Consider the following 43,155-nt stretch of genomic DNA (forward strand, 5'->3'; position numbering starts at 1 on the left):
CCTATTTAAGTGATGTGCTGAAAAGGCTGCCGACACATAAAGTGACCCAGATTGAAGAGTTACTGCCACACTGCTGGAAACCTAAATCGAATTAAAAATTGGTATGGGATTCAGCGGACGCTTACGTTAGAACATCAGCCCAATCTAGTGATTTTTGCATTAGGTACTGAAGTAGCATCTAATCAATTCAATCGATTAGTTTGGGTGAATCCGTTTAATTTTGAAGCTGTAGAAAAATTGATCGTTATTCTATTAGAGTGGATGTATAAACCGATATTGCAATCTTATTCAAAAGCTTTGCCACTTGGTAGAATCCCGCAATCTGTCAGAAATGAACTTGGTTTGCATCATTATGTCGAAGATAAGGATGAGCAAATACTACTGGTTAATGCGCTTAGTCCTCAACAATTAAGTGCTTTAGAGTCCGTATGTATCTCATCCAATACTGAGCATATTTATAAAGCGATCAAAAAGCAGCATGATGATTACCTCCATATTACGCACTGTCCGATTTGCTTATCTCAGGCAGATTTTCATCCCCGACCAACAAATCAAACATTTACTGCTGAATGTACGAATTTGGAATGTGGGGTAAATTACAAACTGGTCAGTAATAGCAATCACGATAAAGAATTTTATTTACAGGTATCAGGTGACTGGAAGAAGGGTGGAAGGTGGAATTTAAATTTCAGAGTTTGATTTCGACCTTGTTTGCCTTGTGGTTGTGCATACCATTGAGTAGATGGATCAAACCAAATTGAAATGTTTCCTAGATTGATTAAAGAGCGATTGTACGAGGACCAATTCGTTGAACAATAAATTTTAGGTGTAGGCTTGTTCATTTTGAAATTATATTGCTGAATAAGCCGTTAATGATAGGTTTGTGTAACAAAGCTGTTGCAGGAGAGAGGCGATGATGATCTAATTTTTTCTTTATAATTTAAAAAATTGGAGGTTGTTAGTATAGGGAAGAAAAAATCAAGTAGAAAATTAGCAACTACTATTGATATTTTGACTTGTTAAATTTTAATTGAGAGTTGGCAAACCACATAATAATTTCATTGGGATTATCGACTAACTGAATGCCTGCACGAAGGTAACCATAATGTTCATATAAAATAACTTGTCCTACAAAATATACTTTTCTGTTATGTACACTTGAATTGAAATTGATGTAGTGAGGTATAGATGATTTTTTTTAGATTTATATGATCACATATAGTTTTTTGTTTGCCCATATCTCTCTTATAAATTCTGATGGTAGTTAGTGTTATGTAATCTTTAGATTCTGTATATTTATATCGGTCAGTAAATGTAATTGGAGATTCTTCATCTGTACAGCCTAACTGCATAAGTTGCGTTCTAATATAACCCGAATTACGGATAAGAAAAGCCCTTGAAAAAAAGGTAGTTAGAGCCATTTAGAAAGTTACGACACAACCTAAAAGCTCTAACTACCATGTACGATTTTACAGAAATTTTTTGTATTGTTGATGATTTTTTCAAAAAATTTGAACCCATCTATTGGCAATTTCTCAAGCAAGAAAACAAACGTCAACGTATCAGACAAGCAACGCTATCTTTATCAGAAATTGTGGCTATCTCCATCTACTATAAAACATCTCAAGTACATAATTTTAAGATGTTTTTTAACTTGCTTTGTCAGTTTGAAAGCAAACTCTTTAAAGACTTGCCTTGTTATAAAAACCTGATTACCCTCATCAATCAGCACCAACTTGCTATTCATGCTTTGCTTTATGCGTTGAGCCAAAAAGATGAAAGCTCATATTTATGGATTGATTCAAAACCTTTACCTGTTTGTAAAAATAAAAGAATCCCTAAAGGTCATCATGCTTTAGATGAGATTGCTTCTCGTGGTAAAAGTACGATGGGCTGGTTTTATGGTTGCAAATTACACTTGCTGATGAATCAAGAGGGTGAAATTGTAAATTCAGATTTATCAAACGGACATATTGCTGATCTTAAAAAAGTTGAGGATTTAGTGAATGGCTTATCAGCAACGGTCTATGGTGATAGAGGCTACATTAGCCAACCATTGAAAGAAACACTTAAAGAGCAAGGCATTGATTTAATTACTTATCCAAGAAAAAATATGAGAGTGACCTTATTGCCATTTTCTGATGAATTTCATCTACGACAACGTAAAAAAATTGAAACATTGATAGGATTATTGAAAGAAAAATATCACTTAGTTACGAGTAAACATCGTTCGATTGCTGGTTTTTTAGCAGGCGTATTTTCTTCACTATGTGCGTATCAACTTTGCCAAAAGAATAAGCCTAAAATTCATGTGATTAAATCTTTGGCTTATCCGTAACTGGGGTTATATAGCATGTTTTATTTTACATTTTATCGTAAAATTAACACACTTTGTCATATTCGAGTTGTTGGACTTAGCTAAGTATTTTAATCTTCCATTCATTACTAGTAGAAGCTAGATAGCGTTTTAAATTTGGGGTATACATGAAAAAAATAAATGGATTTACATTAATTGAACTTATGATCGTTGTGGTCATTATGGCTATTTTGGCAGCAATTGCTTTACCAAGTTATCAAAATTATGTCACTCGCGCCAAAATTAAAGAAGCTCAATCTAATCTGATTGCATTATCTCTTTCTGCTGAAAATATGTACCAAAGAACGCTTAGTTATCCTGAGGCAACACCAGCAACAACAACAACTGCAGCGACAAAAGCAAAATTTAGCTCATGGAATCCTAGTTCATCAGACTTCAAATATACCTATTTATCTGATAAATCGACCTATACATTAACTGCAACGGGCGAAACGAGTACAAAAGTCAGTGGCTGTACACTTACTTTAACAAATGCAGGTGTACAAAGTGGCCCAGGATGTGGTCATGGCTCTACATGGATTAAATAATATGAAGCGAACACAGCGACTAAATCCGCAGCAGGGATTTACACTTATTGAACTGATGCTCACCATCACCGTGATGACAATTGTTTTATTTATCGGAAGTTCGCTCACAAGTGCATGGGTCGACCAAAGCCAAGTTAATAATGCGACTTCGAGTATTCAAAATGCTATTTCTCAAGCGAAAGCCCTCGCGCTTCGTAATACCAATAACACCCCTCTCACTGATGCAGCAGCTTCAGCATGTTTAGAGAGTGATGGGACAAAAAATATCCTTAAAGTGGTCCGAGGTGCATGTACACCGTCAACCACTGCAGTTCAAGTGATGCCAATTTCTAATCGCATTACCATTAAAGAGGATCCGAACTCTCCCCAACAAATTACATGTATTTCATTTAACTCAATTGGTGTAGTCGTTCCAGTTACAGGTTGTTTGGCTTCCTCAAACCCAACGTTGACTATAGGAAAGAATAATGAATCAGCCACTATCGTCATTCGCTAATCAACGTGGTTTCACCTTAATGGAATCATTAATCGCCTTGGTTCTTTTTGCCATTATTATTTTGGGGAGTGGCGCTGCGATCAAAAGTATGTTGACGACTCAAAAAGAAATGAACATCGGATTTATTGTGGTCAATGAGATGCAAAATAGATTACAAGCTGCTCAGACTCAAACTAATGTTACTAATTTATGTGGGCGTGTCTCTATAACAGATAAATCCGTCGGGAATACAGTCTATCATTTCAAGTGTTTCTCTCAAAAAATGAGCACAGATTGGGCTGTGGAAATGCCTATTTTGGTTGCTAGTGAAAAAGCTAATGTTTTAGATAGTTGTATCACAGATACCCCCGATCCATCATGTTATGTAGTTGGGAGATAAGCATGAAAAAGAATGGTTTTACCATGCTAGAGCTACTTATAGGATTAGTGGTTGCTATGCTCTGCATGATCATGATGCTGATGACCTTTAAACAGATTTCTAAAGTCAGTTTAGAGTCATCTTTAGATGCAGAATATGATACCCAAGTGCAACTCGGTATGCTTGTCCTACAAAAAGTCATTCAGAATGCAGGTTATGGTTCAGGCAATGCTGCAGATATTTTAGTCGATGACAATAAGCTGTACTTACGTTTTACACCTGATCTTGCAATACCTACGGTCATTAAATGCCAAGCTTTAACTTTTGAAAATGATGTTACCAATAAAGAGTATAAATTATTTTTACTCGAAAACACTGTGAACTGTGGTACCACTACCTCGTTAAATAGTATTGCATGGACAAATTTAAATACAACTAAAAGCCCACTTATCACCATTAAAAATAAAGAGATTAGTGCAACAACACCACCCATTTTTAGCTTTAGTGTGCAAAGTTTAACGAGTCCACAAAAATGCACCCCTTATGGTATCAGTAATAGTAACCCTTCAGGAACTAAGACTGTGACTGTGACAGCACAAGGGCAACATATTAACGAAAAGCAAATTCAATCCTTGATTTGCTTAAACAATATTTAACGCCAATTAACTTGAATGTGAGGATGAGCAATGCAAACATTTAAAAAACAACAAGGCATGGCAACGATTCTTTTAGTATTGCTCATTGGAATCACAGTCATGTTAATTACGGCTTCTGTTGCACGAGCTTTAATGACAAAAAAAGAAGCAGCAACGGCTGCCCATGCACAAACCAATGCACAAATTTTAGGATGGTCTGGTGTAAGTGCTTTTAGAGAGTTTTTGGTACAAACTGGAGGAAGTACGTTTGAGGGCTTAGATACCTTGAAAGCGCATGGTTATGAAAAAACATTAACAACATCAAATGGCAATACAGTCAAAGCTAAAAATATTATTGTCACAGGCTGTGAAACTGCAACTGCAGCCTGTTCTGTAACAGCTGACATTTATGCAAATAACTCTAAAGCAAAAGCAGGAACAATTATTACGGTCGTTTACGAGTTAAATATCGTCAATAATACTGTGACCGTGACTGAGCCGACAATCAAAGCAAGCCTTGGAGGCGATACGTATTTCCATGGTGGAACCATCAGAGCCGAAGGACCATCGCCATCAGCAGTTGTCTTAAATATTGATGGTAAACTAGAAATCGACACAGATTTTACATTAGAAAATATTTCTAGTCTGACTTTTAATGTCGATGGAGATGTACGAATCGTTTGTAGTGATCTGAAAGCAGGTTGTAGCCAATTTCATAATGTAGACATTAATGCTAAAGGTAATGTCCATATTAGCGATGACATTGTGAGTGCTTATACAAATTTAGGTAATATTTATGCTGAAGGGAATGTTACCCTACAAACTCATATTAACGCTAAAAACATTTATTCATTAGGCGATGTAAAAATTAGCTTACAGTCTACCGCTCAGGATATTCAAGCGGTTGGCAATGTAACCATTTTTGATAGATCTCACGTAGGTCATATCTCTTCAAACCGAAACGTAGAAGTGAATACAGACTCTTCAGCAAGTAGTGTGAGAGCATTAGGCTATGTTTGGATGCATACAAATGGTGTTATCAACGGCGATGTTTATGCTCGAGGTGATTATAAAACAAGTACGGGTAATGACACTGTACGCGTAGGTTCACTTAGTTCTGAAGTAAAAGGTACAATTTATGCTCATGGGGATGTTAGTATACCTGTAATGCCTGCTAGAGCACACGATATTCATACTACAGGAGATGTTACAGGTACTGGATATACAGGCACAATAAAGAAAAATCTGACAACATCTCCTTTACCAAGTCAATTCATTCCAAGACCTTCAGTGGCAAATTATCCAGTTGATCCAAACGCTATTAGACAACATATTGCTCCGAACCTAGATTTTAAAACATTAGTTGATGTCACTAAATATAAGCTTGATGCAAACTACATTTTTCAGACACCTACGGGTACATCAGGACAAGGCTTTAATCGCGTTTTTCTGAACCATCTGAAAAATCCTGCAAATGGTGATATTTACATATATGGTCAAAATAGTTCGGGTAAGTATGAACAACAAATTATTCAAGCAGGAACCACAACTCCTATTAAATTAGAAGATGGTAAAGGTGTATATCTTGCAGACTATAATTACCCTGGTTTTAATCCTAGCGGTGCTTTATGTCATAAGGTAAGCTCTAAAACCTGTAGCAGTGAAATTATTAGTTTCTTCCCCCGTGTAGGTTCAAACCGTATTGGTATTACTGCTCAAGATTATGACCACACAGCAACTAATATTTGGGAACTTAGAACAGGTAGTGCTAACTCGACAATTGTTAATGCGACTTTTGCACCTGGTATCTTCTATTTTGATGGTAGGGTCGATATTTCAGGACCTGTTGGTACTCCTACAACAGCTGTTTACACTAATACAATCTTAGCTGAAGGAGATATCACCTTCTCCGCTACTTCACCAATATTATATTCGCCTTATAATGTGGTACGTAATGGAAATCCAGAGATTATTTGTGACAGATCAATTCAAACCGTGAGTGGTGGTGCATTCACACCGAGTAGCACAACACCTGCCACTTTATCAAATAAGTTTTTGATACCAATTAATTTATGCAAAACTTCTTCCGAGTTTTCATATTCTATGAATCGTAATCCTGATGATCCAAGTGAATGGTTATATGTAAATATTGATGGGCAGGATGTGCCAAAACTTGACTTAGGTTACGTTGCTTTTATGTCTAATGGCTTTGTAGATGCAGGTACATGCTCTATTATCTACGGAGACATACTTGCTCGAGATGTCGTGCGAGGCTCACATTTAACAACATGTAAGAATGGTGCTGGAATGATTGGAAATATTTCCTCTCAAGGTGTCAATAAAAATGTAACTGGAAATAGTCTTGGCGCTGGTTCTGTATATACCATCCCGCAAACTAATACCAATGTATCTCCAGGTAAAACTACCACAACCACGACTAGTTCTTTTGGACTTAATCAAAAATGGGCACGTTATAAATAATCCCTCTGTACACGACAAAAATAGATAACTCATTGAAATAATGACATAATAATTGTTTTCTAACGACGAATACTATGACACATCTCAATGAGTTATATCTTATCTTAAACAAATATCTAAAATGGAACAAGTCACATTTAAAGTGCTTTGCGCTCATCATGCTTGTGATCATTTTAAAGCAAACATGTAATCTTTCTTCTGCATCTAAAGCCTTGCCCATCAAGTGCTTACCACAATCATTTTATCGACGTATGCAGCGCTTCTTTGCAGGTCAGTATTTTGATTATCGTCAAATTTCTCAGTTGATTTTCAATATGTTTTCATTCGACAAAGTGCAACTGACTCTAGATAGAACCAATTGGAAATGGGGAAAACGAAATATTAATATCCTGATGCTTGCGATCGTTTATCGTGGAATAGCGATACCTATCGTTTGGACATTACTGAATAAACGTGGAAATTCAGATACGAAAGAGCGTATTGCTTTGATTCAACGCTTTATATCCATTTTTGGTAAAGACCGTATGGTGAATGTGTTCGCAGATAGAGAGTTTATCGGTGAGCAGTGGTTTACATGGTTAATTGAACAAGACATCAACTTCTGCATTCGTGTTAAAAAAACTTTATTGTCACCAATCATTTAGGAAAGAATCATAAAATCAGTGATTTATTTCGCCATCTTCAAGTTGGTCAAATTGAATGTCGTAAACGACGGATTTTGGTTGGTCGGGTGAAACTATATATAAGTGCACTACAGTTAGAAAATGGAGAGCTTTTACTCGTCGTTTCTCCTCAGTTTAATGCCAATGCTATTCAGGATTATGCATTACGCTGGGAAATTGAAACCTTATTCAGTTGTCTCAAGGGACGCGGCTTTAATCTTGAAAATACGCGCTTGACAGACCCTAGACGAGTGAAAAAATTGATTGCGGTTTTAGCTATAAGCTTCTGTTGGTGCTACTTAACGGGTGAATGGCAACATGATCAAAAAAAAGCGATAAAAATAAAGAAGCATGGACGACTCTCAATGAGTTTATTTCGCTATGGTTTAGACTATGTTCAAATGGCGATTCAGCGTTTAAGTGGTTTTGGGAAAAAAGAAGAGTTTAAGGAAATTCTGGCAATTTTAAGAAGACAGAAGCCTGATAGGATAAGGGTTCTGTGAAATTTGTCGTGTACAGAGATCTTTTATAAATTTTGGTAGTTTTTGATATTCATATATTTAAAATACATATTTAGAATGCGCCAACAAATTGAAACGCTGTAGTTTCTCTGGTTTTGGTCCTATGCATCCCTCGCATGGGACTTTTTTTTGGAAAAAATTATGCTCCAATTCTTAATGTGTTTATTTGGCCTGCATGGTGCTACTGAAGTTGACTACACGGTTGATGACAAAGAAATCAAGGTGTGTCGGGATTGTTTGAAAGAGATTGGTTAAGGCGGTTTTCATTTTTTATCATGCTTTAGATAATCAATTTTTAGAACTTAATAAGAATGAAAAATGCATTGTAAGCACATTGGCTGAGAAAGTAATTAGATCAAAATATCAAAGGTGAAAATCTTGATGTATTGGGATTGGTAGTTCCCTCAAGTTTAGAATAAATTGGATTGTAGGGTCTTGGGCTTTCCTTTGCTAAATGTGCGAAAGTTGTAAATGATCATCTATTTAGCAAAGCCTTTGAAAAATTTTGTCAAAAATTGAGAGGATTGACACCTGAGCTGCAAAAATGATTGGACGAGCACACTATTTATTAATATTGGGTGAAATAGATAAGGCAACATATTTTAATGTTTCAGACTATATTAAATTTTTTCATACCTGATAAATCGTCTTTATTTTTTTCCCTTCATAGGAAGAAATAAAAGGTGCTGATGAAAGAAGTTCATTAACGTTATTGATTATCACGACTGTACTTTTTGTATAGCACTACGCTTAAGCTGTTCTAACTCTATAATATTTTGGTCAATCTGACGTTCCATTGCCGGTAAAATCTGCCTTAAAAACTGGCAATATGAAATAGCTTCATCCGCAGCAACCGTGCCTGTTCTGACCAGCTGTTTTTGCTGTTCCAACATTTGGCTCACCTGACGTAAATCGGGCTGCTGTCCATGACTCAATGCGTCGCTCATTGCTGAAAAATCTTTATACAGTTTGTCACGTTGTTGAAGTAATTCTGCCTGATTGGATAGCGGAACTGTATTTGCTTGAACTGGTGTGGTAGATAGCACTTTTTTTTCAACAGTAGGTGTGGCTACAGCTGGAGTGGGTTTTGCTTTTGCTGTATCTACCGGTGGAGAGGAAAGCGGTTTAAATATATAAACTACGATGATAAGGGACAAGGTCACAATAAAACCAATGATAAGACCAAATTTTGTGCTGCGATCCATGCTGGAAATCCTATTCATGCATTTAAATGAAAACAGACCCAATCTTAAGATCAGGCCTGTACGATTTATAAATTAAACAGTTAAGGGGTAGACCAGCCCGCAGGTGCATAACCGATACGAACCCGTTGTGGGTGATTTCCAACAGGAACACTCAGTACTTTTTCACCCGTTGCGAAATCAATCACGGTAACCACATCAGCCGCACTTTCAGAAATTACACAGCTTTTACCATCTGGACTTTGTGTTGCCCAATAAGGCTTGCCTGCAGCAATCAGCTTTCCGGCTTTCAGGGTTGAGCGGTTGACAATGGTTGCATAGTCATCCATGGTTCCGGCGACACATAGTTTTTCACCATCAGCACTAATTGATAATCCATGATGACGCGAGTCATTTACATATTTGGTCCGGTCAGACGGAATAGTCGAGCTACCTGGGAGTTGACCAATTCGAGTAACTTTATTCTGATTCAGGTCATATTCGATCAAGCCATTAAAAAATGAAATCTGGGCATAAATTTTACTTTCATCATTACTCAGGACAATCGGACGTACCGCATTGGACAGATCTTTACGGCCAACTGCATCCAGCACCGGACGGAAATCGATGGTCTTGAGGACTTTAAAAGTATTGGCATCGGCAATGGTGAGGAGTCGCTTCCCCTTGGTGAAATCTTGCCATGCGGCATCCATAGATGTTTCCACATTACCAATGGCTGAGTTTAGAATTTTTGTGCCACCGTTAAAGAAAATATTTTCATGCGGTTTGTCGCCAGTTGCAAAGCGTCCCAATTCTTTACCGGTATTGATTCCAGCACCTGAACCACATTACCTGAAGATGCCGATACCGCTAAGCGCTGACCATCAGGAGAAACTGCCATATGATCGGAACGGAAGCCTTCTACAGGTGTACGCCAGTTGATTTTACCCGTCGCAATATTAATCGACACCACATCGGCAAAACTTGGGCGTGATGCCACCACAGATTTGCCATCTGGTGTGGAATACATGTCATCCACCAGCTGATCATGACCTTCTCCAGCGGTGGACTGAATGTAAGTATAGGCAATCAGTTTAATTGGATTGAGGTGGATTTCCGTCAAACGCTCTTTGCGATCAGGAACCATGTTGATCACACCGATTTTACCAAAATCACCCGATGGACGAATGACGGTTACCGTTCCATCCCAGTTATTGCCCACAAAAAATACCTGTTGGCTATTCGCCGGGGCAGGCATTCCAGATGTCGTGGCATGGCTATTCAGGGATGTGAATGCGATTGCTGCAAATAACGCATTTACACTCCATTTGAGGAAAAGATTTTTGTTTTTCATATCATTATTCTCCGATTCAGCTCCATGAAATCGATTTTTTATTTGAATTTTCTCATTGCTGTCGAATACTCCTGTATTCGCTGAAGCATAGAATAAAGAATTCAACCATCAAATCTTGGATAATCCGATAAAAACACGCGCTAAAAATGACCTGAATAAGTCTTTTATTTTATAAATATTTGAATAATCAATTTATTATGAGGACAGAGCAGATTGTTTTTCCGACGGATTGCCGAACCCTATTTTAGCTTTTAGCCACATCTCTGATGGAGGTACGGAAAAATTGCAAAACACTACATGATCTTTTATACAGAAGTCGTACTATAAAAATGATTTTGTTGAGTTTCCAATATTATGTCTCAGATAGATATGCTTTTTGCCTTAGCCGACATTGAAGTGAATCGGGCTGAACTGCTGTCTATTCAGCAGAATGATTTGGTCCCTTTGCTGCAGGATCAATATCGTCTGAATCATTATGCCGATTCAGTCATTCAGGCTCAGTCGGTGCTATTAAACGGGGTTGATCCACATCTGACCCAGCAATTAAGCAGCACCATAGAACAGCTGATTCAGGCATTGGCCGATTCAAAAAAATATCTGACCCGCCGCAAGTTTAATGCCTTGCAAAAGTGGCTGGGGGTTGATCTGGAATATGGTTCCGGGCAGGTCGAGTATTATAAAAACCTGGACCAATTGCTTCATCGGGCCAATCAATTAAGTCAAAAATTGCAGATTGAAATACAAAAGTCCCAGGCACGTTTTCAGCAGTTACTCGGGCATCGTGAGCAAATGACAAAATACATTCGGGCAGCGCAGGAATTTTTACAGGAATATCCAAATTTCGTCAGGAATATACATCCGCTGGATAATTTTGCTGAAAGGTTATCGAAAAAAATCAATTCATTACAAACTTTGCAAGCCAGTAATGATATTGCAATTACACAGATGCAATTATCGCAGCAGCTTTCTTTTACTTTGCTGGACCGTTTTAAAGAGGCGCAGCAGATACTGATTCCTGCCTGGCAATATCATGTTAAACAAAGCAATCAGAACAGTTCGGGCATTGAACTGGACAAGCTGGAGCATAGCAGAGAGAAGTTAATTCATACTTTAAGAAAATCACTCGAGAAACCTATACATTAATCAGACCCTAATTTTCAGGTGAAGCATGACCGATTTAGAACACAAAGATTTACCCGCTGACGCCTCTCAGGATCTTGTACAGCAACAGTTTCAGCAATTGAATTTACAGGAAATGGGTTTGCAGGATTCAGACTTTAATGAAGTGATGAATGCACATAAAGAACTGGCTGAAATGAGCCATAATGCAGTGGCGGAATATGGGAAAAATATTGCGACAAAAACCTCGGGTTATACCGACGAACTGCTGAATCTGGTACAAAATAAAGACCTGGATACGACCGGTCAAAAACTGAATCAGGTAGTGCAGGTTGCCCAGCAGCTCAATAGCAGCAGTATTTTGAACAAGAAACAAAGTACGGGTTTTTTGGGTGGCCTGATCAGTAAAATGAAAGGGGCCAAGCAGAGCTTTGATCAGCATTTTAATAGCACCAAAGAACAGATTGATGCACTGGTCAAAGAAATTGAAACGTCCCAGTCGGGCTTGAAAACCCGTGTGGACACTTTGGATAAAATGTTTCAGGGTGTGCAGGAGGAATACCGACAGCTGGGTATCTATATGGCAGCGGGGAAATTAAAAGAGCAGGAAATTCAACAGCAAATTGCACATTTAACGGCCCAAGCCCAAGATCAGCCTACGGTGCAAAAGATCTATGATCTAAATCATCTGGCCAATAATCTGGAAAAACGGGTCAGTGATTTACAGATTTTGCAGCAGTCTGCCATGCAAACCTTGCCGATGATCCGGATTATCCAGTCCAATAACCTGATGCTTGTCGATAAGTTTTATGCCATTAAAAACATTACCTTACCGGCATGGAAAAACCAGATCAGCTTGGCTATTTCCCTGCATGAACAGAAAAACAGTGTCCAGCTGGCGAATAGTATAGATGATGCCACCAATGACCTGTTACGCCGTAATTCCGACTTGCTGCATCAAAATTCGGTGGCTACGGCCAAAGCCAACCAGCGTTCAGTGATTGATATCGAAACGCTTGAACATGTGCAGAATACCCTCATTAAAACAGTGAATGACGTGATTCAGGTACAAAAAGAGGGGATGCAGAAACGTGCTGAAGCGACAACGCGTTTACGTGCCTTGCAGGAAAATCTGAATCATCTGGTGATAGAATCGAGTAACAGTGGAATGAATAAATCTTAACTATTCGTTTAAGTTCATTGCCAGCACTTTAGGAGAAAGCGTTTGCCTCCCTTGGATGAATATGCTGTGAATTCGCAACAGATCGAAAATGGTGTGGTGATGCTGAAGAAGCGTCAACGCAATGTGATGTTATGGGCGATCACCAGCAGCACCATTTTCCTTGCTTCAGTGGTGGCTTTTTTTCTACAGCATGATTTTGTCTATAGTTTTTTCGGTATTACGACGGAACTGAAACAATTGCATATACCGCTCAGTGTAGATGCAAACCTTACTGAACTTGGTCAGCATCGTGATTATTTTAGCAACCTGTTGTCATGGTTTGGCTGGCTGATTCTAAAGCTGTTTGTTTCTTTTATGGGCGCATTTTTTGTCATTCATTTTCTAAAAAAAATCCGCTTTTTCTATGTCCGTTTTCAGTCTTTTATTTTGAAGTTTGTGGGCTGGATCATTGCTTTTATTATGCTGTGGTCAGGTCTGACCTATCTGCAATATGATTTAAATAATAAAGAGAATGATGCCTATAGGGAAGCGATTCACTATGAGAAAAATATTCAGCAAAGCGAGCTGGCACAATATTTACAGCGTAGCGAAGTCGATGAGCCAGTCAAAGCTTATCTGCTGGCCCAGACAGCATTACTACATCAACCGATAGATAAGGATGCGGCTATTCCACAAGTTCTAGCTTTAGTGAAAGCGGAAAAAACAGATCCTGATTTTTTTGAATATGGTTTTAAACCTGAACAGCTCTGGACCATGCAACACCAGCTTTATGGTCAGAGTTTAACGCCAATGGCAAAGATTGTTTCCAGACAGGTAGCTCAGGCAGAGCAAATGAGTTCAGTGGTACAAATTTTGATTATTGCTGCTGCCATACTGTTCGGAATTTTAAGTGCAATTCTACTGCTGCTGTCGCAGCATTTAAAAAGGCGGATCTTCAGAGTTGAGCAGCGTATGCAGCTTAAATGATGCATTTCAAAAGCCCTGAAATGGGCTTTTATTATTTTTTGATGCCTTTTTCAGTGAGATGATTCAGGCAATGCTGAAGGGCGGGATACACCAAAACAGGGTAAAACTTATTTAATTTAATATTCCGATTGTAATTATAAAAACAAACTGTTTTACCTATTTAAATATTTACCTTACTATAGCTTTATTAAATAAGCATTTACTCCCTTGGAGATGTTAGCCATGTTAGACCAAAATACTTCAGCTCAATTAAAAACTTTATTGGAACGTCTGGAAGGCCCGATTGAACTGGTCGCGACTTTGGATGCTTCAGATAAGTCTGACAAGATTAAAGAACTGGTGACTGAAGTTGCAGCCTTATCTGATTTAGTCACTGCACGCTTCGACGGTACAAATAGCCGTGCACCTAGCTTCGGTATTGCAAAAGCAGGGGAAGAACCGCGTATCTTCTTTGCCGGCTTGCCGATGGGACATGAATTTACTTCCCTCATTCTGGCCTTGTTACAGGTGTCGGGTTATGCCCCGAAAGTGTCGGATGAAGTCCTGGCACAGATCAAGGGTTTAAATTTAACAGCTGATTTTGAAGTGTTTGTCTCGCTCAGCTGCCATAACTGTCCGGACGTGGTGCAAGCCCTCAACCTGATCGCCATCTATAACCCGGGCACCACGGCCACCATGATTGACGGGGCATTTTTCCAGGATGAAGTGGAACAGCGCAAGATCATGGCGGTACCAATGGTGTTCCAGGACAACGCCCACATCGGTCAGGGCCGTATGACGCTGGAAGAGATCATTGCCAAACTGGACAGCAATTCTGCAGCCAAAGACGCCGCAAAGTTAAATGCCAAAGACGCCTTTGATGTACTGGTGATTGGTGGCGGTCCTGCAGGCAACACCGCAGCGATTTATGCCGCGCGTAAAGGCATTAAAACCGGAATTGTGGCAGAGCGCATGGGCGGTCAGGTCATGGATACCATGGATATTGAAAACTATACGTCAGTACAGAAAACCCAGGGTCCGAAGTTTGCCGCCGAGATGGAAGCGCATGTACGTGAGTACGGTGTGGACATCATGAACCTGCAACGTGTTGCTAACATTAAAGGTGCGGATGAAACAGCCAACGGTTTAGTTGAAGTTACTCTGGAAAATGGGGCGAAGTTAGAGTCGAAAACCATCATTCTTTCAACCGGTGCACGCTGGAGAGAGATGAATGTTCCGGGTGAGCAGGAATACAAAACCCGTGGTGTAGCATACTGTCCGCACTGTGATGGTCCACTGTTTAAAGGCAAACGCGTTGCGGTGATTGGTGGAGGTAACTCTGGTGTGGAAGCGGCGATTGACCTGGCCGGGATTGTAGAGCATGTAACTTTGGTGGAGTTTGACACCAAATTGCGTGCCGATCAGGTGCTTCAAGACAAGCTTAACAGCTTGCCAAATACCACCGTGATCAAGAATGCGCTGTCGACTGAAGTAGTCGGTGATGGTTCACAGGTCACTGCACTGAAATACAAGGACCGTGCAACGGATGAAGAACATACGATTGAACTGGCGGGAATTTTTGTACAGATCGGTTTGTTGCCAAACACGGACTTCCTGAAAGAAACAGCTGTTGAACTGACCAATCGTGGCGAGATCGTGATTAACGAGCGCAATGAAACCAATGTCAAGGGTGTGTTTGCTGCCGGTGACTGTACTACCGTGCCGTACAAGCAAATCATCATTGCTACAGGTGAAGGTGCCAAGGCATCGCTATCTGCCTTTGATTACATTATCCGTTCGGGACAGTAATTAAAAAAGCCAAAGTGGCTATGTAAACATAGACACTTTGGCTTTAGTTCCCCAAGTTTTTGTTTTACCCTGTTTATAGGAACTCAGCATGCTAACTCTGGGTTCCTTTTTTTATTATGACCATTTCCATGGTTATTCTGTTCTTCTGCATTTTTTGTTTTGCTTTTTTATTGTTCTTTCCCCAAGCTTTTTAAATTTAATTAAGCAAGTTATATGCCATTTTCAAATATTTTTAAGATTTGAATAAATTCAAGCTCTTAAACTTCTGAATCAACTGTTCTTGCGTTTCCATATGTTCAGGATGCGGAATAATGCACTCAATTGGACACACGGCTATACAGGTTTGGTGCTCATAAAAGCCGACACATTCTGTACAGCGCTTCACATCAATTTCATACACCTTGTCACCCTCATAAATGGCCTCATTCGGACATTCAGGCAAACACATATCGCAGTTGATACATTTATCGGTAATCAGTAAAGCCATCCTGATCTCTCAAACTAGATGGCTTGATAAGCCAAAGAAGATGCTGAAATATCTGCTGTTGAATTCGGTAAGTTGCGAATCAACAGGGCATAGTTCATATCTACATCCGCAGGAACAGGAATATCCACGACATGGCCTGAACCTTTGGCATCTTCAATCAGGTTACCTTTTTTATCTTTCATTTCTGTTAAAGTAAAAGTGATATTGCCTGAAGTGGTCATCAGCTCAAGCGAGTCACCCACCACAAAACGGTTTTTTACTTCAATCTTGATATAGTCACCGTTACGCTCTAATACTTCACCAACAAATTGCTGATGGTCAAAACGCGATGAACCGGTTTCATAATTTTGATATTCAGTATGTACATGACGACGCAGGAAACCTTCGGTATAACCACGATTCGCCAGGCCTTCCAGCTGAGTCATCAGGGATGGATCAAACGGTTTACCCTCTAGCGCATCATCAATCGCTTTACGGTAGATCTGTGCAGTACGCGCGCAGTAGAAATATGATTTGGTACGACCTTCAATTTTTAAGGAATGAATGCCCATTTTGGTTAAACGGTCGACATGCTGTACCGCACGCAAATCTTTAGAGTTCATGAAGTAGGTGCCATGTTCGTCTTCTTCAGCTGCAAACATGTCTTCTTCATTGCGTTGTAATAAAACCGGCTCGCCAAATTGGTGTTGTTCTAGGGCGTGTTGCTCATCGGCATCTTTGTTTTTGCAGCATGATGATGATTCTTCAATTTGTTGAACTGGAATCACATCTCCAGTTTCATCTTCAGCTGCTTCGTGAATTTTATAGTCCCAGCGACAGGCATTGGTGCAGGCGCCTTGATTAGCATCACGTTTATTCATATAGCCAGAAAGTAAGCAACGACCGGAATAAGCCATACATAATGCACCATGCACGAAAACTTCAATTTCCATGTCTGGGACATTATTTTTAATTTCTTCAATTTCTTCGATAGAAAGTTCACGTGACAGAATGACACGAGTCAGACCCATGTTTTTCCAGAATTTGACTGTTGCCCAGTTCACGGCATTGGCTTGTACAGACAGATGTACAGGCATGTCGGGAAAATGTTCACGCACCATCATAATCAGACCCGGGTCAGACATAATCAGTGCATCCGGATTCATGGCAACCACTGGTTCCAGGTCACGAATGAAGTTTTTTAACTTGGAGTTATGCGGTTGAATGTTCACCACCACATAAAACTTTTTACCTAAAGCGTGTGCCTCGGCAATGCCAATGGCCAGATTGTCATGATCAAAAGCATTGTTACGCACACGTAAACTATAACGTGGCTGACCTGCATATACCGCATCGGCACCATAGGCAAAAGCATAGCGCATGTTTTTTAGTGAGCCGGCAGGTGAAAGAAGTTCTGTAACGTGAGTAATGCTCATGACAAAATTAAAGGCATATTAAAAATATGGCTTAATTGTATGGATTTAAAAATTAGATTCAACCCAGTAAATTAGTTGGATATTTCCTTATTTTCGGCTTCGAGTTGTTTTAAAATCTGGCAACTGTCAATGGTTTTGGTGCTACTGCAAGAGCCGCGTAGCTGGATGAGCTGTTGTTGAAATTTTTGTAATTCTATAATTTTATCAGTGACTTGTTTAATATGTTGTTCAATTAGCTGATTCACTGCATGGCAGCTTTGCGAGGGCTGCTGTTCTAGTTCAAGCAAGGCTTCAATCTCGCTGAGTGAAATATCGAGCGTGCGACAGCGTTTAATAAACATCAGTCGTTTGAATGTATTTTCATCATAATAGCGATAATTATTGTCGCCACGAAAGCTGGGTTGGAGCAGATTTTTCTTCTCATAAAAACGGATCGTGTCAGTGCTGAGCTGGGTTTTATTGGCTAATTCTTTAATTAAATAATATTTAGGTGTATTCATGCTTGACCTTGGAGTTACTCCATAGTTTTGAATAACAATAATACAAACAAGGTTTTAAATAAAGTCATAGAGGTGGTGAAAAATGGCATGTACTTGCAGTCATGAACCTGCACCGCAAAAGCCACATAGTAAATTTCGGACTGCTTTGTGGATTGCGCTCATTATTAATATTGTGATGTTTATCGTAGAATTGATTGGAGGAGCATATGCCCATTCATCGGCATTGTGGGCAGATGCACTCGATTTCTTTGGGGATGCGGTGAACTATGGGGTATCACTTGCCGTATTGGGTGCAAGCCTATACTGGCGTGCTACGGTGGCGTTGTTAAAAGGCGCGACCATGGCGCTGTTTGGTTTCGTGGTTATGGGTAAAGCTATTTATGCCTATCTACAAGGTATTCCGCCTGAAGCCATGACTATGGGGGCAATTGGTCTGCTTGCTTTAATTGCCAATGTCACTGCGGCAGTGATTTTATATGCCTTTCGTGATGGTGATTCAAATATGCAGTCGGTCTGGCTGTGTAGCCGTAATGATGCCATTGGTAATGTCGCGGTGATTTTGGCTGCCGTCGGTGTGTTTGGTACAGGGAGCATGTGGCCTGATATTGTCGTCGCTTTAATTATGGCAAGTTTAGGTTTAACAGCAGGATATCAAGTCATTCAAAAATCTTTACAAGAGCGCAAAGAGAATAAGCCTTTTGTACATGCATCTGAGTAATTAAAGGAAAAAGTCAAAAAAACCGAGCTACTAAGCCCGGTTTTTTATATTCAGGGAATCTTATTTTTCAACGAATGCACGTTCAATTACGTAGTCGCCTAGAACACCCATACGTGGAGATTCTTTTAGACCATGCTGATCAAGAAGAGCAGCTACGTCGTCCAGGAATGCCGGGCTACCGCAAAGCATGGCACGGTCAGTTTCCGGGTTGAAACGTGGCAGACCGATTTTTTCGAACAATTGACCAGATTCAATGGCAGTGGTTACACGACCTTGAGTATGGAACTCTTCACGAGTTACAGTTGGGTAATACACTAATTTTTCTTTAGCACCTAACTCACCAAAGAATTCATGGTTTGGAATTTCGTTGAGAATCAAATCTTGGTAAGCCAATTCTGAGATAAAACGTGTACCGTGAACCACGATGATTTTTTCGAAACGTTCGTAAGTTTCAGGGTCACGAATCACAGACAGGAATGGAGCAAGACCAGTACCAGAAGAAAGAAGGTACAAGTTTTTACCCGGGTTCAAATCGTCCAGAACCAAAGTACCTGTAGGTTTTTTAGAAACCAGAATTTCGTCACCCACTTTTACTTTTTGCAGAATAGAAGTTAAAGGACCATCTGGAACTTTAATAGAGAAAAACTCGAGTTCTTCTTCGTAGTTAGCACTTGCAATTGAATAAGCGCGCATTAAAGGCTTACCATTCACTTCAAGACCGATCATCACAAATTGTCCGTTTTTAAAACGCAATGCAGTGTCACGAGTGGTTTTAAAAGAGAATAAAGTGTCATTCCAGTGGTGGACGTGAGTAATCTTTTCGACGTTGAAAGCAGCCATTAAAGGTCTCAATAAGTTATCAAATTAGAACAGCTTACTATTCTAATCTAAAAACATTCTCGATAAACTGAATATATTTAATTGAACTTATCAGAAAAAGTGATTATGACTGAGCTTAAAATGCCAATAATCGGGTATATGAGATCGCCCTATAAAGAAAAATTTGGCATTCCACGCCAACCCAATCTGGTACAGGTTGAGTCCTATATTGAGATGGTTGAACCTTATAATGATTTGTCAGCTTTTGAAGGGATTGAGGAATTTAGTCATCTCTGGCTGTTGTGGCAGTTTCATGAAAATAAAAATCAGAAAGAAAGTCAAAAGTTTAGACCACAAGTGCGTCCGCCGCGCCTAGGGGGAAATACAAAAATCGGGGTATTTGCAACACGCAGTATGTACCGTCCATCACCGATAGGTCTATCCGTTGTCCAGCTGAAAACAGTGAAAAAAGTTGGCAAGTCTGTACATGTGTATGTGACAGGGAGCGATCTTCTGGATGGCACACCGATTGTCGATATTAAACCTTATATCCAATATTCAGATGCTGTGGTTACGGCGCAAAGTGGTTATGCACAGGATGAACCTGAACGACATTCTGTGATCTGGACAGAAAATGCCGAACAGCAAAAGCAAGATTTAATGAAAGGCCACAGGTTAAATAGTCAAATTGTGAATGAACTGGAACAGGTTTTATCGCTCGATCCAAGGCCGGCTTATCAAAATGATGCGGAGCGGATTTATAAAATGAAGTTTGCTGATTTTGATATCAGTTTCAGGGTGGACTTGGATGGCATTACAGTCATAGAAATTGTTGAACTTTCAGCTTAATGTTGTACCAGCCACCAAAGTACACCGATCAAAACAGCCATATGCAGAATTTGTATAGGTGCAAAATAAAGTGCAAATTTTAATCCTCCGCTTATGGCTGCATTAATGCATTTAGAAACGGCATGAGCACCCAGACCTAACATCATTGCATAGAGCAAGCTGGCATTTGTCGGTTCACCCTGAATCACTACAGCGGCTGCAGCGGCATGAATTTCAAACAGTGAAGCCAGCAGTGTACCTGCAATTAATCCGGAATCACCCAGTAAGAGTTCTAGGCCATGTACACCGGCCTGAATGACCGTTAATGTCCCTGCAATAATGGCTGCTTCTTTTAGACTGAACATGGCACTATCTACAGGTTCTGTTTCTTCGACAGGCCCTGCTTTACGTAAAAGCCAGTAAGCGCACAGTGCTAAAATGCTGATGGCAATGAGCGAGGGAAATATCAGCAGCTTTAGCCAGATTAAGGAGACTCCTCCTACCACAATCAATAAAAGTACCAAAGTGGATATACATGACATCAGTGCTGCACCGGCATTGGATCGGGCATCGGCTTCTTCATTGCGTACTTGTATACCTAAATGTGCAATCATTGCTGTACTGGAAACAAATCCGGAAGCAATTGCAGAAAGTATGAGAGCTTTCTTACTTGAAAGTAAACGTTTGGCAATATGTGCCAATGCTTGTACGACAAGAATCAGGGTGAGCAGTTTTAAAATAATATGCGGATTAAGCACGTTGCCCCATAAAGGCGTATCAGGGGTCAGCGGTAAAGCGATTAAAATTAGGGCCAGTAAAAATACACCATCTTTAAGTTCTGCCCCGGTAATCCATTTTCCAGCAATCCCGTGCATGGACTGTTTCATCATTAAAATGAAGGTCAGTATCACAGAGAGACTGGCAGCCAGCGTAATATTCCACACACACAGCGCACCAATGAAATAAGTCATGACAAAAGCCAGTTCGGTGGTAACCCCGGGATCTTGCAGCTGGTTTTTAAGGGAGAAAATACCGATACCGCCAACAATCAGTGCACCAATCACGCCAAAGATATCGCCAAAAGCAAAACACAAGGCTCCCAGTAGAGCGCAGATTGCGAATGAGCGAACCCCGGCAAAGCTATGCTGATTTTCACGTTGCTTGCTACGTTCACGTTCCAGACCAATCAGCAAGCCACAGCCCAATGCTGCTGCCATAATCATCAGCAAGGCTTGAAATGATGTACTTTGAAGGGGCAGATTCAGCATATTATTCACAGTGAAAATCCAGTTATCGGGTTATGCATATTCAGCTGCTGAATTAAACAGCATATTCGGCATTATTGGCTATAAATGTCCGAAAGTAAAAGCATAATGCTGATGAAAAACAGCTATAGTTTATTTTGCAGTAAACGGTTATATAAATCAGTTTAGAAAAAGATATGGGGATATCTTTTTCTAACAACGGACTGAAGCGAGATGATCTTTAGTTTGTTATAGTGTGTGAATGTTTTGGGGCATATAATAATGAAGTTTAATTTTGAAATGGATACATCTTGGTGTCTGGAACAACTACAAAAAGATGGACGTATTACCGAACGTAACAAGCTACTGATCCAAACTACACACCGTCAACGTGAGCAACTGAAATGGCATCCCTTGCAGTGGATCGCACATTTTAATCTGGTCGATCAGGCGCATCCACAATCGACCTTAACCTTAAACCGCTTGTGCCAGTGGATTGCAGACAAAGCCAATATTCCTTTTTATATTATTGATCCCTTGAAGGCCGATGTTGGTGCTTTGACCAATATCATGTCGCAAGAATTTGCGGTGCGTAATAAAATTCTGGCCGTCGAAATTCAGCCGGACAAAGTCCTGATAGCCACCGATCAACCGTTTAAAACGGAATGGGTGGCCAATCTTGAACATAGTATTGCCCCGAAAAAAATTCAGCGTGTACTGCTCAGCCCTGATCAATTACAGCGCTATCTGGTGGAATATTATCAGGTGAGCCGGGCGGTTAATTCATCGCAAAAAAACAGTGCTTATGACCGTGATAACAAAGGCGTAGAAGCACTATTGCAACTGGGCGATACGCAAAACCCGGATGCCAATGACCAACATATTGTCAAGCTGGTGGATTGGGTGTTGCAGTTTGCCTTTGAACAGGGTGCCAGTGATATTCATCTGGAACCCCGTAAAGATACCGGCAAGGTGCGTTTCCGTATTGATGGGGTATTGCATACCATTTATAAAATGCCGGCCAATACCCTGACCGCCGTGATTTCGCGCATTAAAATTTTAGGCCGCATGAATGTGGCGGAAAAACGCAAACCGCAAGATGGCCGTTTAAAAACCCGTACGCCTAAAGGACAGGAAACTGAGTTACGTCTATCCACCTTGCCGACGGCCTTTGGCGAAAAAATGGTGATGCGTATTTTTGACCCGGAAGTGTTGGTACGCAGTTTTCAGCAGCTCGGTTTTGAAGGCGGGTTACTGAATGATTGGCAGGCTTTAACTGCACACAGTCATGGCATTATTTTAGTCACGGGTCCGACCGGTTCAGGCAAAACTACCACACTGTATTCGTCACTCAAACAGCTGGCGACTGAAGAAGTCAATGTTTGCACCATTGAAGATCCGATCGAGATGCTGGAACCGAGCTTTAACCAGATGCAGGTGAATCAGGGGATTGATTTAAGTTTTGCCGACGGTGTGCGTGCGCTGATGCGTCAAGACCCGGATATCATTATGGTCGGCGAGATTCGTGATCAGGATACCGCCAATATGGCGATTCAGGCCGCATTAACCGGTCACCTGGTGTTATCCACCTTGCATACCAATGATGCACCATCCAGTCTGACCCGACTGCATGATTTAGGGGTACAGCCCTTTTTAACTTCAGCCACGATTTTAGGTGTACTGGCACAGCGTCTGGTACGTAAACTTTGCCCGCATTGCAAACAGGAAACCTTTATTAATGAACAGGAATGGAAGCATTTAACCTTTGATTATGTACTGGAAATGCCAAACTTCGTATTTCAGGCGGTGGGTTGTGAAGAATGTCGCCATACCGGCTATAAAGGACGTGTCGGCATTTATGAGTTTATGCCTTTAAGCCTTGCGACCAAACAGCTGATTGGTGCAGATGCGACTTTAAACCAGCTCCGTGATCAGGCGAAAAAAGAAGGGATTGAGCCGTTACGTATCGCGGGGGCGCGCAAAGTGCTGGCAGGGATGACCACGCTGGAAGAGGTGTTACGCGTTGTTCCACTGAATTGAAATACTGTTTGAAAATGAAGCTATCTTAAGATTCACCTCATCTTGATTTGTTTTAATCATGCTATTGAAATGAGCAACAACTTAATGAGGGTTTGAGCATGAACATGATTTCTAAAATAGCTTTAATGACTGCTTTGGTCGGTGCAACAACATTCGCCGTGGCAAATACTACCGTAAATCAAGCTGCAATTGCACCACAAAAAGCCACTACGGTTAAACAGGCTTTAACTTTAAAAGATGACAGTAAGGTACAGCTTAAAGGCTATGTGGTAAAAGCAGTCGGGGATGAAAAATACCAGTTTCGTGATAATACCGGCACCATGACCGTCGAGATTGACGATGAGTTATGGCAAGGTAAACCCGTAAATGCCAAAATGCCAGTGACCATCATCGGTGAAGTTGACATCGATTACAAACCGGCTAAACGTGTTGAAATTGATGTGGATGCCATCCGTTTTTAAGTGATGCCATGATAGATCAAGATGTAAGAGATTCTTCCTGATTTCTCCCCAAAACCACATGCATGTCATGTGGTTTTTTTGCAATCATGTGGTTTAAAAAACTGTTATCTTAAACAAAAACATATCCAGACATGAGAACAAGACATGCGAATCTTACTGGCAGAGGATGATGCTTCCCAAGCAGAAAGCATCAAAACATGGTTGGAAATGGATGGCTACAATATTGACTGGGTGGAACGTGGCGATCATGCCATTTTAGCCATTGAACAGCATCAATATGACTGTATTCTGCTCGATCGTGGGCTACCCAAAGCCAGTGGCGATGACATTCTTAAAGCTCTACGTGCGCATCAGCAACAAACCCCTGTGATTTTTATTACCGCGCGGGACAGTATTCATGACCGTGTTGAAGGGCTGGATTTGGGTGCCAATGATTATCTGGTTAAGCCTTTTAGCCTGGAAGAACTTTCTGCGCGTGTACGTTCGCAATTACGCCAGCATCAAAGCAGTGCCGGACAATATCTGCGCTATGCAAATTTAGTCCTCGATCCACAGGCCAAAACGCTTATTCAGGATGGAAAGACCGTCAATTTAACCGCCAAAGAGTTTCAGATTTTACATAAACTAATGCAAAAGCCGGAGCATGTAATTACCCGTGAACAGCTGGAAGAATCACTTTATGCTTGGGGCGATGAAATAGAAAGCAATGCCATAGAAGTGTTTATCTATCAATTGCGTAAAAAGATTGGCAGCCAGTATATCAAGACCCTTCGTGGTTTGGGCTATCGCATGAGTCAGGGTTAGTATGTCAAAAGCCATTTCTCTACAAACCAGGTTAATCAAGACCTCATTATTCAGTTCCATGTTGGCTGGGGTTTTGGCCTTGCTGCTTTTTGTGGGGATTTCCCTGTACCAGACCATGCAGGTACAAGACCAGATCATGGATGAAATTGCAGATATGCTGTTGATTTCAGATGTAAGTACGAGTTCAGGACAACAGGTCGATGAACTCAGTGATGAATTTGACATTCAATACCAGTTAAAAGATCAGCAACAGGTGCTGAGCGAATCAGAAAATTTCCATTTGGACCATCTGTCTTCAACGTTCAAAAATAATGCCGATGAAGGTTATGATCTGATTTGGCACGATCAGCAGTTGTGGCGTATCTACACCTCGCAAAATCCTGAACTGAATACTTCGGTATTGCTATTGCAGCCGATGGGAGAGCGCTTTAAAGCTTTGGCTCAAAATGTCATGGGCTATGGCCTGATTTTAATTGTGCTCTGGTTCATTCAGTGGCTGATTTTACATTTTGCCGTGAAACGCCAATTTAAAGTCATTCATCAACTGTCCAGAGAAATTTCAGCTAAAAGTGCGGATGATCTCGCACCGATTCAGCAGCAAGTACCCGAGTTAAAAGAATTACAGCCGATGGTATGGCAGCTGAACCAGTTATTACAGCGGCTTGAACAATCTCTGGTGGCAGAACAGCGTTTTACTGCAGATGCTTCGCATGAATTACGTTCGCCCTTATCGGCTATTCAAATGCGTTTGCAGGTACTGAAACGTAAATATCCGGAACTCGACCAAGACTTGGCGAGTATTCAAAATGATGTCAACCGTGGTACACAGGTGTTAGAAAACTTGCTGTTACTGGCACGACTGGACCCGGCCCATACGGGTCAACTGCCCAAGTCTGAAATGGATATGAACAGGGTGATCAATGAGGTCTTGCAAGCCTTACAGCCCTTTGCAGCCGAGAAAAATATTCAAATCCAGACACAATTCGCCGAAAATCTAGTGATTACTGGCAATGACAAACTCATTTTCAGTTGCCTGCGCAATCTGCTTGACAATGCCATCCGTTATGCTGGGCAAAATGGTCATGTATGGATTGAGATGCAGCACAAGCAATCATACATCAGCATCGTGATTGAAGATGATGGACAAGCTGTGACAGAAGATGTTTTAGAACGACTGGGTGAGCGCTTTTATCGGGCATTGGGTACCAAGACACAAGGTTCAGGACTGGGGCTGTCGATTTGTAAAAAGATTATTGAATTACATACCGGTGAAATTCATTTTTCTCGATCAGTACATGGTGGATTAAAAGTTGAGCTGCAATTTCCGGTGCATATCCAGCGTTAAAAAGCAGTATGTTTGCGATCATACTGCTTGTTTCCACGTTTATTATTGTTGAGTGAATTATTTTTATTTGGTCAGAATAAGACGATTGTTACGGGTTAAACGTAGACGGTATTCTTCTCCGGCATGCATAATCCTGATTTCTCGTCCCAGAGCAAACAGGTTGTTCGAGTGCAGCATGGGAAGTGAGTGAGCTGTATCGTTATTACGGGTAAATAGGCTAAATGGTGCGTTCATTCCGTCGATTCCGTGGTAGGTATTAAATTATTTAAATGATAATCATTATCAAATAATTCTGTCAATTAATTATTTAAGATTTTATAAAAAACTTAAATTTGCTTACACTCTGTAATATTTTCATGCCGAGGAACAGGGAATGTTTAAACCCATCATTGATGTTGCCATTGCAATTTTACTCCATCAGAACAATGTGCTGGTCGGCTGGCGTGAAGCGAAACAGCATCAGGGCAATAAACATGAATTTCCGGGAGGAAAAGTGGAGGAGGGTGAAACGCCTTTGGCGGCATGCCGCCGTGAAATTTATGAAGAAGTGGGAATTGGTCTGCATGAATGGCATGCCTTTGATGTGATTGTTCATGAATATGATGATGTAATCGTCAAGCTGCATTTATTTCATGCCGTTGTACCGACTGCTTTATTGAATGAAATTCAACAGCCGTGGAGCTGGTACAGCCGTGAAGAATTGTTGAATCTAAATTTCCCTAAAGCCAATTTAGCCATAATTCAGCGCCTGTATTGGCCCCATCAGATTAAAATTTCAGCGCAGCTGGATGATTTGGCACAGTTAAAACAGGATCAGTTGTTATATTGGCGTGTCGAGGGAACTCAGCAGCAGCTCACGGAACTGGCTAAGCGCAGTGTGGAGCATTTATCTCAGCTGATTGTCAATGTTGATATTTTTGAACAATTAAACTTGATTCAACAGCAAGCCATTTCCGCCATTCATTTAAAACAGCCACAACTGATGGCATTAAAGCCGGGTGATTTGCAGATCGGTAAACGTTACATTGCGGCATGTCATGATTTGGCTTCAATGCAACAGGCGCAAAACATCGGTTGTGATGCAATCTTGCTGAGTCCGGTTCTGCCTACAGCCACCCATCCAGAAGCTGTAGCATTGGGATGGGAACAGTTCAAGTGCTGGGTTTCACAGGTCGATATACCGGTTTTTGCCTTGGGCGGCATGCAGGCGGGTGATCTTGCCATTGCTAAAGAGCAGGGTGGCTATGGCATTGCCGGAATGAGATTTTTATAAAACAAAGACAGAGGATGTATTGAGACGATCGGTTCAATATCTCCTCAAGTTTATAAGCCTTGCAGGGCTTTTTGCGCTTGTTGAATGGTTTTTTGATCTTTTTGCTGTTGTGCAGCTTTTAAAATGACCTGCCAAAGCTGTTTCTTCATCGCATTGGTTTGTGCATAACTAAGCCCGCGTTGTGCCAAAGCTTGAGCATTTGCTGGCCGATTCTTTTTATTGGCAATCAGGGCCAGATACAAGAAGGTTTCAGCGGATTGCGGCGCAAGGCGTTGAGCTTGCAATGCCGCAGCTTCAGCTTCATTCCATTGCCCTTGCTTATAGGCGAGTTGAGTTTTTTGCATGAGCTTTTGAAATACAGGTAGCTGGCGGCCATCATCAAACTGCTGTTTGCTCTGTTGTTCAGGAACAATCACCTGCATCTTTTTACGTTGAATTTCTTCACGTTCATAAGGGGTAATGACCACGCCTGCAGGGGTTTTAATGTCCCGCTTTTCTGTCTGGGCAGGTCTTGGTGGCTGTTTGCTCTCGGGAGCAGGCAGGTTTTGACAGCCCGCCAAAGCGATCAAGCTCAGAATAATCAGCCCGTGTTTATGCCGTTTAGATTGCCTGTTCATGCTCAATTATCACCCTTAATTGTTATAACTACCGCTTGAAATGACCTGATTGGTAGAACCATCGTTCTGGGTTTCAGTCTCACTTTCACGAATATAGTTACCAATACTATCGTTTTGATCTACGGGTGTCTGATTGTTTTCAGTATTAGGTGTGTCAGCAGGTTCTACCTGATAATGCGGTATACCACAACCGGTGGCCTGACGTGGCATGTTACTGCGTAGTAAGGGAATGTACATCGCACCTTCACAGCCTTGTGCGGATAGATGACCCGTCGAACGATCAATCCATTGCCATTGCACACTGTCAGTTTGACGCAAGTTAACCGGTTTTTGACGCAACTGTTTCATGACATTAATCCAGACCGGAAGTGCACCTGAAGAACCGGTTAGACCAGTCACCTTGTTATTATCCAGACCCAGCCAGACTACGCTGAGATAATTGCCTGAATAGCCTGCAAACCATGAGTCACGGGTATCATTGGTGGTACCTGATTTGCCTGCCAGTTTCAAGTCGGCAGGGAAAGCGCTATAAGCGGCACGCCCCGTACCTGAGCTCATCACTTGTTGTAGGCCATAGTTTAAGATATAAGCTGCAGAAGCATCGATGGTTTGTTGTGGCGTCAGACCATAACGATCGAGCAGGCGTCCATTGGAATCGACCACTGAGCGAATGGACTTGATAGGATATTTGAAACCGCCGGTTGCAAAATTGCCGTAAATACTCATCACTTCCATCGGTGACATATCAATTGCACCCAGGAAGATCGACGGATAGTTTGGAATATTGGCAGTCACGCCAAATTTTTTCAGATGATTGCTAAAGGTGGAAATACCAAATTCCTGACCCAAACGTACTGCCGCGAGGTTATAGGAGTTTGCCAGGGCTTCTGACATTGGAATAACACCGTGTGCACCACCACTGTAATTCCTAGGCGTCCAGTTTTTACCTTCACTTAAGATGCTGATGGCACTATCTTCAATGGGACTGGCCCAATTATAGCGTCCAGACTCGATTGCACTTAAGTAAATGACCGGTTTAAGCAAGGAACCGACCTGACGTTTTGCATCCAGCGCACGGTTAAAGCCAGTAAAGTCCTGAGTCGAACCTAAAGCGGCAACCAGTTCGCCATTTTCAGGATGAGAGATTAAAACAGCACCTTGCAAATCTTTTAAACGTTGCGGGTTGGCATTGGCCAAATTGGAAACAGATGCTTTAAATGCTTCCTGTACCTTGGTTTGGGCAATCGGGTCCAGCGTGGTAAAGATTTTTAACCCTTGATTGGTCAGGTCGCCTTCCTGATATTCGGTGCGTAGCTGTCGACGTACAATATCCATGAAATCCGGGAAGCGGGCAGGTCCCAAAGTAGGTTTTGCAATGACATTTAATGGTCGTGCAACTTCTCGTTCATACTGTTCTTGGGTCAGATACCCCATCACCAGCATGTTGTGTAACACGATATCGCGACGTTTTTTTGCACCTTCCGGATTTTTCCATGGATTAAACAGGGACGGTCCTTGTACCAGACCGACTAAATAAGCCTGCTGGGCAATATTCAGTTCACGTAGCGGTAAGCCAAAATAAAACTGTGAAGCCAGACCATAGCCATTAATTGAATAATTGCCATTTTGCCCCAGATTCACTTCATTTAAATACGCTTCCAGAATTTCATCTTTGTCATAATGAAGCTCAATCAGCATGGCCATCAGCGCTTCATTGACTTTACGTTTTAAGGTTCTTTCCGGACTTAAATAGAAATTCTTCACCAGCTGCTGGGTCAGGGTAGAACCGCCCTGACGTTTGCCACCAGTGAGATTGCTGACTACAGCACGCGCTGTACCACGAACCGATATGCCATGATGATGATAAAAATTACGGTCTTCTGTTGAGATCAGGGCTTCAATGAGCGGTTTAGGCACATTATTAAGCTTAATCAGCACACGGTCTTCATTATGTTGCGGATAAATTCCGCCAATCAGTAAGGGTTCTAAACGTGCAATGCCGGTAGAAGAAGGTTTGGTTGCACTGACTTCACCAATCTGATTATCATTAAAGGTAACTTTTAACACCTGCTCAGGTTCAACGCTGTCACCAAAGTCGAAGCCGCGGGTATGCACATAGATTGCATCACCGGAGCTTACATAATTGCCGGATTGGGCATAGCTATCAGAACTTTTATAGCCCAGCAGTTTGAGTTCCTGAGAGAAGTCTGTCTGGTTGACCGGCGCATTGCTATAAATTTCCAAAGGACGGGCAAAAACTTTTGCCGGAATGTCCCAGCGTTGACCTTCAAATTTATTGCGTACAATATTATCCATTCGGATTAAATAGATACTAAAAGCTAAGAAGATGCCAATGACTAATATTGAGAAAATAAGGGCCACTAAACCGATACCGCGTTCAGACTTCATCAATGATTATAAGATCCAAATAAATTGTGCTAATCATGCGAAGCTTTTCATTTTTTTGCAATAATTAATCTGTGAATGAAGATAAAATATAACAATAAACCGCACAAAATATTTGTAATGAGTCTTTGATTTTATAAAAGATATTATTTTTAGTATTCAAACCGTATTTGCAAATAAATATGTTCATATTAAAGCAAGTGAACAGCACTATACCTCTGAGTTATTCTACTTAAAGCAATTTTGTAAACCGGGTGGCTTTTAGCATAAAAAATCAGGTTGATTATGGCTTTAAGTTCATGCAAGGCGAACAGATCTGAATTACTGGCTAAAATCAGGTTTAGTTTTTGAAATCACTGGATGGTCAATGCAATCTGAACTTAAAGCTTTTTAAAATGAACAGGGTTAATGCTATGATAGGCAGGAATCGTAGCGGAGCGATGACCTAGGTGCAAATTTCACATAAAACTTTTCGTAACATTGGACTAATAGGACGTCCAGATAAATCCTCCGTCGTGGAAACTTTAAGTCTTATTCATGACCATCTTTTAAGTTTGGGTTTACATCCTGTTTTTGATTCGGAAACAGCAGCCCTCGTCCCTTATAGCAATACGCAAACGGTAAGCCGCAGTTTACTGGGTGAAGTGGTGGATTTGGTCATTGTGGTCGGTGGTGACGGTTCTTTGCTGCATGCCGCACGAGCCCTGGTCAGACATAATACCCCTGTCATTGGGGTCAACCGTGGGCGTTTGGGCTTTTTAACCGATATCAAGCCGACTGAGGTTATTTTTAAGCTGGATCAGGTGCTTAAAGGCGAATTTCAGCTCGACCGCCGTTTCTTGCTGGAAATGGAAATCCGCTCCAAAGGTGAAAGCATTTATGATGCGATTGCCTTGAATGATGTGGTTTTACATTCCGGCAAGTCGGTTCATATGATTGACTTTGAACTGAATATTGACGGTCAATATGTCTATCGTCAGCATAGTGACGGTTTGATTGTTTCGACGCCTACCGGCTCTACCGCTTATGCACTTTCTGGTGGTGGACCGATTGTCCATCCGAGTATGGATGCCATCTCTTTGGTGCCGATGCACCCGCATACTTTGTCTTCACGCCCGATTGTGGTCGGTGGACATAGTGAAATTAAGATTATCATTCGTGAAAACCGTGTTTTACCGATGGTCAGTGCCGATGGTCAACACAGCGTTTCACTCAGTGTCGGGGATAGCTTGCATATCCGCAAACATCCATTTAAATTGAATTTACTTCATCCACCCGGTTATGATTTTTATATTGCTTGTCGTACCAAGCTGGGCTGGAACCAAGATTTTGACTCTTTACAACAGCAGGATTAAATGATGAATATTGAACAAATGCTGGCCGTACTCGATCCTGAAATTGTTGCGCGTTTAAAGACAGCAGTGGAAATTGGTAAATGGCCGAATGGCGTAGCACTTACTCAAGAGCAGCGTCAAATCTGTATGCAAGCGGTTTATGCTTGGGAAATAAAAAATTTACCTGAGACTGAACGCAGTGGCTATATTGACCGCGGTACCAAAGAAGAAGATGAACACTGCGATTCACATGACCCGCAGCAAGACGAAGAATTCAAGCCGATTCGTTTTGTTTAAATATTTATTTGTAATAAAAAAGACACTGCGGTGTCTTTTTTATATTTTAATTTTTTGAAAGGCGCGATTGTATCTTCCCGATAAACCTCAATTTATAGAAGCTCATTCTGTTACTTTGGATAAGCCCAAAGTAACCAAAGGCATTGCCATTCGCAAAACTCGATTAATAGTGTCATGGGATGAATGTTTCGCAGAACCATTTTTATCAAATGAAGTCCTGCCTCGAACAGTTGCGAATGGCTTTGTCACGTATCCAATACTCTGCATCAAATTAGATTTTAGACTTACGATTTAGCCATAGCTCTTTTGCTTTTAATATCGCCTCTTCATAAGAAGCACAAGCTCCCATCGTGTATAAAGCAATTGCCATGGTTTCAGTGACAGCAATTTCGCCATATTCATGATCTTGCTTGCCTTCCCAAACCGCTTTAAAAACTGCTAAATCCAGTTCTTCTTCAACAGGACTACGGTTTTCAGTTAATTTCGGTAATTCATGTTCGTACAGCTCGCCATTTTTAATCCCACAGATTAAGGTTTTAGCATCCGGATTCCGTTCAAATTCACCACCTTCGCCTTTAATCACTGCACTATTTTGATAGCCCAGTTTAAATGCCGCCTGCTGGTGTGAAGTACGATAAGCCGGATGGAAAATAGCCTGCACTGTAGCTTTGGCATTAAAAGGATTAATTAAACGGGCTAAAGTATGAATAGGTGAGCGCAAGCCCATCACATTACGTAAAGAAATTAGATCGCTCAAAATAGGTGAAATCGCTGCTAAGGGCATATAAGCAAAATTGCGTTGCTGTAACTGCTGTTCCACCTCGCTGTCATTCTGGCAAATTGGATAACCCAGATATTCCAGAACCTGTTCGGTATAAAGGCGATTAATGGTATGTCCAGATGCGCCATGCATCACGACTTTATAGCCGTGTTGTGCCAGGGTCAGCGCTGCCAATAAGAACCAGGGATAATGTTTGCGTTTGCCAGCATAAGATGACCAGTCCAGATCCACATCTAAAGCTTTAAAACTGAGCTGATCACGGGTGGCTTGTACAAAACCGGCCAGCTCATCGACAGACTCTTCTTTAACACGCAGTAGCATGAGGAAAGCCCCCAGTTGAACATCCAAAACCTCATTTTTCAGGATCATGCTGAATGCCTGATAGGCTTCGTCAAAAGTCAGCGAACGGGCACCGTTTTTTCCTTTGCCTATAATACGGACATATTGTGCGAAAGGATGTTCAGCATCTTTGTAGATATTTCTTTTGGTTTGCATAAGGAGTATTTCTTGGCAAAGGAAAATAGGATGGATAATAGTTTATAAAGATAAGGTAAATATTTCAGCCTAATTTAAATAAAAGTAACTTTAGTTATTTCGACTAATGTCTAATGAGTAGCGATGGTATTTTAAACAAACTTAACAATATAGACCGCATCAACAAATAAAAATTAGGTAAAATTTAACATTAGGTAAAATTATGTAGATTTGCTTATCAGCATGTGTGACCGAATAGGTGGATTTTTTATAAATTCAATTCATTCATGATGATAAGTTTATGATTTTTTTATATCCCAGTATTTGAGCTTACTCAATACTTTTTGTATGTTCTTTTGTGATGAATACAAAAGGATTAAAGGCTGTGTATTCGTAAGAATAGGCAAAAACTGAATATTTCTAGTGCTGGAAATATCTAAAGAAGTAATGTTATGGCTAAAAAACCAATTTATAAGTCACTGTATTTTCAGGTGATTGTTGCCATCATTTTAGGTGTGATTGTTGGTCATTTTTACCCAAGTTCATCTGTAATCGTTGACGGCGTTAAGCAAAGTGTTCCAGGCTTGGGCGAGCAATTAAAACCATTAGGTGATGCTTTCATTAAGCTCATTAAAATGATTATTGCACCGGTGATTTTCTGTACTGTGGTTAGTGGTATCGCAGGTATGGAAAGCATGAAATCTGTGGGTAAAACAGGTGGTATCGCGCTGCTTTATTTTGAGGTTGTCTCAACACTAGCATTAATTATCGGTTTGCTGGTGATCAATATTGCAAAACCGGGTGTAGGCATGAACATTGATCCTGCATCTTTAGATACTTCAGGTATCGCCAAGTATGTGGAATCCGGTGCATCTCAATCGACCGTTGATTTCTTTATGAACATCATCCCGAATACGGTGGTGGGTGCCTTTGCCGAAGGTGAAATTCTTCAAGTCCTTTTATTTGCATTGCTGTTTGGTTTTGCGTTACATAAATTGGGCGATGCAGGTAAACCGGTCCTTAAATTCATCGATCAAATTTCGCATGTATTCTTCAATATCGTAAACATGATCATGAAACTTGCACCGATCGGTGCGTTCGGTGCGATGGCATTTACGATTGGTAAATATGGTATTGGTTCACTTGCTCAGTTAGCTCAACTCATCATCTGTTTCTATATTACCTGTTTGCTGTTTATCTTCATTGTATTGGGTAGTATTGCGCGTTTCAGTGGTTTTAGTATCCTGAAATTGATTCGTATGATTCGTGAAGAACTCTTGATTGTCCTGGGGACATCATCTTCTGAATCCGTACTTCCACGCATGTTGAAAAAACTGGAAATTGTCGGGTGTGAAAAGTCAGTTGTGGGTCTGGTGATTCCTACCGGTTATTCATTTAACCTAGATGGTACTTCAATCTATTTAACCATGGCTGCAATCTTCATTGCACAGGCAACTAATACTCAGCTTGATTTAGCACATGAAATTACACTTTTAGCGGTGTTGTTGATCTCTTCTAAAGGTGCGGCAGGTGTAACAGGTTCTGGTTTTATTGTCATGGCGGCAACATTGTCTGCTGTAGGAAATATCCCTGTCGCAGGTCTGGCATTGATTCTGGGTATTGACCGTTTCATGTCAGAAGCACGTGCCTTGACCAATCTTGTGGGTAACTCATTGGCAACGATTGTCGTTGCCAAATGGGTCGGTCAATTAGATACAGTTAAATTAAATGAGGCATTAAACAATCCTGAAATGGTTGACCAAAAAATGCAGGAAGAAGCGGCTCAAACACACGCTTAATCGATGCAGATTTAAAAAGGAAGTTACGGCTTCCTTTTTTATTGACCCTAAGGTCATAAAATATAAAGCCTATACGACATGACAGATATCTATAAAGTGGATAGCATGAGAAAGGGACAGAACTACAACAACTCAATATAAGGATGCCGTATGTTGGCTTATGATGCTGATTTAGAATTATTCCGCGACAATTTCAAACGCTTTATGAATGAGCATATTGCTCCACATTATGAACAATGGGAACAGGAAGGCATTATGCCGCGTTCAGTCTGGAACTTGCTGGGTGAAAACGGTTTCCTGTGCGTGGATGTTCCTGAAGAATATGGCGGTTATGGCGTGCCAACCCATTATTCACTGATGCTGGTAGAAGAATCTGCACGTGCCGGATTTAGTGCACTATCCACCGGTATTTCCTGCCACTCTGAAATAGCAGCACCTTATATTTTGCATATTGGGACAGAAGAACAAAAGCAGTACTGGTTACCCAAAATGGTGACGGGTGAAGTGGTAGGGGCGATTGGCATGACGGAGCCGGGTGCCGGTTCAGACTTGCAGGCGATGCGCACCAATGCCATCCTGCAGGGAGATCACTATCTGCTCAATGGTTCCAAAACTTTTATCTCGAATGGTCAACATGCTGACCTGGTGGTTTTGGCAGCAAAAACTGATCCGCAAGCCCGTGCAAAAGGCGTGTCGTTATTGCTTTTAGATACACACCTGGAAGGCTTTAAAAAGGGCACCAACCTCAACAAGATTGGTTTGCATTCACAAGATACTTCTGAACTGTTCTTCGATAATATCAAGGTGCCTAAAGATCAGCTGCTGGGTCAGCCAGGACAAGGTTTTGCCTATTTAATGCAGGAATTACCACGTGAGCGCACCGCGATTGCTGCAACAGCCATTGGTGCTATTCGTGGTTCAATTGATGTCACCATTGCTTATGTCAAAGAACGACAAGCCTTTGGTCAGCCAATTAGCCAGTTCCAGAATACCCGTTTTGTTTTGGCTCAGGCGAAAATTGAGGAACAGGCGACTGCTGCTTTTTATAACCAGAACGTTGAGTTATATATGCAGGGTAAACTGGATGTGGAAACGGCAGCAGCTTTAAAAAGTTTCGCAACCGACATGCAGATGAAAATAGCGGATAAGCTGTTACAGCTGTTTGGTGGCTATGGCTATATGACAGAATATCCAATTTCACGTTTCTTTGTGGATGCCCGTATTCAGCGAATTTACGGCGGAACCAATGAAATTATGAAAGAGATTGTAGCACGTAGCTTATTGGGGCGTTAATTCATGAATAAGACGCTACAATAAAAAAAGAGCTGAATAAATAGAGAGGCACCCTAAAAGCTGGACACCAGGTCTGACTTTGCAGGGTGCTTTTTATTGATTCAAAACCATTAAGCTTTCTTCTATAAACGCAGGTAAATCATCAGGAGAGCGTGATGAGATATACAGATTATTATCGTTGACCACACCAACATCATAATAGACTGCGCCGGCATTAATCAGATCCTTGGCAACCGTTTTAATGGTGGTCATTAAGCGGCCTTTGACGACTTTGGCTGTAATCAGTAACTGCGGACCATAACAAATGCTCAAAATGGGTTTTTCTGCATGGGCAAATTTACGCACAAAATCCACGAAGCGGTCATCGCCACGGAGCCGGTCTGGAGAATAACCGCCAGGAATGAGCAAAGCATCAAAATCATGCACGGTGACATCATCTATACTTTGGTCAATGGTGACGGCTGATTTTCGCTTATGACCATAGACAATATTGCCTGCTTTGTTTTCAATATTTAAAATACTATGCCGTGCTGCACGAAAGGCTTGCACAGGTTCAGAATATTCGACATCTTCAAAATCATGGGTCACTAGCACGGCGATTCTTTTGGACATTATTTTTCTCCGAATTGCTTTGTTCACAGACTATAAATTAAACATTAAACTTTTGTGATGGAGTTTGGTAAAGGACTCTTGCATCTGTAAAATATCTGTAAGTTTACCTGGGTGAGTGTTTTCAAGCATTTGTAAATATTAAAAAATTAAACTAAAAACTTTTGTTTCTACATGTGTCAAATGGTCAGCATGCAAAATTTTTCCGATGATTGATTTTGTTAATTATTTCAAAATGGCTGTGGATTTTTTGACTTTGTATGCGGTCAGATGGGCGTGATTGCGTTTTGTGATGTTATTCATTGCGAGATGAAAAGCTATCCTAGCTATCCAGGTTTGAAGTGACTCCTGAATGTGTTGATCTACAATACCGATCACTGTTGCTTGCAGAACTTGAAGATATTCGACCAGAATCGCTTAATCGAATCTTTGAAAATAAGGAAAATGGCTAAAAATAATTCAGTATTAAGTGTTTTTAACGATGAGCTTATTTGCAAATACCAATAAATTTATTTAGTGAAATGACATAAAATTGCGAGCCAGATTGCTGAATTACAGATGTATAGCCGTGGTGTCTTTTTTAGCGAATTGGCAAAAGCTCAGCAATTTAAAATACTCCGGGCAAAAACATCAGCAATAAAATTGCTGATTAAATCAACTGTATGTTTTTAAGACTGAATCAATCAAAGTCTTATTGCGTAACATTTGAAAGCTAACTATTGTTATACTGTTTGCATAACGTTTTTGAAGGGCAACATAACAATGATCAACGACGATCAAAACACATCGACTTCTCTTGATCTGGCTCAAATCCGTCAGGATATTGATTCTGTAGACCAACAGATTCAACAGCTTATCAATAAAAGAGCAAAACTGGCTGAAGCTGTCGCAAAAGCAAAATTTGCTGCTGAAGAGAATCCATTGTTTTACCGTCCTGAACGTGAAGCACAAGTTTTACGTAATGTTATGCAGCGTAATGAAGGTCCATTGTCTGACGTCACCATGGCGCGTTTATTCCGTGAAATCATGTCTGCGTGTCTGGCACTGGAAGCACCACAAAGTATTGCATTTCTAGGGCCTGTGGGCACTTATACCCATTCAGCAGTATTGAAACATTTTGGTCAGGATGCCATTGTCCGCCCATTGCCTACCATTGATGAAGTGTTCCGTGAAGTCGAAGCGGGCAGTGCACATTATGGTTTGGTGCCGGTAGAAAACTCATCTGAAGGTGTGGTGAACCATACCTTGGATTGTTTTAAATCTTCACACTTGAATGTGATTGGTGAAGTGGAACTGCGTATCCATCACCAGTTTCTGGTGTCCTCCAATACCCGTAAAGACAGCATTAAACAGATTTATGCCCATCAGCAGACCTTGGCACAATGTCGTAAATGGTTAGATGCCCATTATCCAGGCGTGGAACGTGTTGCCTTAAGTTCTAATGCCGAAGCGGCACGCCGTATTCGCAATGAATGGCATTCCGCAGCGATTGCGTCAGAAGTGGCTGCCAATATTTATGACCTGGAAATCCTGCACAGCAATATTGAAGATAATCCGGAAAATACCACTCGTTTCTTGGTAATTGGTCGTGAAAAAGTACCGCCAAGTGGCAATGATAAAACTTCATTATTAATTTCAGCGCATGACCGTGCCGGTGCATTACTGGAAATTCTGGCACCCTTTGCCAAACACAACATCAGTCTAACCAGTATTGAAACCCGTCCTGCATTGCCTGAAAAATGGGCCTATGTATTCTTTATTGATCTGGAAGGCCATATCGAGCAAGAAAATGTCAAAGCGGCAATTGAAGAAATTCGTCCTTTGGTCAAAGAAGTTCGCGTATTGGGTTCATATCCGATCGCAGTTTTATAAATCACTCTGGTGATCGGCTTGATTTTTTAATTTTAGGCTGATTCCTTTTATCACTTGAAATAGCGGAAGAGTAACATGTCGTTTGTCCCTGCCAATGAAGGCATCTCAAAGTTAAAGCCTTATCAACCAGGTAAACCTATTAGTGAACTTGAGCGTGAGTTAGGGATTACTGATATTGTCAAATTAGCCTCAAACGAAAATCCGTTGGGCTGTTCTGATAAAGTCAAACAGGCTGTAGCAGCTGAACTGGCAGAAATTGGTCGCTATCCGGATGGTGGCGGTTTTATCTTGAAAGACCAGATTCAGGCACAATTTGGTGTAACTGCTGACCGTATTACTTTAGGTAATGGGTCAAACGACTTGCTGGAAATGTTTGCCCGCGCATTCGTTTCAGAGAAAGACTCGGTAATTTATAGCCAGCATGCTTTTGCCGTATATGCTTTGGTGACTCAAGCGATTAATGCAGAAGCGATTGAAGTGCCGGCCAAAGGTTTTGCTCACGATCTGGATGCCATGGCAGCAGCAATTAAAGACAATACCAAACTGATCTTTATTGCCAATCCAAATAACCCGACGGGAACCTGGTTTGAAGAAGCCGAATTTGAAGCTTTCATGCAAAAAGTTCCGGGAAATGTCATTGTTGTTCTGGACGAAGCTTATGTGGAATATTTCCCGGAAAACTTCAACAGCCTGAAATTTCTGGAGCAGTATCCAAACCTGATTGTCAGCCGTACCTTGTCTAAATGTTATGGTCTGGCTGCACTGCGTGTTGGTTTTGCCTTGGCATCGCCAGAAGTAACAGATTACCTGAACCGTATTCGTCAGCCATTTAACGTCAATCATCTTGCCATGGTTGCTGCGGTTGCTGCACTCAAGGATGAAGACTTTATCGAGCAATCGCGTGAAGTGAACAAGGCGGGTATGGCACAGCTCGAAGCTGGTTTTAAAGCTTTGGGGCTGAACTATGTACCTTCTCGTGCCAACTTTATTTTGGTCGATGTACAGGCTGATCCAGCACAAACGTTCAATGCCTTGTTAAAAGAAGGCGTAATTGTACGTCCTGTGGGTATTGCAAATCATCTGCGTGTATCGATTGGTACTGAAGCGGAAAATGCCAAATTCCTGACAGCACTGGCGAAAGTACTCGATTTAGCTCCTGATGCGGTAGAGGAAAAAGCCTAAGCCATGTCTCAGCCACTGTTTGAAAAAGTTGCCTTTATTGGACTTGGGCTGATTGGCTCAAGTCTGGCTCGTGTCATCATTGCTGAAAAACTGGCAAAGCAAATTGTTGCCTCAACGCGTTCGCAAAAAACGTTGGATGATGCAAAAGCGCTTGGACTGATTCAAGAGGGCTATAGCAATCCCGTAGATGCGGTGCAAGGTGCAGATCTGGTGGTTTTGGCTTTACCTGTGCGGGCAACGCAAAAGGTGTTAGAAACCATCAAGCCTTATCTGTCAGAGAACACCATCATTACCGATGTGGGCAGTACCAAAGGCAATGTGGTGGATGCAGCCAAAGCCGTATATGGTGAAAACCTGCCGGCAGGTTTTGTTCCGGGTCATCCGATTGCGGGTGCGGAACATACTGGCGTGCATGCAGGTAAGGTTGATTTGTTTGCCAATCATAAAGTCATTTTGACGCCATTACCAAGCAGTGCTGACTGGGCTGTGGATAAACTGGTTCAACTGTGGCAAGCTGCCAAGGCAGAAGTGATTTGTATGGATGTGGACAAGCACGATGAAGTGCTGGCCCATACCAGTCATCTTCCGCATTTAATGGCCTTTAACCTGGTTGAGCAACTGGCCAACCGGGAAGATAATCTGGATATTTTTCGTTATGCCGCTGGGGGCTTTCGTGATTTTTCCCGAATCGCGGCGAGTGACCCGCAAATGTGGCATGACATCTTTTTTGCCAATAAAAAAGCAATTTTAAATGCAGTGGATGGCTTTGAGCAGCAACTGGCTCAAATTCGCAAACTCATTGAAGATGAAAATTCCAAGGCATTGATTGGACTGTTGGAGCATGCACAAGCTGCGCGACAACACTTCAATCATATGCTCGCTAAAAAACCTTTGATGGAGAACGATAACGTGACACAACAATTTACCATTTTGCCGGGTGATAAGACATTTAAAGGTAAATTTACCGTGCCAGGTGACAAATCTGTGTCACACCGCTCCATCATGTTTGGTGCGATTGCTGAAGGAACCACACATGTTAGCGGGTTCCTTGAAGGTGAAGATGCATTGGCAACACTTCAAGCATTCCGTGATATGGGCGTGAGTATTGAAGGGCCTAAAAATGGTGACGTGACTATTCATGGCGTAGGTATGCATGGCCTAAAATCCCCTGCAAGTGCCTTATACATGGGCAACTCGGGTACTTCCATGCGCCTGCTTTCCGGTATGCTCTGTGCACAGAAGTTTGATTCAGTCATGACTGGTGATGCATCCTTGTCAAAGCGTCCAATGGAACGTATTGCTAAACCGTTACGTGAAATGGGAGCACAGATTCAGACTACAGGTGAGCGTGGTACACCGCCCGTTTCCATTACCGGCAATCAAAAGCTTAAAGGTATTCATTACGACTTACCAATGGCTTCGGCTCAGGTGAAATCAGGGATTTTACTGGCGGGCCTTTGGGCAGAAGGGGAAACATCGGTGACTGAACCGGAACCGACCCGTGACCATTCCGAACGTATGCTGCGTGCCTTTGGTTATGAAGTAAAAACTGAGGGTAACCGTATTTCCCTGCAAGGTGGCGGTAAATTGGTCGGTACTGATATTCAGGTTCCATCTGATATTTCATCCGCTGCATTCTTTATGGTGGGTGCTGCCATTACTGAAGGTTCCGATGTCACTTTGGAAGCGGTAGGGATTAACCCGACCCGTACCGGTGTCATTGAAATCCTGAAACAGATGGGTGCAGATTTGACTGTTGAAAACGAACGTATCGCAGGCGGTGAACCGATTGCAGACATTCGTATTCGCGGCACGCGCACCTTAAAAGGTATTCATATGCCGGAAGATCAGGTGCCATTGGCCATTGATGAATTCCCAGCTTTATTTATTGCTGCAGCTTGTGCTGAAGGTCAAACCATTTTGACTGGTGCTGCCGAGCTTCGCGTAAAAGAATCTGACCGTATTCAGGTGATGGCAGATGGCTTGCAGACTATGGGCATTGACTGTACGCCAACAGATGATGGCATCATCATTGAAGGTAAGGGCAAGTCTGGTGACTGGTCTGCAATTTTCACAGGTGGTGAAATTGAATCGCATCATGACCACCGTATTGCCATGAGTTTTTCCATGGCGGGCTTGCGTACTTCCGGCGAAATTAAAATTATTGGCACCGAAACTGTAGCAACCAGTTTCCCAACTTTCACTGAGTTGGCCAATCAAGCTGGTTTAGCCATTCAAGTCAGTGAATAATTAGTCTAATTTTGTGTATTTGTTAAACAACAGCCAAGCTTTTGCTTGGCTGTTTTGTTTTTATTGCTTATGCTAAAACCATACAACAATAATGTCTTTGGATACACAGATGAGAAAATTAGAATTTACTGCAAACTGTGAAAAGCATAATCATGTGTCACAGCAAACGAATGACTGCCATGTGACTCAGGAATATGTTGCAGATTTATTGTCTAAAGAACTCGGTCAATACGGTTTCCAGACCTTGTCGCAAAGTGGTGATCAGGTTGCGGTAAGTGTAGACAATCAATCTTTGCCATTATCTGTCACCTGCCAGAGTCGTGATGCAGAAGGGCACCTGGTCTGCGAGATTACTTCTTACCCAGCTGAAGATCAGGACTGGCTAGATCGTATTACGGAACAAAGTTTATTGAATCAATTGGCCCAAGCAGTAGAAAATACCTTAAAAGAAGACGAATCTTTTAGTGGTTTTACATGGAAAGGTTAAATATTTATTTTGACCCCATGAGTAAACCAAGAGGAGGGCTTAGCCCACTGCTGTCCCACAATTTTTATAAGAGGAAGCTCACATGAGCTTCCTCTTGTTTGATGGGGATTTTATCGGGTGAAAATAACGCTTTTAAGGTTTTTATTTCAAATAAATTCACCTGAATTATTCT

39 protein-coding genes and 2 pseudogenes are annotated in these 43,155 nt (G+C 41.4%); 28 read left to right on the plus strand and 13 right to left on the minus strand.

Features of this window, described 5'->3' with window-relative positions:
- Positions 1 to 95, plus strand: a 95-nt coding sequence (locus FTU91_RS05775; RefSeq protein ID WP_046889966.1) for a transposase domain-containing protein, incomplete at its 5' end; no start/stop codon positions are given.
- Between the two features lie 52 nt (positions 96 to 147).
- Entirely contained in the window at positions 148 to 699 is a 552-nt protein-coding gene (locus FTU91_RS05780) for a hypothetical protein (RefSeq protein WP_180081324.1), read from the plus strand.
- Here the strand turns inward: FTU91_RS05780 and FTU91_RS05785 are convergent.
- Positions 693 to 842: pseudogene (locus FTU91_RS05785) on the minus strand (IS5/IS1182 family transposase); the annotation flags it as partial. The gene FTU91_RS05780 and the pseudogene FTU91_RS05785 overlap by 7 nt on opposite strands.
- 617 nt (positions 843 to 1,459) lie before the next feature.
- Here FTU91_RS05785 and FTU91_RS05790 point away from each other — a divergent pair.
- From FTU91_RS05790 to FTU91_RS05820, 7 genes are all read left to right on the plus strand, one after another.
- The gene (locus FTU91_RS05790) at positions 1,460 to 2,338 is read left to right on the plus strand and encodes an IS982-like element ISAba4 family transposase (RefSeq protein ID WP_180081326.1); all 879 of its coding nucleotides are present in this window, start codon (positions 1,460 to 1,462) and stop codon (positions 2,336 to 2,338) included.
- 146 nt (positions 2,339 to 2,484) lie between these two features.
- Positions 2,485 to 2,904 carry a type IV pilin protein gene (locus FTU91_RS05795; RefSeq protein WP_180081328.1) on the plus strand — a complete coding sequence of 140 codons (420 nt, stop codon included), beginning with the start codon at positions 2,485 to 2,487 and terminating at the stop codon, positions 2,902 to 2,904.
- Complete coding sequence (locus FTU91_RS05800; protein WP_180081330.1) at positions 2,882 to 3,400, plus strand: Tfp pilus assembly protein FimT/FimU; 519 nt, start codon at positions 2,882 to 2,884, stop codon at positions 3,398 to 3,400. The genes FTU91_RS05795 and FTU91_RS05800 overlap by 23 nt, the downstream gene beginning before the upstream one ends.
- Positions 3,372 to 3,779, plus strand: coding sequence for a prepilin-type N-terminal cleavage/methylation domain-containing protein (locus tag FTU91_RS05805; RefSeq protein WP_180081332.1), 408 nt, complete (start codon positions 3,372 to 3,374; stop codon positions 3,777 to 3,779). The genes FTU91_RS05800 and FTU91_RS05805 overlap by 29 nt, the downstream gene beginning before the upstream one ends.
- Before the next feature lie 2 nt (positions 3,780 to 3,781).
- Positions 3,782 to 4,414 (plus strand): PilW family protein, encoded by a 633-nt coding sequence (locus tag FTU91_RS05810; protein WP_180081334.1) that lies wholly within the window; start codon positions 3,782 to 3,784, stop codon positions 4,412 to 4,414.
- A gap of 30 nt (positions 4,415 to 4,444) precedes the next feature.
- The gene (locus FTU91_RS05815) at positions 4,445 to 6,874 is read left to right on the plus strand and encodes a hypothetical protein (protein ID WP_180081336.1); all 2,430 of its coding nucleotides are present in this window, start codon (positions 4,445 to 4,447) and stop codon (positions 6,872 to 6,874) included.
- A gap of 74 nt (positions 6,875 to 6,948) precedes the next feature.
- A protein-coding gene (locus FTU91_RS05820; protein WP_174894038.1) for an IS4 family transposase occupies positions 6,949 to 8,039 on the plus strand; the annotation gives its coding sequence in 2 pieces (ribosomal slippage) (positions 6,949 to 7,489 and positions 7,489 to 8,039; 1,092 coding nt in all).
- A gap of 737 nt (positions 8,040 to 8,776) precedes the next feature.
- Here the strand turns inward: FTU91_RS05820 and FTU91_RS05825 are convergent.
- Together FTU91_RS05825 and FTU91_RS05830 are read right to left on the minus strand one after the other, a co-directional pair.
- On the minus strand, positions 8,777 to 9,262 hold the full coding sequence (locus FTU91_RS05825) for a hypothetical protein (RefSeq protein WP_180081338.1): 486 nt from the start codon (positions 9,260 to 9,262) through the stop codon (positions 8,777 to 8,779).
- A gap of 80 nt (positions 9,263 to 9,342) precedes the next feature.
- Positions 9,343 to 10,592 (minus strand): annotated as a pseudogene (locus tag FTU91_RS05830) (YncE family protein).
- A 354-nt stretch (positions 10,593 to 10,946) separates the two neighbouring features.
- Between FTU91_RS05830 and FTU91_RS05835 the strand changes: the two are divergent.
- The 4 genes from FTU91_RS05835 to ahpF all read left to right on the plus strand — a co-directional run bounded on the left by FTU91_RS05835 (position 10,947) and on the right by ahpF (position 15,648).
- The gene (locus FTU91_RS05835; RefSeq protein ID WP_180081340.1) at positions 10,947 to 11,735 is read left to right on the plus strand and encodes a tellurium resistance protein; all 789 of its coding nucleotides are present in this window, start codon (positions 10,947 to 10,949) and stop codon (positions 11,733 to 11,735) included.
- Positions 11,736 to 11,760: 25 nt separating this feature from the next.
- On the plus strand, positions 11,761 to 12,894 hold the full coding sequence (locus tag FTU91_RS05840) for a toxic anion resistance protein (RefSeq protein ID WP_180081342.1): 1,134 nt from the start codon (positions 11,761 to 11,763) through the stop codon (positions 12,892 to 12,894).
- Positions 12,895 to 12,936: 42 nt separating this feature from the next.
- Positions 12,937 to 13,860, plus strand: a complete 924-nt coding sequence (locus tag FTU91_RS05845; RefSeq protein WP_180081344.1) for a hypothetical protein — start codon at positions 12,937 to 12,939, stop codon at positions 13,858 to 13,860.
- Between the two features lie 222 nt (positions 13,861 to 14,082).
- Positions 14,083 to 15,648, plus strand: a complete 1,566-nt coding sequence (gene ahpF, locus FTU91_RS05850; RefSeq protein ID WP_180081346.1) for an alkyl hydroperoxide reductase subunit F — start codon at positions 14,083 to 14,085, stop codon at positions 15,646 to 15,648.
- A 232-nt stretch (positions 15,649 to 15,880) separates the two neighbouring features.
- Here ahpF and FTU91_RS05855 read toward each other — a convergent pair whose 3' ends face one another.
- From FTU91_RS05855 to FTU91_RS05865, 3 genes are all read right to left on the minus strand, one after another.
- Positions 15,881 to 16,135, minus strand: coding sequence for a YfhL family 4Fe-4S dicluster ferredoxin (locus FTU91_RS05855; RefSeq protein ID WP_180081348.1), 255 nt, complete (start codon positions 16,133 to 16,135; stop codon positions 15,881 to 15,883).
- 14 nt (positions 16,136 to 16,149) lie between these two features.
- Positions 16,150 to 17,550: a tRNA 5-hydroxyuridine modification protein YegQ gene (yegQ, locus tag FTU91_RS05860; RefSeq protein WP_180043889.1), complete on the minus strand. Its 1,401-nt coding sequence runs from the start codon at positions 17,548 to 17,550 to the stop codon at positions 16,150 to 16,152.
- A 71-nt stretch (positions 17,551 to 17,621) separates the two neighbouring features.
- Positions 17,622 to 18,050: a Cd(II)/Pb(II)-responsive transcriptional regulator gene (locus tag FTU91_RS05865; RefSeq protein ID WP_180081350.1), complete on the minus strand. Its 429-nt coding sequence runs from the start codon at positions 18,048 to 18,050 to the stop codon at positions 17,622 to 17,624.
- An 82-nt stretch (positions 18,051 to 18,132) separates the two neighbouring features.
- On the opposite strand from FTU91_RS05865, the gene FTU91_RS05870 reads away from it, so the two are divergent.
- Positions 18,133 to 18,768: a cation transporter gene (locus FTU91_RS05870; protein ID WP_180081352.1), complete on the plus strand. Its 636-nt coding sequence runs from the start codon at positions 18,133 to 18,135 to the stop codon at positions 18,766 to 18,768.
- Positions 18,769 to 18,828: 60 nt separating this feature from the next.
- On the opposite strand, the gene FTU91_RS05875 is transcribed toward FTU91_RS05870, so the two are convergent.
- Entirely contained in the window at positions 18,829 to 19,608 is a 780-nt protein-coding gene (locus tag FTU91_RS05875) for a ferredoxin--NADP reductase (RefSeq protein WP_005236496.1), read from the minus strand.
- A gap of 105 nt (positions 19,609 to 19,713) precedes the next feature.
- On the opposite strand from FTU91_RS05875, the gene tsaA reads away from it, so the two are divergent.
- Entirely contained in the window at positions 19,714 to 20,436 is a 723-nt protein-coding gene (gene tsaA, locus FTU91_RS05880; protein WP_180081354.1) for a tRNA (N6-threonylcarbamoyladenosine(37)-N6)-methyltransferase TrmO, read from the plus strand.
- On the opposite strand, the gene FTU91_RS05885 is transcribed toward tsaA, so the two are convergent.
- Positions 20,433 to 21,683 (minus strand): DUF4010 domain-containing protein, encoded by a 1,251-nt coding sequence (locus tag FTU91_RS05885; RefSeq protein WP_218944735.1) that lies wholly within the window; start codon positions 21,681 to 21,683, stop codon positions 20,433 to 20,435. The genes tsaA and FTU91_RS05885 overlap by 4 nt on opposite strands.
- A 258-nt stretch (positions 21,684 to 21,941) precedes the next feature.
- Here FTU91_RS05885 and FTU91_RS05890 point away from each other — a divergent pair, with 258 nt between their 5' ends.
- The 4 genes from FTU91_RS05890 (at position 21,942) to FTU91_RS05905 (ending at position 26,309) form a co-directional block, all read left to right on the plus strand.
- Positions 21,942 to 23,699: a GspE/PulE family protein gene (locus tag FTU91_RS05890; RefSeq protein WP_180081356.1), complete on the plus strand. Its 1,758-nt coding sequence runs from the start codon at positions 21,942 to 21,944 to the stop codon at positions 23,697 to 23,699.
- A gap of 98 nt (positions 23,700 to 23,797) precedes the next feature.
- Positions 23,798 to 24,160 (plus strand): NirD/YgiW/YdeI family stress tolerance protein, encoded by a 363-nt coding sequence (locus tag FTU91_RS05895; protein WP_180081358.1) that lies wholly within the window; start codon positions 23,798 to 23,800, stop codon positions 24,158 to 24,160.
- A gap of 144 nt (positions 24,161 to 24,304) precedes the next feature.
- Complete coding sequence (locus FTU91_RS05900) at positions 24,305 to 24,964, plus strand: response regulator transcription factor (protein ID WP_086195626.1); 660 nt, start codon at positions 24,305 to 24,307, stop codon at positions 24,962 to 24,964.
- 1 nt (position 24,965) lies between these two features.
- The gene (locus FTU91_RS05905) at positions 24,966 to 26,309 is read left to right on the plus strand and encodes a HAMP domain-containing sensor histidine kinase (protein ID WP_180081360.1); all 1,344 of its coding nucleotides are present in this window, start codon (positions 24,966 to 24,968) and stop codon (positions 26,307 to 26,309) included.
- Positions 26,310 to 26,372: 63 nt separating this feature from the next.
- On the opposite strand, the gene hemP is transcribed toward FTU91_RS05905, so the two are convergent.
- Positions 26,373 to 26,543 carry a hemin uptake protein HemP gene (hemP, locus tag FTU91_RS05910; protein WP_180043905.1) on the minus strand — a complete coding sequence of 57 codons (171 nt, stop codon included), beginning with the start codon at positions 26,541 to 26,543 and terminating at the stop codon, positions 26,373 to 26,375.
- Between the two features lie 139 nt (positions 26,544 to 26,682).
- Here hemP and FTU91_RS05915 point away from each other — a divergent pair, with 139 nt between their 5' ends.
- Positions 26,683 to 27,582, plus strand: a complete 900-nt coding sequence (locus FTU91_RS05915) for a thiamine phosphate synthase (protein ID WP_180081362.1) — start codon at positions 26,683 to 26,685, stop codon at positions 27,580 to 27,582.
- Positions 27,583 to 27,632: 50 nt separating this feature from the next.
- Here the strand turns inward: FTU91_RS05915 and FTU91_RS05920 are convergent, their stop codons facing one another.
- Together FTU91_RS05920 and mrcB are read right to left on the minus strand one after the other, a co-directional pair.
- The gene (locus FTU91_RS05920; protein ID WP_180081364.1) at positions 27,633 to 28,199 is read right to left on the minus strand and encodes a tetratricopeptide repeat protein; all 567 of its coding nucleotides are present in this window, start codon (positions 28,197 to 28,199) and stop codon (positions 27,633 to 27,635) included.
- 15 nt (positions 28,200 to 28,214) lie between these two features.
- Positions 28,215 to 30,608 carry a penicillin-binding protein 1B gene (gene mrcB, locus FTU91_RS05925; protein ID WP_180081377.1) on the minus strand — a complete coding sequence of 798 codons (2,394 nt, stop codon included), beginning with the start codon at positions 30,606 to 30,608 and terminating at the stop codon, positions 28,215 to 28,217.
- A 446-nt stretch (positions 30,609 to 31,054) separates the two neighbouring features.
- Here mrcB and FTU91_RS05930 point away from each other — a divergent pair, with 446 nt between their 5' ends.
- Complete coding sequence (locus tag FTU91_RS05930) at positions 31,055 to 31,960, plus strand: NAD(+) kinase (RefSeq protein ID WP_180041853.1); 906 nt, start codon at positions 31,055 to 31,057, stop codon at positions 31,958 to 31,960.
- A gap of 3 nt (positions 31,961 to 31,963) precedes the next feature.
- On the plus strand, positions 31,964 to 32,236 hold the full coding sequence (locus FTU91_RS05935) for a YeaC family protein (RefSeq protein WP_086195677.1): 273 nt from the start codon (positions 31,964 to 31,966) through the stop codon (positions 32,234 to 32,236).
- Between the two features lie 271 nt (positions 32,237 to 32,507).
- Here the strand turns inward: FTU91_RS05935 and FTU91_RS05940 are convergent, their stop codons facing one another.
- Positions 32,508 to 33,512 (minus strand): glycosyl transferase family protein, encoded by a 1,005-nt coding sequence (locus tag FTU91_RS05940; protein WP_180081366.1) that lies wholly within the window; start codon positions 33,510 to 33,512, stop codon positions 32,508 to 32,510.
- Positions 33,513 to 33,943: 431 nt separating this feature from the next.
- Between FTU91_RS05940 and FTU91_RS05945 the strand changes: the two genes are divergently transcribed.
- A complete protein-coding gene (locus FTU91_RS05945) occupies positions 33,944 to 35,290 on the plus strand; it encodes a dicarboxylate/amino acid:cation symporter (protein WP_180081368.1) in 1,347 nt (448 codons plus the stop codon).
- Positions 35,291 to 35,440: 150 nt separating this feature from the next.
- Positions 35,441 to 36,583, plus strand: coding sequence for an acyl-CoA dehydrogenase family protein (locus tag FTU91_RS05950; RefSeq protein ID WP_180081370.1), 1,143 nt, complete (start codon positions 35,441 to 35,443; stop codon positions 36,581 to 36,583).
- Between the two features lie 93 nt (positions 36,584 to 36,676).
- On the opposite strand, the gene FTU91_RS05955 is transcribed toward FTU91_RS05950, so the two are convergent.
- Entirely contained in the window at positions 36,677 to 37,195 is a 519-nt protein-coding gene (locus tag FTU91_RS05955; protein ID WP_086195616.1) for a type 1 glutamine amidotransferase domain-containing protein, read from the minus strand.
- A gap of 759 nt (positions 37,196 to 37,954) precedes the next feature.
- Between FTU91_RS05955 and pheA the strand changes: the two genes are divergently transcribed.
- From pheA to FTU91_RS05975, 4 genes are all read left to right on the plus strand, one after another.
- Positions 37,955 to 39,064 carry a prephenate dehydratase gene (pheA, locus tag FTU91_RS05960; RefSeq protein ID WP_086195615.1) on the plus strand — a complete coding sequence of 370 codons (1,110 nt, stop codon included), beginning with the start codon at positions 37,955 to 37,957 and terminating at the stop codon, positions 39,062 to 39,064.
- 75 nt (positions 39,065 to 39,139) lie between these two features.
- Positions 39,140 to 40,246 (plus strand): histidinol-phosphate transaminase, encoded by a 1,107-nt coding sequence (gene hisC, locus FTU91_RS05965; protein WP_180081372.1) that lies wholly within the window; start codon positions 39,140 to 39,142, stop codon positions 40,244 to 40,246.
- Positions 40,247 to 40,249: 3 nt separating this feature from the next.
- Entirely contained in the window at positions 40,250 to 42,496 is a 2,247-nt protein-coding gene (locus tag FTU91_RS05970; protein ID WP_180081373.1) for a bifunctional prephenate dehydrogenase/3-phosphoshikimate 1-carboxyvinyltransferase, read from the plus strand.
- A gap of 109 nt (positions 42,497 to 42,605) precedes the next feature.
- Positions 42,606 to 42,983, plus strand: coding sequence for a hypothetical protein (locus FTU91_RS05975; protein ID WP_180041840.1), 378 nt, complete (start codon positions 42,606 to 42,608; stop codon positions 42,981 to 42,983).
- Positions 42,984 to 43,155: the final 172 nt, after the last annotated feature.

Source organism: Acinetobacter sp. YH12201 (assembly GCF_013418145.1).
GTDB lineage: Bacteria > Pseudomonadota > Gammaproteobacteria > Pseudomonadales > Moraxellaceae > Acinetobacter.

Excerpts from the sequence above, each read along its gene's own strand:
- FTU91_RS05940 (WP_180081366.1), bottom strand. The coding sequence starts at position 33,512 with ATGCAAACCAAAAGAAATATCTACAAAGATGCTGAACATCCTTTCGCA.
- FTU91_RS05885 (WP_218944735.1), bottom strand. The coding sequence starts at position 21,683 with ATGCTGAATCTGCCCCTTCAAAGTACATCATTTCAAGCCTTGCTGATG.
- yegQ (WP_180043889.1), bottom strand. The coding sequence starts at position 17,550 with ATGAGCATTACTCACGTTACAGAACTTCTTTCACCTGCCGGCTCACTA.
- FTU91_RS05890 (WP_180081356.1), top strand. The coding sequence starts at position 21,942 with ATGAAGTTTAATTTTGAAATGGATACATCTTGGTGTCTGGAACAACTA.
- FTU91_RS05935 (WP_086195677.1), top strand. The coding sequence starts at position 31,964 with ATGAATATTGAACAAATGCTGGCCGTACTCGATCCTGAAATTGTTGCG.
- FTU91_RS05875 (WP_005236496.1), bottom strand. The coding sequence starts at position 19,608 with ATGGCTGCTTTCAACGTCGAAAAGATTACTCACGTCCACCACTGGAAT.
- FTU91_RS05970 (WP_180081373.1), top strand. The coding sequence starts at position 40,250 with ATGTCTCAGCCACTGTTTGAAAAAGTTGCCTTTATTGGACTTGGGCTG.
- FTU91_RS05805 (WP_180081332.1), top strand. The coding sequence starts at position 3,372 with ATGAATCAGCCACTATCGTCATTCGCTAATCAACGTGGTTTCACCTTA.
- FTU91_RS05790 (WP_180081326.1), top strand. The coding sequence starts at position 1,460 with ATGTACGATTTTACAGAAATTTTTTGTATTGTTGATGATTTTTTCAAA.
- hemP (WP_180043905.1), bottom strand. The coding sequence starts at position 26,543 with ATGAACGCACCATTTAGCCTATTTACCCGTAATAACGATACAGCTCAC.
- FTU91_RS05865 (WP_180081350.1), bottom strand. The coding sequence starts at position 18,050 with ATGAATACACCTAAATATTATTTAATTAAAGAATTAGCCAATAAAACC.
- FTU91_RS05835 (WP_180081340.1), top strand. The coding sequence starts at position 10,947 with ATGTCTCAGATAGATATGCTTTTTGCCTTAGCCGACATTGAAGTGAAT.
- FTU91_RS05915 (WP_180081362.1), top strand. The coding sequence starts at position 26,683 with ATGTTTAAACCCATCATTGATGTTGCCATTGCAATTTTACTCCATCAG.
- tsaA (WP_180081354.1), top strand. The coding sequence starts at position 19,714 with ATGACTGAGCTTAAAATGCCAATAATCGGGTATATGAGATCGCCCTAT.
- FTU91_RS05945 (WP_180081368.1), top strand. The coding sequence starts at position 33,944 with ATGGCTAAAAAACCAATTTATAAGTCACTGTATTTTCAGGTGATTGTT.
- hisC (WP_180081372.1), top strand. The coding sequence starts at position 39,140 with ATGTCGTTTGTCCCTGCCAATGAAGGCATCTCAAAGTTAAAGCCTTAT.
- FTU91_RS05855 (WP_180081348.1), bottom strand. The coding sequence starts at position 16,135 with ATGGCTTTACTGATTACCGATAAATGTATCAACTGCGATATGTGTTTG.
- pheA (WP_086195615.1), top strand. The coding sequence starts at position 37,955 with ATGATCAACGACGATCAAAACACATCGACTTCTCTTGATCTGGCTCAA.
- ahpF (WP_180081346.1), top strand. The coding sequence starts at position 14,083 with ATGTTAGACCAAAATACTTCAGCTCAATTAAAAACTTTATTGGAACGT.
- FTU91_RS05815 (WP_180081336.1), top strand. The coding sequence starts at position 4,445 with ATGCAAACATTTAAAAAACAACAAGGCATGGCAACGATTCTTTTAGTA.
- FTU91_RS05975 (WP_180041840.1), top strand. The coding sequence starts at position 42,606 with ATGAGAAAATTAGAATTTACTGCAAACTGTGAAAAGCATAATCATGTG.
- FTU91_RS05840 (WP_180081342.1), top strand. The coding sequence starts at position 11,761 with ATGACCGATTTAGAACACAAAGATTTACCCGCTGACGCCTCTCAGGAT.
- FTU91_RS05900 (WP_086195626.1), top strand. The coding sequence starts at position 24,305 with ATGCGAATCTTACTGGCAGAGGATGATGCTTCCCAAGCAGAAAGCATC.
- mrcB (WP_180081377.1), bottom strand. The coding sequence starts at position 30,608 with ATGAAGTCTGAACGCGGTATCGGTTTAGTGGCCCTTATTTTCTCAATA.
- FTU91_RS05905 (WP_180081360.1), top strand. The coding sequence starts at position 24,966 with ATGTCAAAAGCCATTTCTCTACAAACCAGGTTAATCAAGACCTCATTA.
- FTU91_RS05800 (WP_180081330.1), top strand. The coding sequence starts at position 2,882 with ATGGCTCTACATGGATTAAATAATATGAAGCGAACACAGCGACTAAAT.
- FTU91_RS05920 (WP_180081364.1), bottom strand. The coding sequence starts at position 28,199 with ATGAACAGGCAATCTAAACGGCATAAACACGGGCTGATTATTCTGAGC.
- FTU91_RS05950 (WP_180081370.1), top strand. The coding sequence starts at position 35,441 with ATGTTGGCTTATGATGCTGATTTAGAATTATTCCGCGACAATTTCAAA.
- FTU91_RS05895 (WP_180081358.1), top strand. The coding sequence starts at position 23,798 with ATGAACATGATTTCTAAAATAGCTTTAATGACTGCTTTGGTCGGTGCA.
- FTU91_RS05810 (WP_180081334.1), top strand. The coding sequence starts at position 3,782 with ATGAAAAAGAATGGTTTTACCATGCTAGAGCTACTTATAGGATTAGTG.
- FTU91_RS05825 (WP_180081338.1), bottom strand. The coding sequence starts at position 9,262 with ATGGATCGCAGCACAAAATTTGGTCTTATCATTGGTTTTATTGTGACC.
- FTU91_RS05955 (WP_086195616.1), bottom strand. The coding sequence starts at position 37,195 with ATGTCCAAAAGAATCGCCGTGCTAGTGACCCATGATTTTGAAGATGTC.
- FTU91_RS05870 (WP_180081352.1), top strand. The coding sequence starts at position 18,133 with ATGGCATGTACTTGCAGTCATGAACCTGCACCGCAAAAGCCACATAGT.
- FTU91_RS05795 (WP_180081328.1), top strand. The coding sequence starts at position 2,485 with ATGAAAAAAATAAATGGATTTACATTAATTGAACTTATGATCGTTGTG.